The following is a 57,671-nucleotide window of genomic DNA, read 5'->3' on the forward strand; positions in this document are numbered from 1 at the left end:
AATTTTAAAATCATCTAATAAGTATATATATCTAACACCCTTTAAAATGGTTTATCTAGCGCATTTTACTTACTCTGCATTTTCAATTTAGTGAGAATGAAAATAGAGGGGATTTATGCAACTAAACCACCGTGATAGCTTGATTTTCCGTGATAATTACTTGAATAAAGACAGTTGGATTGCGGCGAATAAAATCATGGCAAAGAAGATTTTGACGGAATTTACTCACGAAGGAATTATCACGCCGATACTCGTTAATGATGATAATTATGTGCTTAATATTGATAGCCAACAGGTTCGATATCATTTTAAAGCGAAGCCGTATCTCTTAGAGCATTTAGATATTTGTCTCGATTCCATTAAAAAATATAAACAAGAACAAGAAGTTCCTATTGATGCCTTAGAACTGTTCATTGAATTATTTGAGTTTTTAGAGGTAGATAAATCGCTACTACCCATACATGTTGATGAAATGATCTCGACATTAAACAGTTGGGCCTATAAGCGAACTGCGGATCGCCTTAACGCCGAAGCACTAATACATGCCGATTATCAATTAATAGAATCTACGATGGATGAAGGGCATCCCGTTTTAGTCGCCAATAAAGGGTGCAATGGGTTTGATTTCATTGATTCTCTTAAATATTCCCCAGAATGTGGCGCTCAACAACATGTTGTGTGGATTGCGGTTTATAAAGAGAAAGCTACGTTCAGTGCAATTTCCTCATTAAATTACCAAGATTTAATCCATTCAGAGCTCTCTAAAGAGGAAATTAGTCATTTCAATGAAGTACTTCAACAGAATGAGGTGTTGAACGAAGATTACTACTGGATGCCAGTGCATCAGTGGCAGTGGCGTGAAAAGGTCTTAATTCGATTTGCAGCTGATATTGCTCGTAAAAAAATTATTTACTTAGGAATAAGTTCTGATTCTTATAAGGCCCAGCAATCGATTCGAACACTGTTCAATATCAGTCAGCCAAATAAGCGTTATATCAAGCTAGCCATCTCGATTTTTAATTCCGGATTTATGCGCGGGCTTTCCCCCTATGCAATGAAAACGGCACCGGCAGTTAATGAAAGTCTCGATAACATATTTTCACAAGATGCTTATTTGATTGATAAAAATTTCAAACTACTGAAAGAAGTTGCCGCAATAGGATACCGTGACACTTTGTTTGAAAGGGTCATCACTGAGGAATCACCTCAAAAACATATGTTGTCCGCACTGTGGCGAGAAAATCCATATGATAAAATCGATAAAAATCAGCGATTAATGACCATGGCGTCATTACTCCATATTGATAACCACGGTACATCTTTCCTTATTGAATTAATCAAAGCATCCGGTCTGTCTGGGCGAGAATGGATACGTGAGTATTTAAAACGCTATTTATCGCCGCTATTGCATCTCTTCTACGCTTACGATGTTGTATTTATGCCTCATGGTGAAAACGTTATTTTGATTATTGAAGAGGACAAACCTGCCGGCATTTTCATGAAGGACATTGCGGAAGAGGTCGGTATTTTAAACCATGAAGGTGAGTTACCTGAGGCACTAGTTGAACGCGCTTACACTATGTTAGACAGTGAGAAAATTGAACACTTTTGGACGGAATCATTCGACTATTTCTTCCGCTATATGGCTGTTATTTTAGATAAAAACCAATGCTTAGATGAGGATGATTTCTGGCGATTGGTTGCGGATAATATTCATGAATATCAGGAAGAGCACCCTGAATTACACGAGAAGTATGTGCGGTTAAATCTGTTTGAACCAGCATTTAAACAAACATGCTTGAATCAACAAAAAGTACTGCATGGTCCTGAATGTATGTCGCTTATCGAAATCAAAACCAATAAGCATCTTAATAGAATGATATCTAATCCATTATTTTTATTTAAAAAATAGTTAATATAAGAAAAGGATACTCACGTTTGAGTATCCTTCAGCGACTTAATTATTTAACTTTGCGAATTAAAATTGCTGCCAAGAATGGGCTAATAGCAAACAGAGCAAATAGCCATACAGAGGCTTGTTGAGCTCCGACTAACCCTCCAGGGCTAATCAACCCGCTATTATTGACCACCACACCCACTAATGCTGCGGATAATGCGGTCGCATATAATTGAATAGTGATAACAGAGGAAGAGGCGAGGTTTTCTTCTCCTTTTGGCGCAGCCTTAAATACCCGCAGTACCAAATGTGGCCAACATACGCCAATGCCTAAACCAACCCCCATCATGGCGAGTAAATAGAGAGCGAACAGCAGCATAGAGTCCACTAATGCTAAATTGGGTGTCAGTATCGCTAAAATAACCAATGATAGAAATATGATGACCGGACCCATCTTGAGAATACGCAGGACAATAGCGCCCGTTTTATTGGCGCTCAGTAATGCGCCCACCGTCCAACCCGCCGCCATGACTGCGGTTAAATACCCCGCCATCAAAGGCGAAAACTGGTGAATGGTTTGCAAGAAATAAGGCACATAAATTTCTGTGGTCATTCCTCCCACTAGCAGGCACATCGTCAGGAAGATCATCCCAAGTTGAGTTTTCAGGGAGTAAGCACCAGTGGGGAGTAAACGCTTTCCATTTTTTCCATCAATGAACGCAATGGTGATAAGCAAGGCAATACCGATGAGTAAGCCAACAAGATTGCTGAGTAAGCTTTCTGATAAGCTACCGATTGAGATGGCAAGCACGGAAATAACCAAGAGTGAAATAGCTAAAACTGGAATTTTATTTGACTGTGGTTGTTGATTTTTTTTTCTAGGTAGTTGATTGATAACAATGATTGCCAGTAAAACAGCGACGGGCAGTAAAGCCCAAAAAGCCCAGCGCCAATGACCGCCCTGCGCGAAAATTCCGCCAATGGCGGGACCACAAAGTGTCGCGATCCCCCACATACCGGAAATGACCCCCATGGCACGAGACCACAAGTTTGGCGTAAAGACAATCCGGATCAGCGCATAGCTAAGTGCGAACAACATTCCACCGCCCAGTCCTTGCAAGGCGCGCCCCCCTAATAACGTCAGCATTGAAGGTGATAATGCACACCAAATAGAACCGAAGGAAAATAGCGCTAGGGCAAAGAGATAAGCCCATTTAGGTCCCAAACTGTCCAGAACTTTACTGGATAAGGCTGAGCCAATAATGGAAGTCGCCACAAATAACGTGGTGTTCCATGCATAGTATTCAAGACCACCAATATCGTTGACGACGCTTGGTAGGATAGTGGTGACGATATAAATATTAATGGCATGTAATGCAACGCCACCTGTGAGAGCAATGGTTAATAATGCATTGGTACCGCTGAGTAAATCGGCCCATTTTCCTTGTTGTTCGGTGCCTGTTTCATTGAGTTGAGTGACAGTTTTATTGCTCATACACAGACCTGCTGGACGAAAGAGTGAATAAAGAGGTATTATCCAAGTATTAACTTGGATAATAAAATCACACCATGAATAAAGCAAGTAATTACTTTGATAATCTAAATCTGACTCAGGCGGTGGATAAGGTGCTGTTTTGCATTAAAACGAAAGGACCTATTTCCACCTCCGTCATTGCAGATGATCTGAATTTAACGGGGGAAGCGGCTCGCCAGCATGTCCAAAAGTTGACGTCATTAGGGCTAGTAGAGGGAGTTCAATGTACGGCTCAGTCAGGTGCGGGTCGTCCTCGACAAAATTGGGTATTAACAGAATTGGGGCATCAGCGTTTTCCTGATACTCATGCTCAGCTCGCCTTGCAGTTAATAGATTCAGTAAAAACTATTTTTGGTGAGTCAGGGCTAGAAAAACTGATTGAGCAGCGAGAAGCGGAGAGTCGCAGTAAATATTTAGCACGTTGCCAAGGGTTACCATTAGAGAAATGCTTAACGGCATTAGCTGAGGTGCGTAGCGAAGAAGGTTATATGGCAAAAGTTGAGCATGATGAGGATGGCTGGCTGTTTATTGAAAACCATTGCCCTATCTGCGCAGCGGCGACCGCGTGTCAAAATTTTTGCCGCTCCGAGCTTGCATTATTCCGTGAAGTATTAGGGGAAAGCGTCCATGTTGAGCGGGAACAATATCTACTAGATGGCGCGGGGCGTTGTGTATATCGAGTTACTTTGGCGCGCCCTTCGGAGAATTAGCAGATTGCGCTATTTTCGATTTTTTATTGGCTATCCACGCATAGGCAATCCCTGCAATCGCACCTGCAATATGGGATTCCGTGGAAATTTTTTGATGAACGGGCAATAGTCCGCTTGCCATTGCACCGAAATAGAACAGCACCAACAGGGCGATGACGATGTCTAGCCATTTTCGGCGAAAAAAGCCTTGGGCAATTAACAAACCCCATAGCCCAAAAATCCAGCCACTAGCGCCAATGTGCAGTGCATTTCTGCCGATAAGCCAAACGATGGCACCGCCAATCACAATGATGAAGGCGCTGGCATAAGCGTATTTCCGGATGGAATCGTGTAGGAGTAAAGCACTTAAAATCAGTAATGGGGGCAAATTACTGAGAAGATGAGCCCAATCGCCATGGATCAGTGGGGCAAAAATAATCCCCACCAGCCCATGGGTTGTCCTCGGCTGGATGCCGAAACTGACAAGTGAATAGCCACTTAAGCTATTGACGATTTGAATCGCTATCAGTAAACCCGCAAGAGTAATAAGCAGTTTAATGCGCGGGCTTAACCAAGTTTTCATTATCGATGTCCAAGAGATTGTACACTTTCAACCAATTGAGCGAGTTGGGTTACTACGCGATCGCCCACATCGGCATTATCACCGCCTAATGCTTTGTTTCGCAAGAAATCTTTCTTGATTTTTTGCCAGCGAGCGGAGTTTTCTTTGCTGAGTCTACCGCGTAACTCTGCCAGTTTGAGTAAGTTTTCTTCCGCACCCGTCGTCAGTAACTGTGCTTCACCGAGATAATGGTCATCCAACAATCTTTCCAGTTCATCATCATTCATGACCGACGAAACTTTTTCACTGAGTTTATTCATATTCCGGTAACTACCTTGTAGGCGGAATGCGGGTTCAGTTCGATATTTATCAGACTGTGCAGCGCTAGCAATGTATTGTTGATTCACTTTCAGCACGACATCACGCAAGCTTAGCAAGCGGGAAATAACGGCGGTTATTTCATTAATTTCGGCATCGGAGTAGGGGTAGCTGAGCGCATTGGTAGAAACGGATTTACCCATGGCTTTATCCACCAATAAGTATAGGTCGTTTAAATCACGCAGCGCCAGTGGTGCTAATACAGGATTGGATGTCAGGCTGTTTTCAATATAGCTCAGTGCAAAAGCATCATCCATGCCGCCTAATACCTCGCCGAGGTTATAAATATCTGCACGGTTAGCCAGCATATCTGGGATTCTGAATACTTCGCCAGATTCGGTATATGGGTTACCAGCCATCACGACGCAGAATTTTTTCCCACGCATATCGTAGGTTTTGGTTTTATCTTTCCATACCCCTTCAATGCGGCGGGTTCCATCACACAGGGAGATAAATTTCTGTAAGAATTCAGGGTGAGTGTGCTGAATGTCATCCACATACAGCATCACGTTATTACCCATTTCGAGGGCAAGATTGAGCTTTTCTAACTCTTGTCGAGCGGTGGCATTGGGGGCTTGCTCTGGGTCGAGAGACAGCACATCGTGTCCAAGGGCGGGACCATTAATTTTCATAAAGATCAGGCCAAGGCGGTCAGCCGCGTACTCCATTAAGGTCGTTTTACCGTAGCCCGGCGGGGAGATCATCAGCAATAGCCCCATTAAATCGGTACGTTTATTTTCGCCAAGGGCGCCAATCTGCTTAGCCATGTTGTCGCCAATGATCGGCAGATACACATCATTGATAAGTTTATTACGCACAAATGAGCTGAGTGGTTTCGCTTTGAACTCATGGAGTTTTAGGCGGCTGCGTTCTTCACTGACAATACGTTGGCGCAAAGCTTGGTATTGACGAAATGCAGGAATGAATTGCTTACGCTGTTCGCGCATTCGGCTGAAATAGTCATCCAAACTTAGCGAGAGAGTTTGGTTATGGATAGTGGGGTGATCGCCTAGTAGCCCACTGACTTTAAAGTATAAATCGGCTTCGCTATAACGTGCGGATGCCATTTTATCTAAGATAATAATCGCAATCGCACCTGGAATATAAGGGCGTAGGTGGGCAAACTCCTCGATAGAACATAACCCTTGCAGCCAATTTTGCAGTAATGCCCAGCGTGGGGCATAACGTGTACCAAGGTTTTGTTGTGAACGGTTAAAATCCAACCACATATGCGCGTCTTCTAAACGTGTTTGCAGTGCACTCACTAAGTCTCGCGCATACTTGCTGTATATCAGCTCAATTGGCGTTCTGGCTAAGGCAAAGCTCAGATATTCTGCGGCTTGAGCTTGCTGGTGAAGTTGGCAATCAATGGGGTTATCTTGCAAGAATAAGCTGATATCTGCTTCGATCTCTGCTTGAAGGTCGAGAAGTGCGTCATCGTTATTGAATAATTGACGAATGTTCATCGCGGTTCTTGCTCGCTCAGGCCACTGAGCAGGGTATTCCTGATTTTGGATATGCTGCCAAAAAATGGCGGCAATAGCGCGAGCGGTTGGATTGAAACGCAGTAAATCAGCACTTTCACCGATAGGGATCAGCTTTTTCAAGATAGCAATGGCATCGTGGTCATGGATCCCTTTTTCGTAGCCTTCTTTATAGCGCGGGGCGGCGAAATCACGAACCAATTTATCCATTTTCTCGGGGACAGAAAGGGCACTCTTTAGGGTGTCATAATCTAAACCATCTTGGCGTTTTGCGGCCGCATAGATGATGGAATAAGCGAGGTATTCTGCGCGATAAACGGTGTCGGATTCAGACTCAAGGTTTGCTGTCCAGTAAGGTTGTAAGGTCGCGAGTTCAGCGTTATCAATCGGCTCTTGGAAATCGGTGCCCGTGAGATAGACCCACAATTGGTTATCTTTCGGTAAAATAGTGAGGTCAAGCTCTTGTGTATTAACACTGAAACGGTGGCGACCCAGCTTAATGATGTTACCGCCATCTTCAAAGATGTCGGTTTTATCTCGCAGAATACGAATAGCTTGATCTCGGGAAGCTTTGAGCCTTGCATCGATATCATCGGCTTTAACGTTATCGTTGATTTCCCGAAGTTTTTCGATGATTTCACGGGTTTTCTGTGCCAGTGGGTCGGTGGCAAAAAACGCATTCAGTTCATCTTGGTTTTGCAAGCGTACAGTGCGGCGTTGAAGGCTTTCTAATAATCGGTCTGCGGCAGTGAGTAAATTCTGTGAACGACGTTGGCGGTCATCAATGAGCGTTTGTTTATGAGACTCAAACGTTTCCAGCAGCTCTTCGCGTTTCGCTAAAATATCATCAAGAAATTCATCATGATGGCTAAACTGACTTTCTAGCTCTTCTAATTGAACCAGTAATCGAGATAGCTGATCATCACAACGTTCAGGGTCGGTCGCAAGGGAGAGTGCGTTAGTGATCCCTTGGCTAAACAAACGAAATTGAGCCCCAAATTGAGCCACACTTTCAACGCTAGTTTGGGATTTGCGTTTTTGTTGTAGACGAGCGCGAGATTGGTTTAATTGCGCATAAATCTGTGAAATGGCGTCAATGATGTGTGTTTGTAGCGTCACATCATCGAAACTCAGCGATGCCATTAAGTTAGAGAGCATATCCAAATCCGCTGACATTTTTTCCATGTCATTCATTGGCGTGTCTAACTGAGCACTCGTCTGTGCCTTGTCTATTTGCTCTTCAAAGGTAGCCAGCTGAGTTTTTAACGGTTGTAGAGCTTTATCACTGGCAAGAAACTGTGCGGTAGCTTGAGAAACACGCTGCTGAGCGTCAGTAATTTCTGTTTCCATCTCACTGAGGGTCGTGAGATCCATATAGCGGAATTCCCGTAGGGAAATCAGGTGTCCTTGTTGGGTATTTAAGGCATTTAATCCATCCACAAATTGTTGAATATTCGTCCATTCTTCCGGTAAGGTGAGGGAAAGTAAGGATTTTTGGCGAGTGATTGCCTCATTCATGGATTTTGCGGATTGCTGGCGGATACTTTCGACTTTTTCATACTCGTCGAGAACCAGCTCACTGGTTTGGGTTATTTCTTTTAATAACTTGCCAATGCCTAAGCACTGCTCGTCATTAAACCAGTAGAAAATATCCAGCAAGTTTTTGGGTTGTTGGCTAAGTTGTTCGTAGCGGGAAACTGACACGTGGTTACCGTCAATTTCTTTGGCGATATGGAGAATTTCGGAAATTCTACGGACTAAATCTGCGTTGCCAATACGCCCAAGAAAACCACCGCGAGCGGGTTGTTTGTCTGCAAACTCGTCTGAATAAAAAGGCGTTTGCCATACTTGCATGGGGTGAACGCGGGTGGCTTCATCACTTTCCCCTTCGAACAAGACCATCTTGCCATCTTCTAGCATGGCATAACCATGCCCGATTAATGGGACTGCAAGTTTACGTTCAATCAGATTGTAGTTGAAAAGGGCGATACGACCTTGGTTGGGGGAGTAAAATACATATAGTACATCTTCCCCATTGGGCGAACGACGTAAGCGACGAAAGCGCATCCCATCCATTGGCTGCTCAAAGGTTTTATACTCCCCATTTTGCAGGTAGTAGCCTCCTGGGAAAATAATGCCATGATCTTCAGGAAGCTGTACACAGGCTTGTCCAATCGCGTCGATACGCTGAACGGTTTGGTTCAGGATGTTGTAAACCAAATAACGCCAGCTTTCTTCACGATATGGCAGGATTTTGAGTAAAATCAGGCTGCCAGTCTGTGCGTATTCAATTTGGGCGTCATCAAGGGATTGGTTTTTATCTAGTACCGCTTCGCGATATATGCCTAGCCCATCTTCCGTGTTGTTTTCACATTTGATGGTCAGGTCACCGCCAATCGTTTCTACAAAGACGGTATCGAGAATATTGATATGAGGATAGCGCCCATTTACGGTGTTTTCTCGTGTGGTACGCACCCATTCGAAATCGTTGGTTGGCGGTAAGGCAATGTCTCGTTCACCGCGATTATCGATGTATTCAATACGCGATTTGTCGCTGGAAATTGACCAGCGGAAAACCCGCACATCCGTTAACCGATCACCAATTTGAAAGCTCGCTAACAGCTTGCCATCGCGTTCGACTAATTGAAGTAACTGCGTGTTTTTGTAATAGGTGTAGAGCTCAGTAAAATCCTGAACAAAGCGGGTGTCACTGAGGAAGGTGCCTTCATAAGGAACAGCATCTACATCAAAATCACCTTCATTTTCAGTGAGCTGGTAGAGTGAAAAAACATCTTCAATGTGCGTTTCTTTTTTTAAACCAAGAAAAACGTTATAGCCAAATAGTAGCCAATCGCCGACTCGAACAATGTCTCTGGCTTGGCAATTATTTTCAGTACGAATGCGGATACGCCCGATGATGTCCATCTGGCTTTGACCAAATTCAGTCAGTCGGCTGTCATTCAGTTGCGCCGCTTTTTGATGAAGTTGCTGCCCTTGTTCTGTCAGGCGCCTGCGCAGTATTTCATACGCGCCACCTTCTGCTACGGCATTGTCGAGAATTTCCTGTTCGCGATTCACATCTTGGGTTTCTGACATGTTTAACGAATTTCCTTGGTCTTAAAAAGAGATACGCTCATAAAACGTCAAGTCACAGATAAACTGTAACTTGACGATATTGAGGTATAAAACTTACCTGAAAAGCGAAAATATTGATGGATTAGCGTTGATTATCATCGTAAGAAACGGGCTTGCTGACGACATTTTTTGCTGTTTGCGTTGCGCCTTTTGCTGCCATAAACCCATTGATTAAGTCTTTCACTTCAGGGTTTTGCAGTAAGGATGCAATATCAATTTTCTTCTCTTCTGTGGCGCGGTTTACCAGCTTTTCAAGATTTTCCTTGGCAAAGCTGCTTTTATCCATAAAGCCATCAACGGCTTTTCCTAAACTCAGTGCTTTGGAGAACGTGTTGAAGAAGTTACCATCACCACCGACAATTTCGATGTTGGTTTTGCTCAGTGCCGCAGCCAGCACATCCGCTTGTTCGCGAGCAATTTCTTTATTCGCTTCAATGGATGCCATAGATTGCTCAAACTCTTTCTCAAGACGCATACGGAATTCTTCATGTGAGCGAGCTGTATCACTGAGGTGATCCATTGACTGGAATTTATCTGTCAGACCGTCAGCTTCGGCTTTCAGGCGTTGGCGAATCACTTCGGCTTGCGCCGCACCTAATTGACCTTCACCACGCGCTTGAGCGGCCAGTTTTTCTTCCAGAACTTTGGCATCAGCCAAGCCCAGCTTCTCTTTTGCATTCGCTTGTTGCTCTTCACCGCGGGCTTGAGCGGTCAATTTTTCTTCCAGAATTTTCGCTTCAGCAAGACCTTGCTCGCGTTCAGCTTGGGCTTTGGCTTCCATCACTTGAGCTTCGGTTAAGCCTTTTTCTTTCAGACCACGGGCTTCGGCTAACAGTTTTTCTGCGGTAATATTCGCTTGAACCAGACCCTCTTTCTCTTCAGCTTCGGCTGTGGCTTGGCGAACACGAGCTTCGGCTAAACCTAATGCCGCGTGCTCGGCTTCAATTCCTTCGGCTAAGCGTTTTTTCGCTTCCGCTTGTTTCGCGGATGCTTCCAATTCAGCTTGTGCCATGGTGCTGATTTCTTCTGCGCGGTGTTTGGCACTCGCTTCATCGGCTTCAGCTCTTTTCACTTGACGGACTAAGGCTTCCTCAGCTTCCGCTTGGGCGTTAATCACAGTGACTTGCTTCATACGTTCCGCTTCAGAAATCTCACGAACCTCTTTGATGCGCTCTTCTTCTTGAGCCACAGTTTTTTCAACCGCTACACGCTCACGAATCACGTTAGAGATATTTTTGCGCTCTTCTTCTAATGCTTTTTCTTTATCAATACGTTGCAACTCAACTTCGCGTTCACGTGCAACAATTTCTAGTTCACGAGCGCGGTTAACGCGTTCTTCTTCAATAGCGACAGCACGAGTGCGGTTCTGCTGAGCCACTTCGACTTCACGCATACGGTTTTCTTCGCGAATTTCAATTTCTTGCTGCGTTTGAATACGAGCTTGCTCGGACTTGAGACGTTCTTCTTCTTGAACGCGCAAGGTTTCTGCTTGTTCGCGAGCGCGGATATTATCGATTTCACGTTTTTGGCGAGCTTCAGCATCGGCTTGTTGGCGCTCTAATGCCAAGCTAGCTTCGCGGGTTTCCACATTTTTTTTCTGAATGGCTAACTCTTGATCTCGCTCTTTTTGGTTAGTTTCGATGTTGTGGATAGCGGTAATTTCGGTGATTTTACGAATACCTTCGGAGTCGAAAATATTATTGGGGTCAAGGGCAGATTTCGGTGTTTGCTCTAAATAGTCGATTGCTACGTCTTCGAGAGCATAGCCGTTCAGATCCTTGCCTATTACATCGACGATTCGGTCGCGGAAATTTTGACGGTCTTCAAACAACTTAGCTAATTCAAATTGCTTGCCCACTGTTTTCAGGGCTTCTGAGAATTTAGCACTAAATAAGGCGCTAACGGCTTGATGGTCAGATGCACGGTCAACACCGATAGCCTTAGCGACTTTTAATACGTCTTCCGTGGTTTCATTCACGCGTAAATAGAAGGCAACGGTAATATCGGCACGCAAGTTATCTTGGCAAATTAAACCGTCTTTACCGCGGCGGTCGACTTCCAGAGTGAGCAACGAAATGCGCATAAACTCTTTTTTGTAGATAACGGGATACACTAATGCCCCTGTAAAGTGGACTTTAGGTTGTGACGACATGTCGTTGACAATCAGGGCGGTGCCTTGAGGGACTTTGATATAGAACGCTTTAAATAAGCCAAAAAACCCAAGAATGATGATTATCACTCCCCCAACAACCGTTAAAAAAGGCATGTATTCAGCCAAATCCATATTTCTTCTCCATGGGTTCTGACGATGTCGTCATTCTTTATTAATTAGCAAAGTGGTTTATATTTTGTTTTTACTGTCGGAATTCATTTTCAGTTACGACTTGGTAACTGTGGGATTGTGGGTCATAGCTGATAATCACGACGCGATCGCCGCGTTTGATATTGTCGGCGCTAGGTGCTCTAACCTGCAAAATGAGCCCTGCACCACCATCTTCTAATACGGCTTCCCCATTTTGTTCGGTTACCGTGCCGGAACGTACGGTTGCCAGCTTCCCCATTAACTGATGGACAGTTTTTGGTTTGTTGAGGTTAACCAATCGGTTACGAATAGGTCGTAGGAAGATTGCCGTCAATTGCAGGGAGATAAATGCGGTAATCACCAGTAGCGTTACGCCGACGGCGTAGCGAAGTAGGGTCATATCGATGAATCGGAGAAATAAATGCGCAGCAAAGTAGCTAATGAGCCAGCCAAATAGGGTAAATAACGTCAAGATAATAGTAACGGGAATTCCCGCTAAACCTAATTTAGTGAGCCAACCTGCGAAGCCAGTGAGGTCGATACCCTCTGCATCTAGTTCCGTATCAATATTAAATAAATCAATATCTAACAAACCAAAAGCAGCACACAACCAGTAAAAAAGGACAATAATGAGTAAACCGCTAAAGATAATGGTAGGAAAAGTCAGGCAATTCTCTAAAAACAAACTCATTAGTTTTTCTCTTTAGTGAGGTCGTGGATGATGACCTTTGTCGACATTTGTTAGGCGGTATGAGTGACCTTTACCTGTGTTTTTTTATGGCACATTTATCAAAAAATGAGCAGAATTTGGTTAATCATAAGCACTTTTCAAACGAACAACATAGGACTAGTCTAAGTCTAAATTTTTGCAATATCTCGCTGATTTCTATGATTAATTCTGTGCAGTGACCTTGAATCGCGTAAGACGTTTAACTCATTGATTATTATTGAGTTTCATTGAAAATAACATAACTGATAACGATTCTCAATTGCGTTTTATTATTTTGAGGTGTTCGTCACCTCTACTCCTTATAATTGTTGGAGTAGAGATGTCATAGCGGGGAGTTAGTCGACGAGATTCAGGAACGCGGCGCCGCGAGCACCACCGGAGGCACCGTAACGCGCTTTTTCAATGGCAGGCATTTTGGCGATGCCATATAAATATTGCGGGACTATTTCAGGCAATAAGCGATAAATTTCATCAAACTGCGATAAGCCACCACCGATCACGACCAAATCAGGGTCAAAGACAGTAATCACTTGGCCTATAAACATGGCTAGCACCATCATATAGCGCTCAACATGTTGTTTAGCAGCTAGATCGCCTTGTTGATATAACTGAATAATGTCGATAGCTGAACGTTTTTCATTGGTAAATGCCGCATAAATACGTTCAAAACCAGGACCCGAGAGGTAGGTTTCAAAGCACGCGGTTTGACCGCAACCACAGACGATTTCCGGAACAGTATCACCGAGATACTTAGCAGCACGAACACTCATATTCATGTGCCCAATTTCCCCTGCAATCCCGTTTTTTCCGGATAGCACTTTTCCGTTTATCACAAATCCACCACCGACTCCGGTACCTAAAATTAATCCGAGTACACTAGGGTAGCGTTTGAATTCAGGATCCCAGGCTTCAGAAAGTGCAAAACAGTTAGCATCATTTTCAACTTTTACTGGGCGATTTAAGAGGTTAGTGAGGTCGTGAATGAAGGGTTTATATTGTGCACTTGGCACATTGGTTGTAAATACAACGCCTTCCGAGTGATTAACGATACCTGGAACACCAATACCAATTTTACCTTGGCAGCTAAATTGTGCATCTGCTTCAGCGGTGAGATCGCGAAACGCATTGAGTAATGCGTGGTAATCATCTTTTGGAGTAGGAACGCGTTTTTGCCATACTTGATTGAGTGCTTGGTCAAATACTGCCAACTCAATTTTGGTGCCGCCCATGTCAAAGCCGTAATACATTTCATCTTCCTCAAATTGGTCTATTTCATTAAATAGAAATGTATCTATTTGATAAATAATGATAGAGAGTCAGTAATGGCTTAATTATACAAAAGTTTCCCAAAAAATGATTGCGGGATGATTTTAATTCCATTATTGTTATATTATAACATTACATTTGTTTTATTAGGAGTTACCGTGAAAGTCCTCAGCTCATTAAAAACCGCTAAGCAGCGCCACCCTGATTGCCAAGTTGTGCGTCGTCGTGGTCGTATCTATGTGATTTGTAAAACTAATCCTCGTTTTAAAGCAGTCCAAGGCTAGTATTCCGTTATTCTCTGTTTCTTCGTTCCTTGTTTTCGCCGTGGCAATTCATACTCCTTGCCATGGCGTTTTTTTATGGATTTACAAAGTTAAGAATGCTGTTTTTGATTTGTTCTCTCAGCCATAAGGTTTTTGAGTTATACGCGTTACGTTTGTGCCACAGCATCAAGAAAGGGATTTCGAGTTGCTGATATAAAATGTCATCGACAGGCAGAGGGCGACAAACTAAATCAAGATTAAAATCATTAACATAGTGTTGGCAATAACCCGGCGAGCTCGTGATGAGGTTGTGCTCAGGTCGAGAGGCCATTAAGAGTGATTGTTCAAAGGTAGAGAAGGATAGATGAATGGGTCGATGAAACCCCATGGTTTCCAGTAAATCATCGAGGGCCCATGGAATGCGATTGCCAAATTCAGTGCTGATATGAGGATATTTTAAGTAATTCGCTAATGTCCATTCTTCTTGCAAAATAGGGTGGTCACTGCGGATAAACGCCAGAGGTTTATCGGTGAATAACACTTCGAAGTTCAGAATGTCAGGTAGATGATTAATAGACTCTTTGGATGAATGGAAGCTTTCACGACCCACTAATCCGATATCCGCATCTCCCGCGATCAGCGCTGCTAACGAGTTATAGTCCCAATCTCGCACAATGACCTCGGATTCTGGGTATTGATTGAGGATATTCAGGGATAAATCATGGAGCATGATGAGGTTTAAGGGCGCTTCCATCATTAATCGAAACGTCATTCCTCGTGGCTTTTCAGTGTCTCTGATCTCTGCAATATAGTGAGATAAATTTAAAAACTCAGGCAGTGATTTTTCAATACGATGCATCAATGGGGTTGGAACCAGCCCTTGCGGGCTGCGGATAAATAACGGGTCATCGAACCATTGGCGTAGTTTAGACAATGACTTACTGACGGAGGAGGGGGTAATAGCAAGCCGTTTGGCGGCAAGGCTTACACTGCGCTCTTCCACTAAATATTGCAAAATAACCAGTAAATTTAAGTCTAATCGATGCAATTGCTTATTCACATGTAGCGACCTGTTGGTTGACCTGCGTAGTCGGTATTCTGAGTAACACCATGCCAATCATTCCTGCTGCAATCAAGATAATTAACAGCATACTCACTGAAGGGACACCCATCACACCCATCATCCAAATGTAGGCTGAGGCGCAGCTTAATTGTGAGATAGCTAAAACGGAGCTGGCAATACCCGCTTTTTTCGCAAATAGAGATAAGGCTTGACTCATAATAATGCCAAACTGCATGGAGAAACCTATGCCACAGAAGGCAAATACGATGTACAACAGAGCTAAATGGGGAAGTGCGAGCAGATAGACTGAAAGTAGTACGCCATTAATCAAAAATAAACTTAACGCCGTATTGAGCAGCGAGCGGCTATTAAATTTTGAAATGAGTTTCGGCATTAAGAACGATGTTCCCATACTGACCATCGCCAGCAACGTCATGGCAGTGGAGTATTGACCCGTCGTGAAACCCAGATTTTCCATCAAGATAATCGGCGCAACGTTAACGTAAGTCAGGATTACGCCCATACCAAAGCAAGAGATAATCAAACGGGTAACAAAGAAAGTGTTAAATAGCTTTTCTTCTATCGCCGGTTGGGCATTTGATTGTTTCGTTGATGATGCAGAAGAGGGCTTCGTTTCTTTAATCGAGATTAGGCAAAATAGCATGCTGATAACCGCATAGCCTGCCATAAAATAGAACATCACTGACCAGTGGTAAATGAGCAAAATCGCAAATCCAATGACGGGAGCCAGCACAGGTGCAATGCAGGTCACGCCATTCATTGCGGCGAGCACTTTGGTACGGCGTTGGGGGGGTAATACATCGCGTAAAATAGCGAATGTCACGACATAACAGAAACCTGCACCAATACCTTGGAAGAACCGAGTGATGAGAAAGGTATCAATGGAAGTCGCATTTCCCGCAATAATGGATGCAATCGCGAAAATAGTCGTTCCAGCTAGCACGACGGGTTTGCGACCGATATGGTCGGCACACCATCCCGCAATTAGCATGGTGGATGCCATACCCGCTAAATAGATGGAGAATGCCACATGGAGTTGGCTTTCATTGGCATGTAAATCTGCGGCAATATAGGGAATGCCGGTTAAATGAAGGTCGACACCCAAAGGATAAATAAGGACGATCCAGAAACTAAAAAGGACATATTTGGTCATGAGATACGCTACGTTGTGAGGGTTAACCCGCTAATTTTAATTGGGTTGGATGATGGAATGTATGGATTAATTGGAAAATAGTATTTTCCAAAATGGAAATTTTTAATCAATAACTTCTTACTAATTATTAGCGTTATTACTAATCTTCTTGCTATTAGTGATGAAATTCACTTGCACACTGATGCATATTTTGTCACGTTTAATACAATCGATTGATGATTCTCCATTTAATCTCCCAAGTCATTTCCAGTTTCGATTTGTCGGTAAGTCGATGGTTGAAATTTTTTGGGTGAAGTATGTAAACAGACAGGGTGAAGAGAATGAAAAATGTAGGATTTATTGGCTGGCGCGGAATGGTCGGCTCTGTATTGATGCAAAGAATGGTAGAGGAAGGGGACTTTAACGTCATTCACCCGGTATTTTTTACCACCTCCCAACATGGGGCTGAAGCACCCGTTTTTGGTGGTCATCGCAGTACGCTGCAAGATGCATTTGATATCGATGCGTTGAGTGCACTGGATATTATTATTAGCTGCCAAGGCGGCGATTATACCAATGAAGTGTATCCAAAATTACGTGAAGCGGGCTGGAAAGGCTACTGGATTGATGCTGCATCCGCACTGCGTATGAAAGACGATGCGATTATTATTTTAGATCCAGTGAACCACAAACATATCCAAGACGGCTTAAATAAAGGCATTAAGACCTTCGTCGGCGGTAACTGTACGGTGAGCTTAATGCTAATGTCGCTGGGGGGCTTATTTGCTAATGATTTGGTTGAGTGGGCCTCTGTCGCAACTTACCAAGCCGCTTCTGGTGCGGGTGCGCGTAATATGCGTGAACTTCTGTCGCAAATGGGTTCTTTACACGCGCAAGTGGCGAAAGAGCTGCAAAATCCTGCATCAGCTATCTTAGAGATTGAGAAAAAAGTCACTGACTTTACACGTAGCGGTTCAATGCCAACGGATGCTTTTGGTGTACCGCTTGCAGGCAGCTTAATCCCGTGGATTGATAAAGCCTTAGACAATGGTCAAAGCCGCGAAGAGTGGAAAGGTCAGGCGGAAACCAACAAAATTTTGGCAACGGGTAGCAATATTATTCCTGTTGATGGTCTGTGTGTTCGTGTGGGCGCACTGCGTTGCCACAGCCAAGCATTCACATTGAAACTGAAAAAAGATGTACCACTGAACGAAGTGGAGCAGCTGCTGGCTTCCCATAATGAGTGGGTGAAAGTGGTGCCAAATGACCGTGAAATTACCATGCGTGAACTGACTCCAGCCGCGGTAACAGGTACATTGAGTACACCGGTTGGTCGCCTGCGTAAATTGAATATGGGACCTGAGTATCTGTCCGCATTTACTGTGGGTGACCAGTTGCTATGGGGTGCTGCGGAGCCTCTGCGCCGCATGTTGAGAATTCTGCTGTAGTTCGCTTTTCTTAACGAACCTAAATAGGAATGGCACCGGAGTGATTAAACGCTCTGGTGCCATTTTGCTTTATTGTATTGATGCTTACTGTGTTGATAATTATCGTATTGATGAATTACAACGAGACTAACGAATTAAAACGATACTAACAATTTGGCATCAAGATTATTTTCTAAATATCCCTTGGCCGTAAATTGGCTGTAATCCACGGATAGCTTGGTATTGTCAGTAATCTGAATATTCGATCCTAGCTTGAGTGCTACTCCATCTTGCGGTGCATTCACACCATGATAGTTAAGCGGTGGTGCAAGTAGGTCGCGCTGGGCAAATCGAAATGCCATTTCGCGTTCCTGCTTGTCATATTGATGCAGCCAGCCGAGTTCCCCGTGTACATCGATTGAGGATGATTTACCCACTTTCCACTGGTTATCTAAACGTAATCCCAGCGTTGTAGTGGTGGCATCAAGGGATTGGCGACCTGTAACGAGCGAGGCTTTTTTCCCTTTTTCTCTAAATCCATGACTTTCCGCATTGGTAAAGGCGAAGTTCACAAACGGCTCGGCGTTGATAAATGCCGATTTCCACGGGTAAGCGGCTTCCATAAACAGGTGGTTGGTCTTGCCTTTATAGTCGGCGGTATTGTGATCGGAATAAATGGACGAGGTGACTGTTCTATCAGTTTTGATGGTGTGCCATGTGTGCCCAAGCCCTGCACGTAAGGTGATTGGCGCCAATTGCAGAGAGCCATAAGCCGCTAAATAATAGTTGTTGCTATGGCTATGACCGACTCCTCCAGAGACGGAATTTTTTGTAAAACCGGAGCTCATGCCAAAGATAAAATCATCATTAAAGAAATGCTTATCTGCCCCTAAGAACACCCCATAATTGCTATTGGTAAAGCCGGATGCGTTGCCGTCGCTTTGGGTTCTATCCCAATGATAAGGTACGTTTACCCAGACGTTACCGCGGTTATCGCCACGCTCTTTGACGATATTTTCTGATGCGCGTGTTTGTTGCAGCAGCGTACCGTGATATTGGCGATGGTTATTTAACTGGCTAGCAAGGGTATCGATATGAATTTGTGGGGATAAGGTTCGAAGAAGATCGTTAACCCCTGCGGTGGTTTGGCTGAGGATTAAACGTTTATACAGGGTGTTATTCAATGGGAGATCTTCAAGGGCGTGAGCAATGGCGGTTTGGTTTGGCGTCTTTGCAAAGGCATCAAAAGTCAGGCCACTACGACCGACGTTGAGTGTGACACGTTGCATCGTGGGTGAACGAGGATCTGCGCCATAATTTAATGTGGTACCAATAAATAGATAGTTAGGTTCGATGCCGTCAAATTTCCCTTGAATATTGGGGGCGCGAATAATTTCATATTGAGTGCGGAATCGACCCTGAATTTCATCTTGACTAGGTATCCGTTCATTGAATGGTTCTGATTCTTCAGCGAAGAACACGTTGACCTTGCCCCCGTTGATGGTCACTGTACCGCCAGCACGTAGGGCGTCAAATTCCTGTATTACATCTTTTTGAATACTCACATAGAATTCACTGCCGGGCTGGAAGATGGCGGTGTTATTCACCGTGAGATGCCTTGTCGGGTCTCTCGTATTATCTCCAGGGGTTAAGATAGCACCACCGTTAATCACTAAGTCATCAACTGAACCAGAAGCAATAAATCGGGCTCCTTGGTTTAATGTCACCGTATTTTTGATGCTGTGACTGAGCGCTAATGTGCCATTGGTGACGTTGACTGGCGCATGTAGGATGTGTTTGACCTCAAGCTTTCCACCATTGACATTGACGGGGCCTGTTAAGTGGTTTTCTTGCGTTAAAACCACACGACCTTGCTGTATTTCAAGCCCTGCAAAACGGTTAATTCCAGCTAAGGTTAATGAGCCTTCCCCTTGTTTGATTAATCGCCCTTTGCCATCGATGTTATTGCTCCAAATATCGGTAATGCCAACGTTTGCAACGTCGTCTTGAGTTACCCGTTGATTGACGACCCAATCTTCAGCGAAATGCGTAGGCCCTTTGTAAGCTTTGGATAAGTTAATCAGCCCCCAGTAGCTATCAGGCTGATTCGGTTTAACACTCCAGCCAGCTAAAGAATGGCGTGGGTAGGCGGTTCCGGCAATAATTTCCTGCCATTGTTCTTTATTGAGATAAGCAAAACGGGAACGCAGTAAATAAGCTGCACTCGCGGGTATTTGGTCCGCTGTAACGGCGGGAGAAGGATGCTCACTTTGCTTATTGTAATAGCCGGTATTTTCATCAAATGAGGGAAGCAGGCCGATAGGTGGTTTGCATTTGGCGGTATTCGCAGCACATTGAGAGTTTATTTCTTGGCGTACGTCTTTTGCTAACCCAATAAATGTATTGGCAGTTTTGTTATTTTTTAGTAAATGAGCGAGAAGATAGTATTGGGCGGCGCGTGAGGCAATAGTATCGGTTGGGAAGTGTGCGCCAACAATCACACGGCTCTCTCCATATCCCATGGCTCTATCAAAAAATTGTGCGCCTTTTTCTGGGTAAAGAGTGGCAAATATTGCTGCTTGCTTAAATCCGCTCCAAGTATGTCCACTGGGGTAAGAGGAGCCTGTGATATTGGTATAGTTTGGAATGTATTCCCCTTTCTCATTGAGAACTTGATTGGGGCGACCTCGTAAGTAATGATCTTTTAGAATAAAATCCATTGAGCGATTTTTATTTTTAATAGGGTCATAGGCAAAGCTGGCTAATTGAAATAAATTATCTAGACGGTTATAAGCCTCGATTTTTTTAAAATCATTATAATTAAAACCTTTTTGATTAAATAAATATTCCCTGTAAATATTAAAGATATATTCTGGTGTGCTTTGTTGATCTTTTTCAGCGCTCTTTTTACGTTTTTTAGTTAACAGTGTAACGTGTTGACTGGCTTCTTTATCCCATAGTGCGGCTTGTGAATGTGGCTCGGGATAGGGAGGAATAACATGGGTTTTGAGTTCATTAAAGAGTTGATTTCGTTGATCAAGAATGGTTTTTTGTGCCTCTAAATAATCAGATTGAGCAAAAATTGGATGAATGTTAAATAGCAAAAACAGACTTAAAGATACCGAGGGTATTATTTTGTTCATTATAGACCTATAGATTTTTGAAGAAGGAAAAATCTATTTCATCTTAATAGGGTGATTTTTATTTTCCATAAAATGGAAGTAAATAAGACAAACTTTATTTTATTTCATTATTCTATTTAGTTAATTAAATAAAGTGTGAAATTAGTTAACTTTAAAATAAAATTAATAATAAATATTTAAGATTAAAATTAGATAAAAAAATAACCCTATACCGAAATATAGGGTTATCAAATGAATGAGCCGGTAAGTCGATTAAATATCGATGTTCGCGGCTTTTAAGGCGTTCTCTTCGATAAAGGCACGACGCGGTTCTACGGCATCTCCCATCAATGTGGTGAACAGCTGATCTGTTGCAATTGCATCTTTGATAGTGACACGCATCATACGGCGAGTTTCTGGATTCATGGTGGTTTCCCAAAGTTGTTCTGGGTTCATTTCACCAAGACCTTTATAACGCTGTACGGATAAACCACGACGAGATTCACGGCTTAACCACTCTAATGCTTGCTCGAAGTTGTCGATATTCTGGCGACGTTCACCGCGTTGAATATAAGCACCTTCCTCGATTAAGCCACTGATTATGTCACCTAACTCGGTGATGCGACGATACTCACTACCATGTACGAAGTCGAAATCGAGGTTGTAGTCGCTATCAACACCGTGGGTACGGATACGAATAGTCGGCTCGAATAGCTGGCGTTCACGGTTTTCATGAATAATATAGCTGTAAGAGCTACCCGCTTGCTCGTTTTCTTCTAAACGCGCCACTAAAGTTTTCGCCCATTCTTCAACTTGGGCGCTATCTTTCAGTGCGTCTTCAGTCAGTGTGGATTGATATACTAAGCTGTTCAGCAGCGCTTGTGGATATAAACGCTCAAGACGGCGAATAATACGGTGCGCTGCATTGTATTCAACAACCAGTTTTTCCAGTTGTTCGCCTTTCATGGCTGGGGCTTCCGCACTTAAATGTAACTCAGCACCGTCCAGTGCGATAGAGATCAGATAGTCATCCATCGCTTCATCATCTTTAATGTATTGCTCTTGCTTACCGCGTTTCACTTTATACAGTGGCGGCTGAGCAATAAAGATATGACCACGTTCAACGATTTCTGGCATTTGACGGTAGAAGAAAGTTAACAGCAATGTACGAATGTGCGAACCATCGACGTCAGCATCCGTCATGATGATGATGCTGTGATAACGCAGTTTATCTGGGTTGTATTCATCACGACCAATACCACAGCCTAATGCGGTGATCAGTGTCGCAACTTCTTGGGAAGAGAGCATTTTGTCGAAACGCGCTTTTTCCACGTTCAGGATTTTACCTTTCAGTGGCAAAATAGCTTGGTTCTTACGGTTACGGCCTTGTTTTGCAGAGCCGCCCGCAGAGTCCCCTTCCACTAAGTACAGTTCAGATAATGCAGGGTCACGTTCTTGGCAGTCAGCGAGTTTACCTGGCAAACCTGCTAAATCTAACGCGCCTTTACGGCGAGTCATTTCACGGGCTTTACGTGCAGCTTCACGGGCACGTGCAGCATCAATGATTTTGCCAACAACGATTTTGGCGTCGTTTGGATTCTCTAATAAATACTCAACCAATTTTTCATTCATTAAGGTTTCGACTGCTGTCTTCACTTCGGAAGAAACCAGTTTTTCTTTAGTTTGAGAAGAGAATTTAGGATCTGGCACTTTTACAGAAATAACGGCAATCAAACCTTCACGAGCATCATCACCCGTTGCGCTGACTTTCGTTTTTTTCTGATAGCCTTCTTTTTCCATGTAGTTATTCAGGGTACGGGTCATCGCGGCACGGAAGCCCGCTAAGTGGGTACCTCCATCACGCTGAGGAATATTGTTGGTGAAGCAGTAAACATTCTCTTGGAAACCGTCGTTCCACTGCATGGAAACTTCCACGCCAATCCCGTCTTTCTCAGTAGAGAAATAAAATACGGATGGGTGAATTGGGGTTTTATTACGGCTCAGATACTCAACAAAGGCTTTGATCCCACCTTCATAGTGGAAATGGTCTTCTTTGCCATCTCGTTTATCAATTAAACGGATTGAAACGCCTGAGTTCAGGAATGAAAGTTCACGTAAGCGTTTTGCCAGAATATCGTATTCGAATTCAGTCACACCTTTGAAGGTGTCCATGCTTGGCCAGAAACGTACACGAGTCCCTGTTTGGTCTGTTTCTCCAACAACTGTTAGAGGACCTTGTGGCTCGCCGTGTTTGTATATTTGTTCGTGAACTTTACCGTCACGGCGGATTACTAATTCAAGTTTTTCGGATAAGGCGTTAACCACTGAAACACCCACACCGTGCAGGCCACCGGAGACTTTGTAGGAGTTGTCGTCAAATTTACCGCCGGCGTGCAGAACGGTCATGATGACTTCTGCGGCAGAAACACCTTCTTCTTCGTGGATGCCCGTTGGGATACCACGCCCATCATCTTGTACAGAGACGGAGTTGTCGGCATGGATAGTGATGACGATATCGTCACAGAAACCAGCTAAGGCTTCATCGATAGCGTTATCCACAACCTCGAAGACCATGTGATGAAGACCTGTTCCATCGTCGGTATCACCGATATACATGCCCGGGCGCTTACGCACCGCATCCAGTCCTTTTAATACCTTGATACTTGAGGAGTCATATGTATTCGACATCAACGTTTCCTGCTCTTTCTATTCCTGAGGTTGAACTTCTATTTTGCCTTGCTCTACACTAAACATTTTACTGTTGGCATCAATCATATCATTGACTTGCGCCGGTGTAATAGCACTTACAAACACTTGTGCTTGCGTAGCTTTGAGTCGAGCCGCTAATAATTGCCGGCGACCAGAATCCAGTTCTGAAGCAAAATCATCCAGTAGATACAGGCATTGTTGCCCGCTCTGTTGGGTGAAATATTCACCCTGCGCTAACCTGAGTGCACACATTAATAATTTCAGTTGACCACGAGAGAGCATATCTTCAACGGGAATGCCGTTAGCTCGAATTCGCAGATCAGCTTTATGTGGACCTGATGAGGTGTAGGTCAACGCTCTATCGCGCTCAAACTGCCGCTCTAACTGTTCTGAATAATCAATTTCTTTGTCCCAACCACGTTGGAAAGAGACCGAAAGTGAGAATTCGGGTAAAAACTGTTTACAGGTTTGCTCAATATTTTCTGCAATACCTGCAATATACTCGCCGCGCCATTGGCTAATTTGTTCGGAAATTGGGGCGAGTTGCTGATCCCAATGGCGAATTTGCTCATAACGAGTTACTTGCCGTAAAGCCGCATTTCGCTGCTTTAACAAACGTTTTAAGTCCGACCATGTAGAAAAGAATAGGGCTTCATTATGAAAACATCCCCAATCTATAAACGCGCGTCGGTATTTTGGACCACCATTTAGTAGGGTAAACCCTTCAGGGGTAATAAGCTGCATTGGCAAGAGTTTTGCCAGTTCTGCAATTTTATGCCCGTCGGTGCCATCAATTCTTACTTTACTATCACCTTCGCGATTCTTACTTAAACCGAGTGATAGTACTTTGCGTTCGGTATCTGGGTGTCCCAGTTTACCATGTAGAATAAATTGTTCTTGGTCATGACGAATAACGCGATTCGCCTGAATGCTGCGAAAGGCTCGTCCATGTCCAAGTGTATAAATTGCTTCCAGTATACTGGTTTTGCCACTCCCATTAGGACCAATTAAAAAATTGAACCCAGTTGCAAGGGAGAGATCGGCGTCTTCTATATTACGAAAATCGCGGATCAATAAACGCGAAAGGATCATACTGTCTGCTTACAAGCGCATAGGCATAACAACATACACGGCGGAGCGACTTGCAGAGTCTTCAATTTGTACACTAGAAACGGCATCCGTTAAAAACAGTGTGACATTTTCGCTTTTCAGGGCATTCAAGACGTCGAGGATGTAACTGACGTTAAAGCCAATTTCCATTTCTCCGCCTTGGTAATTAACATCAACAATTTCTTCCGCTTCTTCCTGTTCAGGGTTATTCGCAGTGATACGTAGCTGGTTTTCACTGAAGAATAAACGTACGCCGCGGAACTTTTCGTTAGATAAAATCGCCGCTCGTGAGAAAGCTTGTTTGAGTAAATCACAGCGTGCTTCTAAGGTTTTATCTGGATTCTTAGGTAGAACTCGGCGGTAGTCAGGGAAACGACCATCGACTAATTTAGAGGTAAAGATAAAGTCGCCAACATGAGCGCGAATATTGTTGCTACCAATTTGTAGCTGCAATAAGGCATCGCCACCATCTAACAGACGCATCAATTCCATGACGCCTTTACGTGGCACGATGACAGAATGTGATGGTAGCTCTTGACCAATATCCATAGAGCAAACCGCAAGGCGGTGCCCATCGGTGGAAACGGTTCTGAGCATATTTCCTTCAGTTTCAAACAGCATGCCGTTGAGGTAATAACGGACATCTTGGTGTGCCATTGAAAACTGCGTTGCTTCAATTAAACGTTTCAGTATGGATTGAGGCAGAGAAAACTCAACTTCACTTTGCCAATCATCTAAATTCGGGAAGTCCGCCGCAGGTAAGGTGGATAATGAGAAGCGGCTGCGCCCAGAACGTACAAGCAGTCGGTCATCATTAAGTTCGACTTGGATTTCAGAACCTTCCGGTAAGCCACGCCAAATATCAAAAAATTTGCGCGCTGGTACCGTGGTTGCACCAATTTCATGCTCACGGGTAAGCGGAACATTGGCCATCATCTCCATTTCTAGGTCGGTACCCGTAAGTTGCAGGGCACCTTCTTTTACGTGAAGTAAAAGGTTTCCTAAAATAGGCAGCGTTGGACGCCCACCTAATGGACCACTCACCTGTTGTAACGGTTTTAATAACTGCTCGCGTTCGATAATAAATTTCATAGCAATTAAGATGATAATGTTCTGATTAGATTTGAAAAATCTTCTTTGATGTCATGGCTTTCTTCTCGTAATTGTTCAATTTTACGACAAGCGTGCAACACCGTGGTGTGGTCACGACCGCCAAAAGCATCCCCGATTTCAGGTAAACTATGATTTGTCAGCTCTTTCGCCAGTGCCATTGCCATCTGACGCGGTCGAGCGACAGAACGGGAACGACGTTTAGAAAGTAAATCAGCGACTTTTATCTTATAATACTCAGCAACAGTTTTTTGAATATTATCAATAGTTACCAGCTTTTCCTGCAGTGCTAATAAGTCACGTAATGCTTCTCGAACGAAGTCGATAGTGATAGCTCGACCTGTAAAATTCGCATTAGCAATAACACGGTTTAACGCACCTTCTAACTCACGTACATTCGAACGTAAGCGTTTTGCGATGAAAAATGCCACTTCACCGGGCAGTTGGATTTCGTTTTCATCGGCTTTTTTCATCAAAATGGCAACACGAGTTTCTAATTCTGGGGGTTCAATTGCAACCGTCAGACCCCAGCCGAAACGAGACTTCAAACGATCTTCCACTCCGTTGATTTCTTTTGGATAACGGTCGGAAGTCAAAATAATTTGTTGATTGCCTTCAAGCAGGGCGTTGAATGTATGGAAAAACTCTTCTTGTGAACGCTCTTTGTTAGCAAAAAACTGAATATCATCAATAAGTAATGCATCAACAGAACGGTAATAACGTTTGAATTCTTCAATGGCGTTATTCTGCAATGCTTTGACCATATCTTGAACAAATCGTTCAGAATGCATATAGACTACGCGGGCATTGGCCTTATGCTGCATAATGCTGTTACCGACAGCGTGTAATAAGTGCGTTTTACCTAAACCTGTTCCACCATAAAGGAATAATGGGTTATAAGCTCCGCCAGGATTTTCTGCCACTTGCCTCGCCGCAGCGCGAGCTAGTTGGTTTGATTTACCTTCTACGAAGTTATCAAACGTGTGTTTCGGGTTCACATTTGAACGGTATGACACGTCGGGTTGAACTTTGGCTGGATTGTCCCAGCTAGGCTTTACAGGTGCAGATGGCGCGGCGAATGCAGGCATTTCATTATGCGTGCGTACTTGAGGACTCACCGGCGCAGCCATCATCGGTTTGTTGCCTACTTCAAAGTGTAGAGCAGGGGCATCAGAACCGCAAAAGTCATTCAATAATTCATTGATATTATTGATGTATTTATCTCTCACCCAATCAAGAACGAAACGATTCGGGGCATAAAGTGCCAGTGTATTATCGTTTAATTCAGCTTGAAGAGGGCGTATCCACATACTGAATTCTGTGGCAGGTAGTTCATCCTGCAATCGGGCAAGACATTGCTGCCAAAGCGAAAGTGACACGTTGAACTCCCCTAACAAGGTCAATGAAACAAGAATTACGGATTTCGTTAAGAATTTTTTACTGGTAACTATTCCATTAGTCACTTTTCGTGGTCACTAAGAGAATAGGGGGCCAGAGAAGGTGTTTGACTAACTTTTACTCACCATATCTATCCACAACATATTCCTGATCCTCTGATCAGAAATAGACCTGCGATCATACCGCAAAATTCACCTAAGATCTCCATTCTTTTACACAGTTTTTATGCTTTTTATCCACAGGCAAATGTGATAAGGCGGCTTTGATAGGGGAGAATTTTGCTGGATGATCGCGGGCAACGACAAATTTTCCACATGTCTGGGGATAACTTTAGCCTATATATAGAAATTATCCCTCAAGATCAAAAAATATTTTCGGATCCCGCTAAGATCCTTGCGCTTTAGGGAGGAGTCCGTATAATCTTCCTCCCTGTGTACACTGCGAATGTCACTTTTTATGACGAATTTAAGCAGATGGGTTTTATGGGTAACGTCAATAAACGCTTGAGTTAATTGGTGGTTACATCGTGAGACTTGCTTAAAAGACAGCATAAATTGAGTTCCATACGCAGCTTGTCACGGCACATATCGGCAAACCGGTCAGCCAGGTTTAAATAAAAAGTGGTTTGATTACGTCATTTTATTGACGTGACCCCCTATGTTTTATTACAATCCTGCCTCTTTCTATATTGTTGCGATAGAGGCACAGGTGTAAATCAGTTTCCACTGGTTGCCAACGCGTTTACTGAATCAGTAATAAATTTTAAAGTTAGGTAGAAATCGTTATGAAACGCACTTTTCAACCGTCCGTACTGAAGCGCAACCGTTCACACGGTTTCCGTGCTCGTATGGCCACTAAAAATGGTCGTCAGGTTCTGGCTCGCCGTCGTGCTAAAGGCCGCGCTCGTCTGACCGTTTCATCTAAGTAATAAAGCTAGCCCTCTATAGTGGTTACGCTCGCTTTTACCCGGGAGTTACGTTTGTTAACTCCCAGGCATTTCGACAATGTCTTCAAGCAGCCGCAGAGGGCGAGTTCCCCAGAGATAACAATCCTTGGTCGCCTAAACGAGCTGGGGCATCCCCGCATCGGTCTTACCATCGCCAAAAAAAATGTTAAACGTGCTCATGAGCGTAATCGTATCAAACGATTAGCCCGTGAATATTTTCGTTTGCATCAACATGAGTTGCCTTCAATGGACTTTGTGGTACTGGTTCGCAGAGGGGTAGCCGATCTCGACAATCAACAGATTACGGAATCATTGGATAAGTTATGGCGCCGTCACCGTCGCTTGGCTCAAAAGTCCTGATCATGCTGATCAGAGGTTACCAACTGGCTATTAGTCCGTTGTTAGGACCTCGTTGTCGTTTCAATCCCACATGCTCTAATTACGGAATTGAGGCATTGCGCAGGTTTGGTATGCTAAAAGGTAGTTGGTTAACTGCCAAACGCGTATTAAAATGCCACCCTTTACACGCTGGTGGAGATGATCCTGTCCCACCTAGAAAAACTGATGATAATAGAGAATTATAACGATGGATTCCCAACGCAATCTTCTACTCATCGCTTTGTTGTTCGTGTCGTTCTTAGTTTGGCAGGCTTGGGAGAGCGATAAAGTTGCTCAGGAAACCAAGGCTGTTCAAGTTTCACAGCAAAAGACGGACATGCCGAGCAGCGCAAGCAATGATGGTCAAGCGGTCACAGGTAGTGAACAAGGTAAGCTTATTGCCGTTAAAACCGACGTACTTGATATTCGTATCAATACTCGCGGTGGTGATATTGATGAGGCTGACCTGTTAGCCTATCCTGCAACCCTGAATTCACCAGACCCATTCCGCTTATTGGAAACCACACCAGGTTTTGTTTATCAGGCTCAAAGTGGTCTGATTGGTCCTCATGGTCCAGACAACCCAGCGAATAACAATGGTCAACGTCCTCTTTATACTTCAGATGCAACGAGCTTTGAGTTAAAAGATGGTCAAGACGAATTACGCATTCCGATGACCTTCACCGACAATAACGGTGTGGTTTATCAGAAGACGTACATTCTGAAGCGTGGCAAATATACTGTTGATGTTGAATACAACATTCAAAACCCAACTGCGCAACCTTTAACACTCGCGTTCTTTGGTCAATTAAAGCAAACCATCGCTTTACCAGAGCAGCGTGATACTGGAAGCAGCAACTTTGCTCTGCACACATACCGTGGTGCGGCTTACTCTTCTGATGAAAATAACTATAAAAAATATAGTTTCAGTGACATCGAAGATAAAAACTTAAGCCTGACAACCAAAGGTGGCTGGGTCGCTATGTTGCAACAATATTTTGCAACGGCGTGGATTCCTGCTTCTTCTGAGCAAAGCACTTTCTACACCATTGACCTCGATAAGAAATCAGCAATTGTTGGTTATAAGAGTGAACCTCTGACTATCGCATCAAATGGTGCAGCGACCTATTCTTCAACTCTGTGGGTTGGTCCTGAAATTCAGTCAGAAATGGCGGAAGTGGCTCCTCACTTAGATTTAACCGTAGATTACGGTTGGTTATGGTTTATCTCTCAACCGCTGTTCAAACTGTTGAAATTCATTCACGGTTTCGTCGGTAACTGGGGTATTGCCATCATCGTTATCACCTTTATCGTCCGTGGTATCATGTACCCGCTGACCAAAGCGCAGTACACCTCAATGGCGAAAATGCGTTTACTGCAACCAAAACTGGCTGCAATGCGTGAGCGTATTGGTGACGATAAACAACGTATGAGCCAAGAAATGATGGCGCTGTACAAATCAGAAAAAGTAAACCCACTGGGTGGTTGTTTACCGTTGCTGATTCAAATGCCAATCTTCCTTGCGTTGTACTACATGTTGATGGGTTCTGTTGAACTGCGTCATGCACCGTTCTTTGGTTGGATTCAAGACTTGTCTGCACAAGACCCGTACTACATCCTGCCAGTTCTGATGGGTGTGACCATGTTCGTGATTCAGAAGATGTCACCAACAACTGTGACTGACCCAATGCAGCAGAAGATCATGATGTACATGCCAGTCGTGTTTACCGTGTTCTTCTTATGGTTCCCATCAGGTCTGGTTCTGTACTATATCGTGAGCAACTTAGTCACTATTATCCAGCAGCAAGTTATTTATCGTGGTCTGGAAAAACGTGGCTTACATAGCCGTGATAAGAAAGAGAAGAAATAATCTAAATTCTTATCGAGTTTAGAGGGCTTCACAAAGCCAGATTCTATAGTAACATTGAGGCGATCCACTTAGGGTCGCCTCAATTTTTTTAGTCATAGACAGAGAAACATCATGCAAATCAACGATACTATCGTCGCACAGGCAACCGCACCCGGTCGTGGTGGGGTTGGAATTTTACGTGTATCCGGTCCACAGGCAGCTTTGGTTGCTGAAACAGTGCTCGGAAAATTGCCAAAGCCGCGCTATGCCGATTATCTGCCATTTCGTGATGCTGATGGCTCTGTTCTTGACCAAGGGATTGCGATTTATTTCCCTGGTCCTAACTCCTTTACTGGGGAAGATGTGCTTGAGCTGCAAGGGCATGGCGGTCCCGTTATTCTTGATTTATTACTCAGACGAATTCTGACGATTGCCAATATCCGTATTGCCAATCCGGGAGAGTTTTCTGAACGTGCATTTTTGAATGACAAACTTGATTTGGCACAAGCTGAAGCGATTGCTGACTTGATTGATGCGAGCTCTGAGCAAGCAGCTCGTTCCGCAATGAACTCGTTACAAGGTGCTTTTTCATCTCATATTCATCAGTTAGTGGAAGCACTCACTCACTTGCGCATCTATGTGGAAGCTGCGATTGACTTTCCAGATGAAGAAATTGATTTCCTATCTGACGGTAAAATTGAAGCCAAATTGAATGAAGTTGTGGCGGATTTAGACCAAGTTCGTTCTCAAGCCCGTCAAGGTAGCCTGTTACGTGAAGGCATGAAAGTGGTGATTGCAGGGCGACCAAATGCCGGGAAATCTAGCTTATTGAATGCATTAGCGGGTCGAGAAGCGGCCATCGTTACTGATATTGCAGGCACCACGCGTGATGTACTGCGCGAACATATTCATATTGACGGTATGCCACTGCATATTATTGATACCGCGGGCTTACGTGAGGCTAGCGACGAAGTGGAGCGTATCGGTATTGAACGCGCTTGGAAAGAGATTGAGCAAGCTGACCGTGTATTATTTATGGTGGACAGCACCACCACGGACGCGACTGAGCCACAAGAAATTTGGCCAGAATTTATGGCTCGCCTGCCAGAAACGTTGCCTGTTACGGTTATTCGTAATAAAGCCGATAAAACAGGTGAGTCAGTGGAGTTTGTCGCCGATGCTCGTTATCCATTGATCCGCTTATCTGCCCGTGAAGAAAAAGGCATTGATTTGCTGCGCGATCACCTCAAAGAAACCATGGGCTTCAATAGCAATACAGAAGGTGGGTTCCTTGCTCGTCGTCGCCACTTGCAAGCGTTGAATAATGCGGCAACCCATTTAGCTCAAGGTTATGACCAGTTAGTGAATGCTCGCTCCGGTGAGTTATTGGCTGAAGAGTTACGCTTAGCTCAGCAAGAACTGAGCGAAATTACGGGTGAATTTACCTCTGATGATTTGTTAGGGCGTATTTTCTCGAGTTTCTGTATTGGTAAGTGATTAAGTGAAATAAAAACCAAAACCATTTTCCCAGAGTTGGGAAAATGGTGGTTATCTCTTCATAGAATACAGAAAATCCTGCCTACTATTGAAAATTTATTCTTTTTAATATTTCTCATCGCAATTAAATTATAAAAACTAATACCAATTTTTATGCTCTTTAACGTAATCGATTTTAAATATAATAAAAACGATCTTTACAGATAAAACGGTTTTTATTCGATTCTAAAATAGAAAGGATTTAAAGTGGGTACATATCAAGATTATATTTCTAATGAAAGAGTTAATATTAGTATTATTAAAGAAAATAATAAAAGTCGAGTTCATGCACTCTATGTTGAACGAGAGAATTCATCATGTTTAAATCTTATTTTTTCAAATATAAATTTACCATCCAACGCATTTGTGGAGTTTGAATATGGTGAAAATATATTACAGAGAGAATTTTTCCATAATGTTGATGAGCCAGCTATTTTTATTCCAGGTCAATCGGTAAATATTCGTGTTATTTTACCTAAAGCATCTTATTTAGGTCATGACTATTCATTGACGTTAAGTCATGTTTTACATGATAGTAATCCAAAGGTCATTATTGGCGAAGATGAGCGAAAACCCTATATTTGTTATGAAGGGACTCAAATTGCGGCGCATGGGCTGTCGTGTGCGGCAGCGAAAGTTGGCGGTCGAGCATCTTGTTCACTTATCGGGAATAAAAACCATCTACTGACGAACAACCATGTTGTCGAAAGCGACCCAGATTTAGAGAATGGTGAAATTTGGTTTAACTGGTTTAATGAATCTTGTGATTCGACATCCCCAGCGACTGAACCTGTGCGCTTAAAGCCGGGAAAAGTATTAAAACATGGTGTTAGCATTGGTGATTATGATTATGCACTGTTTACACTGGATAGTTTTGACTATGTTTATTCCAATGTAAAAGCACTGTTTGGTGGGTTAGCATTAAGTCAAAATAACCCTGTAGAAGGGGATAAAATTTATATACCTCAATATGGTGACGGTGGATTACGACCAATGCATATTGGCGATATCAAAGATGGCGAATATGCTGAAATATTAACCGTCATTAATGATGGGAAAAAAATAACCTACAATGCAGACTCTCAAGGTGGCTCATCTGGTTCTCCGGTTATTTCGCGAGAAACACATGAAGTTGTCGGACTGCATTGGGGGGGAAGTAATGTCAATGTGGGAGTTTCAGCTCAAAACTTGAATGCAGAAATAGGCAGTTTAATTGAAAATAGTAATATACCGGTAATTGGATTAGGTAATGTATTATCAACTAATTTAGAATTAACGCCAATTAATGCCTCTGAAACAACAATTCCAATATCATTAGGTTCTGATAGTTATATTGAGTTTTTTGATACCGTTAAAATAAAGAATGAAGAAAATCACTCTTTATTAACTGTTGGGGCTATTAATTTAATCACACAGAAAATATTTCCAATTACCTTTAAAGCCAGCTTAGTCAGTGGGGAGTATCAAACTCATCTTGAGGATAAAAAAGTGACTGGTGACGTTACTTTGAAAATATTTGATATTGATCTTAAAGAAAATGGCGTAATAAAATCTTGGATTGTATTTAAAATATTAAATGGCACGGAAAATATCAAAAATCACGTTATTCGCGTTATTTTTGATAACTATGATCCTTACGATGCACCTTTTGAAATAGAGAGCGCGGACGTTTTAAACTTAAGTGTTAATCACGCTCAAAAAAATTGTGTTGATTATCAGATAAAAGAGCGTGATGACCATGGATTTGTTGCGTTATATCGTCATGAAGGTCCCACATTCTTGGTTTTGTATGAAACTGCATATTCTAAAGTCAGGGCATTATTAAAGACCGAATCGGGTGACGAGATATTCGTGAATCTTCGAGGATGGCGTGAAACGGACGGCTCCTCAGCTTCAATGAATACGACAAAAACGAGCGCATCGTCGAATAAATACGCCAAGCTTATATTAGAGTACCTCCCTGAAGATAATCCATATCTAGAATTAAAACAGGAGGTTTATGAAGGAATTATTCCATTACAGGCACGCTCATGGGATGGAGAGGCAAGTAAAAATATTTTAGTGAAAGTGTCGTTGGTTTCTGCATAAGAGAAACACCATCGAACAGTGCATTTATGGGTGCGAAAAAGTGAAACTATCTTTTTAATTTCTTTATAGTTTCACGTTTGGATTCAATCCCTCACCCGACTCGGATGGGTAAATACGGTGGCTTTACCTTGGCGGCAAAAACCCACTAGCGTTAAATTGGCCTTCTCGGCGACTTCAATCGCCAATGACGTTGCGGCTGAAACCGCAAACAGAATTTCCGCACCACAGCTTGCGGCTTTTTGTACCATCTCATAACTTGCGCGGCTAGACACCAAAATAGCGCCTTGTTGCCAGTCAGAGCGGCTTTTCATTCCCAGTAGCTTATCCAACGCCACATGGCGACCCACATCTTCGCATCCTCCAACGAGATGACCTTCAGGAGAAATCCATGCAGCAGCATGAGTACAACCTGTTAATGCGCCAATTTCTTGAACTGTCTTCAATTCTTGCAGGGCATTATCGAGGTAAGATAAGGAAAATGTTTGAGTGAATGGCAGCGGAGTGAGCGGTTTGAAAATCTCGTCGAGTTGTTCTGTGCCACAAATACCACAACCAGTTCGCCCTGTAAGATTACGCCGACGCTCTTTGAGCGCCATAAAGCGGCGGCTCGACAGCTCGATATGCACCTCAATACCTCGATGACAGCCTTGAACAATATCAATTCCGCGAATTTCATCACGGGATTGTATAATCCCTTCTGATAATGAAAATCCGACAGCAAAATCCTCCAGATCTTTTGGTGTCGCCATCATTACCACATGGGATATGCCGTTATAGACGAGCGCGATAGGGATTTCTTCTGCAACGAAATCATTAACCAGTGAACCGAGGTTATTTTTTTGTTGCACAGTTGTAGGGTGAACACCGATCATTTTAGATAATCTAGAGTTATTTGTAGTATTTGTTTCATACATTAGATGAATTCCTATCACTAATGATACATAATATTCGATATGGGTAAAAAGAATTTACACCATTTATCAGGCAATGAACCTGAATACGTAAGGAAGACGTTGAATAAGAACAGTTTACCTCAAACTTGGTGATGAAGTTAGGTAAACATGAGCAATGTATATGAGGAGATCCCCCATGCAAGTCAGCAGAAGGCAGTTCTTTAAGATCTGCGCTGGCGGTATGGCAGGTACAACGGCAGCGGCGCTGGGTTTTGCTCCAGCAACTGCATTAGCCTCTACACGCCAGTATAAATTATTGCGTGCTAAAGAGACTCGAAATACCTGTACCTACTGTTCTGTCGGCTGTGGGCTGTTAATGTACAGCCTAGGTGATGGCGCGAAAAATGCGAAAGAAAGCATTTTTCATATCGAAGGGGACCCGGATCATCCGGTAAACCGTGGTGCACTTTGTCCTAAAGGTGCAGGATTAATCGACTTTATCCACAGTGAAAGTCGACTCAAATATCCAGAAGTTCGCGAACCAGGCACTAACGAGTGGAAACGCATCACTTGGGACGACGCGTTTGACCGCATCGCCAAGTTAATGAAAGAAGACCGTGATGCAAACTTCGTTAAACAGAATAAAGATGGTGTGACGGTCAACCGTTGGTTAACCACCGGTATGCTGTGTGCATCAGCGGCAAGTAACGAAACAGGTTTTGTCACCCAAAAATTTAGTCGCGCCCTCGGCATGCTTGCCGTGGATAACCAAGCGCGTGTCTGACACGGACCAACGGTAGCAAGTCTTGCTCCAACATTTGGTCGCGGTGCGATGACCAACCACTGGGTTGATATTAAAAACGCAAACCTAGTCGTTGTTATGGGTGGTAATGCGGCAGAAGCGCATCCAGTTGGTTTCCGCTGGGCGATGGAAGCAAAAATCCATAACAAAGCCAAATTAATCGTAATCGATCCTCGCTTTACCCGTACTGCGGCTGTGGCGGATTTTTACACGCCTATTCGTTCAGGTACTGATATTGCCTTCCTGTCAGGTGTTATTAAATACTTGCTGGATAACGAAAAAATTCAACGTGAATATGTTGAGGCGTACACTAACGCTAGCTTAGTTATCCGTGAAGATTTCGGTTTTGATGACGGTCTGTTCACAGGCTATGACGCTGAAAAACGTCAATACGATAAAACGACGTGGAACTATGAGATGGATGAGAACGGCTTAGCGCTGCGCGATCCAACTCTGAAAAACCCGCGTTGTGTTCTGAACTTACTGAAAGAACACGTTAGCCGTTATACCCCAGAAGTGGTTAACAACATCTGTGGTACGCCAATCAAAGACTTCTTACAAGTCTGCGAATACATTGCAGAAACGAGCGCGAAAGACAAAACAGCGTCCTTCTTATACGCGCTGGGTTGGACCCAACACACCATCGGTGCGCAAAATATTCGTACCATGGCGATGATCCAGTTACTGCTGGGTAACATGGGTATGTTAGGTGGTGGTGTTAACGCATTGCGTGGACACTCAAACATCCAAGGTCTGACTGACTTAGGTCTGTTATCACAGAGCTTACCGGGCTACCTGACGTTACCATCAGAAAAACAAACGACCTTAGAAAGCTATTTAGCAGCGAACACGCCGAAAGCAACAGTTGCTGGGCAAGTGAACTATTGGGGTAACTACCCTAAATTCTTCGTTAGCTTAATGAAGACTTTCTATGGTGATAAAGCGCAAAAAGAGAATGACTGGGGCTTCGACCTGTTACCTAAGTGGGATCAGGGCTACGATGTTTTACGTTATTTCGACATGATGGATAAAGGTGAAGTGAATGGCTATATCTGCCAAGGCTTTAACCCATTAGCCTCATTCCCGAACAAAAACAAAGTCTCGAAATCACTTTCTAAGCTGAAATTCTTAGTGACTATCGATCCGCTGAATACAGAAACTGCAAACTTCTGGCAAAACCACGGCGAAATGAACGATGTGAAACCGGAAGAAATTCAAACGACCGTGTTCCGTCTGCCATCTTGCTGCTTCGCTGAAGAGAACGGTTCGATTGTAAACTCCGCGCGTTGGTTACAGTGGCACTGGAAAGGTGCGGACGCCCCAGGTGAAGCTATCAGTGATGGTGAAATCCTGTCAGGTATCTATCATCGTCTACGCCAAATGTATGCAGCTGAAGGCGGCGCGGCACCTGAACAGGTTCTGAGCATGACGTGGGACTACCTTGACCGCGATAACCCAACGCCGGAAGAAGTGGCTCAAGAAAGTAACGGCTATGCGTTAGAAGACCTGAAAGATGCTGATGGCAATGTGATTGTGAAAAAAGGCGAACTGCTTAGCTCGTTTGCTCAATTACGTGATGACGGTACTACAGCAAGTGGTTGCTGGATCTTCTCTGGTAGCTGGACGCCGAAAGGTAACCAAATGGCTAACCGTGATAACTCCGACCCAACGGGTCTGGGTAATACATTAGGTTGGGCATGGGCATGGCCACTGAACCGCCGCGTTATTTATAACCGTGCATCCGCTGACCCAATGGGTAAACCGTGGGATCCTAAGCGTCAAATCCTTGAGTGGAATGGTAGCAAGTGGGTAGGTATGGATATTCCTGACTACAGCACTGCGGCACCAGGAAGCGGTGTAGGTCCATTTATCATGCAGCCAGAAGGTATGGGTCGTTTATTTGCGCTGGATAAAATGGCAGAAGGTCCGTTCCCTGAGCACTACGAACCAATCGAAACGCCGTTAGATACTAACCCACTGCACCCAAATGTGGTTTCAAACCCTGCTGCTCGTGTGTTTAAAGACGACTGGGCACAAATGGGTAAAGCGACAGAGTTCCCATATGTGGGCACGACTTACCGCTTAACCGAACACTTCCACTATTGGACTAAGCATGCGTTGTTAAATGCCATTATCCAACCTCAACAGTTCATTGAAATTGGTGAACGTTTAGCGAAAGAGAAAGGCATCGAGCAAGGTGATACGGTTAAGGTGAGTTCTAAGCGGGGTTACATCAAAGCGAAAGCGGTTGTCACCAAACGAATTAAAACCCTACAAGTGGATGGAAAAGACATCGATACCATCGGTATTCCAATTCACTGGGGCTTTGAAGGTTTAGCGGTGAAAGGCTTTCTTGCGAATACGCTGACACCTTATGTTGGTGATGCGAATACTCAGACGCCGGAATTTAAATCATTCCTTGTCAATGTGGAAAAGGTGTAAGGAGATAAATTATGTCAATGCAATCACAGGACATTATTCGTCGCTCTGCCACCAATTCCCTGACTCCCGCACCTCAGGTGCGGGACTATAAGGAAGAAGTTGCAAAGCTGATTGACGTCACAACCTGTATCGGCTGTAAAGCGTGTCAGGTTGCGTGTTCCGAATGGAACGATATCCGTGACAAAATCGGGACTAACGTTGGGGTGTATGACAACCCAACGGATTTAACCGCGAAGTCATGGACGGTTATGCGCTTCTCTGAAGTTGAAGAGAACGATAAATTTGAGTGGCTGATCCGTAAAGATGGCTGTATGCACTGTGCTGACCCTGGCTGTCTGAAGGCATGTCCATCAGAAGGCGCTATCGTCCAGTACAAAAACGGTATCGTGGATTTCCAATCTGAACACTGTATCGGTTGTGGTTATTGTATCGCGGGTTGCCCGTTCAACGTGCCACGCATCAACAAGGAAGACAACCGTGCTTACAAATGTACGCTGTGTGTTGACCGTGTTGAAGTCGGTCAAGAGCCAGCGTGTGTGAAAACATGTCCAACAGGAGCCATTCACTTTGGTTCGAAGGAAGACATGATTGGCATGGCTGGTGAGCGTGTTGAAGAGCTGAAAACGCGTGGTTATGCAAATGCAGGTTTATACGATCCGCAAGGTGTGGGTGGTACGCACGTTATGTACGTATTGCATCACGCGGATAAGCCGCAGTTGTATCATGGGTTACCTGAAAATCCGACCATCAGTCCAACAGTCACCTTCTGGAAAGGTATCTGGAAACCGATGGCAGCGGTAGGTTTTGCTGCAACATTTGCGGCGGCGATTTTCCACTATGTGGGAATTGGTCCAAACCGCGTCTCCAAGAAAGATGAAGAAGAGGCTCTAGAAGATTTGCATGATGCAATGTCATCTGACACTTCGAAATCAAAAGAAGGGGAGGATCAGAAATGATGCCAGATGATAACGACAAAATTATTCGCCACAAACCGATTGAAAGGATCAATCACTGGGCGGTTGTGATTTGCTTCTTGTTCACTGCCATCAGCGGGTTGGGCTTTTTCTTCCCATCCTTGAACTGGTTTATGAACATTTTAGGCACTCCACAGCTGTCTCGAATTTTGCATCCATTCGTGGGTACGGCGATGTTCCTGCTGTTCGTGTTTATGTTCTTCCGTTATTTTCACCATAACTTCATCAATAAAGATGATATCAAGTGGGCGAAAAATATCGGTAAAGTCCTGAAAAACGAAGAAGCGGGTGATGTAGGACAATACAACCTTGGTCAAAAAGGGGTGTATTGGGTCGTCACTATCTGCTTGTTGGCACTGGTTGTGAGTGGCGTGATTATGTGGCGTCCATTCTTTGCGGATTACTTCCCAATTCCAGTGTATCGCGCAGCGATTATTATTCACTCGCTGTCAGCTATTGGCTTGATCCTGATGATTATCGTTCACGCTTATGCAGCAATTTGGGTCAAAGGCTCAGTACGTGCGATGGTTGAAGGTTGGGTAACACGTGGTTGGGCGAGAAAGCACCACCCGCGTTGGTATCGTGAGCTGGTTGCTAAAGAGAAACAGCAGAAAGAGCAGCAAGAGAAAAACTAAGGGTTTTATCTCGATGAATCAAGCTCACAACTCTGTTGTGGGCTTGGCTTGCTGACAAAGAGGGATAAAAGCGTGGTTTTTCCCTCTTTGTGTTATCAGGCGAAAATCAATAAATTGATTTTCCTTGTTAATTTTACAATCCAAAAGAGCCATTTCCAAACCGAATGGGTTTGTCAATGGTCTGAGCCCACAACTCTGTTGTGGGCTTTTTTATGGTGAAAAAGGGTTGGGTTAATCACGGATTGTAAAGCTATAAATCAGTGCACATCCCAAGAGAAGTAATACCGCAGAGAATCCGACGTACTGGTAATGAACGGATAACACCCCGCCGGCTAAGCCACCCGCAATAAACGAGAGTACCGCAAACAGTAAGACTTTTTTGCTACTGTCACCGGAGACGTTTTTCAAAAAGGCATTAATGCAGGATGTCGTCATACCAGTCACATAGGTTGAATGGATCCCGACAGTTCCCGCCTTATTAAAGTAACCATTCTGAATCCCCATTGATAAGCTAATGAGTAAAATGGCTAAGTCTGGGGAATATAACGGCTGGATGAAAAAGTAAACAATAAAAACACTGCTAAAAATTATAAATACCAGACCTAGGACAAAGCGGTATAACACAATTGCGCTATGCTTGAGCCTAACCCACGAACCCAAAAATGTTCCTGCAAAAAATCCTAATATGGAGATTGCAGAGAGGAGTAGCATACCAATATTCATTTTGGCGAGGTAAATCATACTGAGAATGCTATTTCCCGTCAGATGACCGGTAAAAACTTCAAATATGACAAATGAACAGGCATCGACAAATCCGCCAATAAAGGCAAGCAATAAAAAGAAAGGTGTGTGAGACTTCGCTTCGAAGTTAAATAATGACGTCATATTGTCACCTTATGTGCGGAGAAAGTGTATACCATTATATGCGGCAATCTAATCAACATCATGGAAATAACGGTATTTATATCAAATAAAAACACCCTAATATGAATTTGTTATTCCCTTATATAAGTAAGGGTTAATGACGGTGAATATTCGAGGGCTAGAGTAGCCTATCAGTGACTTTTGTTTTATCCTGACGGGTACAACGGCAAGACTTGCTGGTTAATCGAATATTTTCTTAGAGGCTTGCGGGGAAATGCGAATAGGCAATTTCTCGGAGTAAGTTGTTATAAAAAATATAAAAGAGAGAGAGCAATGGGTATTCGTATCGTCCCGAAAGAAGAATTAGGTCAAGAAAGATTAAAAGAGAAAGGCATCGGTTTTATTCCGCCTGTTTTATTCCCGAATTTAAAAAACCTTTACCAACGTCGCGCCGAAAGATTGAAAGAATTAGGCATTGGTGAGCATCCTTTTGCAGATTATCTGAACTTCGCCGCTGAAGTGGCAACAGCGCAAAATAATGCTCAACATGACAATCCATTAGAGATGGACATGGAAGCGGTTTTAGCTCGTGCAACGGCAACAAATACGCCACCATTAGATGCAAAAACGTTCCCTCGCACGGCACATTGGCACAAATTACTGACTTCAATCATTGCTGAATTGATGCCGATCGTACCGGATTCTGTACGTACTGCCCTTGAAAACTTAGAAAAAGCATCTGAAGCTGAACTCGAAGAGATGGCAACTGCGTTATTAAACGAACAGTTCGAAAAAGTCCCTGCGGATAAATCGATGTTTATCTGGGCGGCATTGTCTGTGTATTGGGCGCAGATGGCAGCAAATATTCCAGGTAAAGCGCGAGCTGAACATGGCGACCATCGTCATTTTTGCCCTGTATGCAACAGCATGCCAGTATCGAGCATTGTCCAAATTGGTACAACTCAAGGCTTACGTTATCTGCACTGCACGTTGTGTGAAACAGAGTGGCACATGGTCCGTGTGAAATGCAGTAACTGCGAACAAACTCGCGATCTGAACTACTGGTCACTAGATGATGAAAATGCTGCAGTGAAGGCAGAAAGTTGTGGTGACTGCGGCAGTTACTTGAAAGTGCTATATCAAGAAAAAGAAGCGAAAGTAGAAGCCGTTGCAGATGATTTAGCCTCGATCATTTTAGATGCACGTATGGAAGAAGAAGGTTTTGCCCGTAGCAGCATTAACCCGTTCTTATTCCCCGGCGAAAAATAACCGTTAGCAGCACAGTAAGAGAAGAGTGACTATGGCTGAATCAAATGCCGCGCTATATCGTCAACTGCCAGCCATCGACAAGCTTTTGCAATTCGATGAGGCGCAAATATTGGTGGAAAAATCGGGTTTGCATTGGGTAACCGAATGTTTACGAGAAATGCAGGAACAAGCTCGAACGTCTATTGCACAAGACGGATGTTTACCAGATTGGCACCAGGATTGGTTAGCAGAGCTGTCTGTTCGCCATGATAGGCTGCAACAAAGCGCATTAAGAAACGTCTACAATTTGACAGGGACAGTGTTGCACACCAATTTAGGGCGTGCAGTGATGTCCAATGCTGCGATTCATGCAGTTTCGCAAGTCATGAGTTCACCCGTTACCCTAGAATATTCCCTTGATGGCGCAACGCGAGGGCATCGCGACCGCGCCATTGCTGACTTACTGTGTCAACTTACTGGTGCTGAAGATGCCTGTATTGTGAACAACAATGCGGCGGCTGTTTTACTGTTATTAGCGACGGTTGCCCCGCAGCGTGAGGTCATTGTTTCCCGTGGTGAGCTGGTGGAAATTGGGGGGGCATTCCGTGTCCCTGATGTGATGGCTCAAGCGGGATGCAAGTTAGTCGAGGTTGGTACGACTAACCGAACGCATTTACGGGATTATGAAAATGCGATTAATGACCAAACTGGGTTATTAATGAAAGTGCATACCAGTAACTACAGTATTGAAGGTTTTACTGCGGAAGTCGAAGGGGAAGCGCTGGCGGAATTAGGGCAAAAATACCAATTACCGACAGCGATTGATTTAGGCAGTGGTTCCATGATTGATATGACTGCCTATGGGCTACCCGCGGAGCCAATGCCACAAGCATATTTATCTCAAGGCATTGATTTGGTTTCCATCTCTGGAGACAAACTACTAGGAGGTCCTCAGGCGGGGATCATTCTTGGTAAGAAAAAATGGATTGACGCCATTCAAAAACACCCATTAAAACGTGCACTTCGCGTGGATAAAATGGTACTGGCAGCATTAGAAGCGACCCTGAAGCTCTATTTGACGCCGGAAAAATTAACTGCTGAACTTCCAACATTGCGCTGGTTAACGCGTTCTCAAGATACTATCAAACAGAGTGCCGACAATATTTTAGTGAAGCTACAAGCGTATTATGGCGACCGTTTTTTCGTGGAAGCGGAACCGTGTTTGTCGCAGATTGGTAGTGGTTCACTGCCCGTAGACCGATTACCGAGCTACGCCATTACGTTTGCTCCCCTTGATGGGAAAGGCGGCGGCTTAGAACGTCTTGCTAGCGATTGGCGTCAATTACCTCAACCCGTGATTGGTCGTTTAAAAGATGGCAAATTATGGTTAGACCTACGCTGTCTTGATGATGAACACGGATTAGTACAGGCTTTATTGTCATGATTTTTGCGACTGCGGGTCATGTTGACCATGGTAAAACATCCTTAATTCAAGCGCTGACAGGCGTTAATACGGCGCACTTGCCGGAAGAAAAAAAACGGGGAATGACCATTGATCTTGGCTATGCTTATTGGCCTCAGTCAGATGGGTGTTCAATCGGTTTTATTGACGTTCCTGGGCATGAAAAATTCCTCGCTAACATGTTGGCGGGTATTGGTGGTATTAACCACGCACTGTTAGTGGTCGCCTGTGATGATGGGGTGATGGCTCAAACCCTTGAGCACCTCGCTATTTTACGTCTTGCGGGCTGCCAAGCTATTACGGTTGTTTTAACGAAAGCCGACCGTGCTGATGCGCATCGCGTGGATGAAGTCACTCAACAAGTTCAATCAGAGCTGCGCCGTCAAGGTTGGTTAAATACTCCCCTCTTTATCACGTCAGCCAGTACAGGATTAGGTATTGATGAACTGCGCCAATACCTACAACAGCTGCATCAACAACAAGATGCTGATATCGATTTGCAACGACGTTTTCGTTTAGCGATTGACCGTATTTTCCATGTGAAAGGCGCGGGGATTGTGGTAACAGGAACGGCGCTGGCAGGCAAAGTGAGTGTAGGTGAGTCTTTATGGGTCACGGGGGCAGATACCCCGGTGCGTATTCGTGGGATCCATCGCCAAAACCAAATGGCCGAGTTTGCGCAAGCAGGAGACCGTGTTGCACTTAACTTAACCGGGAATATCGATAAAGAGTCGATCACCCGTGGTGATTGGTTACTTGCAGAACAGCCTGCGTTTATTGCATCTCGTGTGATTGTGGAGCTCGCGTGTGATGCCCCACTCAAGCATTGGCAGCCAGTGCACCTTTACCATGGTGCTAGCCATATTACAGGGCGAGTCTCCTTGCTCACAGAAGTGGGCGAAACGCCGATGTTGGCTGAGTTGATTTTAGATACACCACTGTGGCTGGTGGATAACGATCGCTTAATTATCCGTGATATCAGTGCACGACAAACGCTGGCGGGCGCTCGAGTTATCCGCTTAGTCTCTCCGCGTCGTGGTAAAAGACAGCCTGAATTTCTTGATTGGTTATCCCGCCTGTGTACAACGAATGATGAGCTTACACAGCTGAACTTACAGCTACCCAGCGGTGAGCTAAACTTAAACAACTACGGTTGGGCGCGTCAGCTCACCCAATTCGCATTAAATTCGCTATTGGAGCAAGTGGCAATTGTGCGTGTCGGGGATGTGGTGTTGTCTGAGTTTAAAGCGCAGGTTGCCAAAGATAAGCTTATCCAATCCCTTGAAAACTTTAATGAAGTTCATAGCGATCAGATTGGCGTTGGTAAAGCGCGTTTAAAACGCATGGCATTACCCACGATGGAAGAAAACTTGGTCTTCAAACTGATTAACGATTTGATTGCCGAGGGAACTATAAAACAGACTCGTGGTTGGCTGCATATGCCGCAACATGGGTTAGTGTTTGATGCGAAACAACAAGAGATTTGGCGACAAGTGGAAGGGCTGTTTTCTCATCCTGAAGCACGTTGGGTCCGTGATATTGCGGTAGAAACAGGTCATGATGAAGACACGATTCGCCGCGTTTTGAAAAAAGCAGCGCAAATGGGACTCATCATTGCGATTGTGAGAGACAGATACTATAGCAGTGAACAAATTCGTCAATTTGCGCAGATTATTTTGCGCTATTGTACTGAGCATGAGGTGATTTTTGCCGCTGATTTTCGTAATGAGCTCGGTATTGGGCGTAAGCTCGCCATCCAAATTTTAGAGTTTTTTGACAAGAGTGGTTTCACTCGACGTAAAGAGGATGGGCATTATTTACGAGACAAAGGCATTTTCGTTGAATAAATTGTCGTGTTATCGTCGTTATAATGTTGGCTGTTTTATTAACCCTGATATTTTTTGAATTGTGGAAATCAAATGAATAAAAAACTAATTGCGAGTATTTATCTGGCGCTGATTTTTATTGGCTCGCTATTTTTAGTCTTTGAAAAAAGTGGCGTTATCTACCCAGGTCTGATTTCCATTTGTGTTTATGCTGTCATTTTTGGCGCCCTATTTACGCTGACAGCACGCTGGCTTTTCTCTGCAGTTATCACAAGCACCCTGTTTATTATCATCAAAATGTTTAACCAGTTGAAAGTGCACTATTACAAAGAGCAACTTTTCTTCACGGACATTAATTTGATGACGGATACCTCTAACTTAGGGACATTAGGCCACTATTGGTTAGCGGGAGTGGCGGTTCTCGGATTATTTATTCTGCTTATCATCAATGGTGTGATCAGCTGGCGTCTGTCCACACCCTGCAAACGATGGATATCCCGAGTGGTGAGTGTGCTTATGATTGTTGTAGGGTATTTCGGTGCTGATTGGGCAAGTACGCATTACTTCGATAAATGGTCACAAACCTTACCTAAAGGGCGTGGTACAGTCACTAACTTGGTTATGTCTGCACAGAATGCAAAATATAAATCACCGCATTTTGTAGGCGATTCTAGCTATTTCGAACAAAAAGCCGCGAATATTTCTCTTGTGAATAACGTGCAAACCGAAAAGCCTGACATTGTATTGCTATTACAAGAATCTACAGTTAATCCAACAGTTTACGATTTGCCTGCGGGAACTAAATTGCCAGAATTATTTATGTTCCAGCAAGATGCTAATTTGGTTGCACACAGTCCGATGCGCGTACAAACCTTTGGCGGTGGTACGTGGTTATCCGAATTTTCGGCATTAACTGGATTAAATAGCGATGATTTTGGTGCACAAAAAAGTGGCGTGTTCTATTTTGTCGTTGACCATTTAAATAACAGCTTATTTAAAGAGATGAAAGCGAATGGCTATTATACGGTCGTACTGACGCCGTTTAATAAAGGGGCTTATCACTCTGGGCATGCATATGAAACCTTGGGGGTTGACCGAATTATTCAACCGCAGGAGTTGGGTTACCCTGGTAAGTTGCAAGATAATTTATGGACGATAAGCACGGAAGATATGCTGAAGTATGTGAAAGAAATTTTGGCACAAGAAACCGATAAACCGGTCTTTATTTTCTCTTTAACCATGTATGAACACGGGCCTTATAAAGAGGGACACAGTGATGATTATGGGATTAAAGATAAACTTGATAATAAAGATTCAGCCGGTGAGTTTAGTCACTATATGGAAAAAATTGTCCACTCAGATGATGCTATTCGTGATTTTGTTGCGTTTATGGAAAAACGTCAACGTCCACTTATGTTCCTCTATTTTGGGGATCATCAACCGGGTATCAGTTTAAATAAATACCAGTCTCCATTCTCTTCACCTGCGTATACAACGCAGTTCACCTTACGAGATAATCTGAAATCAGGCACTTCAATAAAGTCGGGCGAATTAACAGATATTTCATTCTTAGGTGGAATGTTATTGGAACGTGCAAATCTCAAAGTATCACCGTTTTATGAAGCCAATATTAAGATGCGCCATTTGTGTGACGGTAAACTAAATGACTGTGAAGATAAGCAGTTACTCGATGGTTACCGCCACTATGTTTATCATGTGCTGGGTGTCGCTAATAAAGATGAGGCTAAGTAGTTTATCTCTAATTAATGCTAGAATATTGATAAACCATCATTTAATAACGAAAGAAGATAACAAATATGAAATATTTGGTCACGGGAAGTGCTGGATTTATTGGTTTTAGATTGTGCCAAAGACTGTTAGAAAATGGGCATGAAGTTGTCGGTATCGACAACATGAACGCTTATTACGATCAGGGTTTGAAACAGTCTCGCCTGCATATTCTTGAACAATATCCGCAGTTCCGCTTTATTCCTCTTGATATCACAGACCGTGAAAAAGTGTTGGTGCTGTGTACGCAAGAGAATTTTGACCGCGTTATCCATCTTGCAGCACAGGCAGGGGTGCGTTACTCATTACAAAACCCCTTTGCCTATGCAGACAGTAATCTGAATGGGCACTTGGCGATTTTAGAAGGTTGCCGCCAAGCGAAAGTGAAGCATTTAGTGTATGCCTCTTCAAGTTCCGTGTATGGCGTGACAGATAAAATGCCATTTACGACTGACATGCCAACCGATCACCCTGTTTCATTGTATGCGGCAACCAAAAAAGCCAATGAGCTGATGGCGCATTCCTATTCACACTTGTATCAACTTCCGACAACGGGTTTACGCTTCTTCACTGTGTATGGTCCATGGGGGCGCCCAGATATGGCGCTGTTTAAATTCACCAAGGCTATCTTAGCGGGTGAGCCCATCGATGTTTATAATAATGGTAATCTGAGCCGTGATTTCACGTTCATTGATGATATTGTTGAAGGTGTTATTCGTATTTCAGATATAATCCCACAAGCAGATCCGCAAAATCATTCAGATTCGCCAGCGCAAAGCAGCGCTCCTTACCGCATTTATAATATTGGTAACGGACAGCCTGTGAAGCTGATCGATTTTATTTCGGCATTGGAAAAGGCATTAGGGAAAGAAGCCATTAAGAACTTCTTACCAATGCAAGCGGGTGATGTTTACACGACATGGGCAGACACTGAAGACTTATTTAATGTCACTGGTTATCGCCCACACGTTTCTATTGAGCAGGGTGTTCAGGCGTTTGTTGACTGGTATAAATCGTATTACCACCGCTAATACCGATCATCAATATCATCTACCACCTGTAATATCCGCAGAAGGATTTGAGAGGCAAGTTTGAAAATAGCAATCGCAGGGACCGGTTACGTCGGTCTGTCTAACGCCATGTTACTGTCACAACACCACGAAGTGGTGGCGGTCGATATCATCCCTGAAAAAGTGGCGATGCTGAACAATAAGCAATCCCCGATTATCGACACTGAAATCGAGCAGTTTTTAACGGAAAAACAGCTGAACTTCCGTGCGACCGAAGATAAAGTCGAAGCCTATACTGGCGCGCAATACGTGATTGTTGCCACCCCTACGGATTACGACCCAAAAACCAACTACTTCAACACCAATTCAGTCGAGTCCGTCATTCATGATGTGAACAAACTGAATCCAGACGCCACGATTATCGTGAAATCCACCATTCCAGTGGGCTTTACTGCGCGTCTGCGTGAAGAGTTTGGCTACACTAACGTGATTTTCTCCCCAGAATTCTTACGTGAAGGTCGCGCCCTGTGGGATAACCTGTACCCATCCCGTATTGTGGTGGGTGAGCGTTCTGAACGTGCGCAGATTTTTGCTGACTTGCTGTTAGAAGGCGCGATTAAGAAAGACGTCCCAGCACTGTTCACTGATGGTACTGAAGCGGAAGCCATCAAACTGTTTGCGAACACGTTCTTAGCGATGCGTGTCGCGTACTTCAATGAGTTAGACACCTACGCAGAAAGCCGTGGCTTAAATGCGCGCCAAATCATTGAAGGGGTTTCTTTAGACCCGCGTATCGGCAGCCATTACAATAACCCATCCTTTGGCTACGGTGGTTACTGCTTACCGAAAGATACGAAGCAGTTACTGGCAAACTACGACGATGTGCCAAATAACCTGATTAATGCGATTGTGGAATCTAACCGCACCCGTAAAGACTTTATCTCCGATGCGATTATCGCCAAAGCGCCACGTAAAGTGGGCGTATATCGCTTAGTGATGAAAGCGGGCTCTGATAATTTCCGTGCTTCGGCCGTTCAAGGCGTGATGAAACGCATTAAAGCGAAAGGGATTGAAGTGGTGGTTTACGAGCCGGTACTCAAAGAAGACGAATTCTTCCGCTCGAAAGTTATCCGTGATTTAGACGCGTTCAAAGCCGAATGTGACATTATTCTGGCAAACCGTATGGTGCCTGAACTGGGCGATGTGGCGGATAAAGTCTATACCCGTGACTTGTTTGGTAATGATTAAGATTAGCTGACGACTTACATAGTCAGCGGTTATTGATAATGAAGAATGCCCCACATGTTGGGGCATTTTTTTATTTTTTAAGTCTGAGTCGATAACTATTCGGACAGGTAGCTTTCCATTACCATTCCCCCCGCGCCTTGCGCGACAATTTCATAGGAATCATTCGCGGGATAAATTCTGGGCTTAATATTGGGAAAAATAGAGAGTTTCTGTTCAATGGACTTTTTGGTCATGTCGAAGAAGTGGTTTTTCGGGGTGAGGGTTCCGCCACAAACTACGACATCGGCTTGGGTTATTAACACCGCGTTGGCAATCGCAATTCCATAGTAATAAGCCGCTTCCTCAAGTGCTTCAAGGCACACTTCATCATTTTGAGCGAGAGCTTGGAAAATAGTGTGGTAGTTAATTTCAGCTTCGGATGTGACGAGTTGGTTAATGACTGATGGTTTGCCAAGTCGAAGATGCTGAATGACGCGTGATTTGATCGCCTGCAAAGAACTGTACTGTTTTAAACAGCCAAATGAGCCGCATTCACAGCGCTGCCCATTGATATCAATTGTGATGTGCCCAAAAGCTTGCGCTGTACTAATTGGTGTCGGAGCGTATTGGTTATTGATGATAGTTGAACTACGAATATCAGTATCACAGGTTGTGAATAGGAAACGTTGGCTATTCGCTGAATAACGTAACCGGTATTCTGCAAAAGCCGCAAAACTGATCCCACTCCCTAATAGAACGAAGCATGGAACACGCTGTGTAATATATTGATAAAGCTCTTGGATTCTTTCTTTATAGTGGGAATAAGGTACTTTATCGCGCTCTAAAATATGGTCAATGGCAATGCCAATCCCCAATATCTTCTGAGTATCCAATTGATGCTCAGCGAGGAGGTCATCAACGTTATCTAGCAAGTGGTCGAGCATATTTTCGGCAGTTTCAAGATGCTCGTACTTGATTTTAACCTTACCAATAATGTCTAGCTTCAGGTTTTGCAGGACAATCGTAGAGTAAATATCACTCATTTCAATACCCACAAGATAACCATCCGCAGGATTCACGCTGTACAGAATCGGTTTGCGTCCCCCCGTCGATTCTCCGAGCTCAGAGGTCGAGATCAATTGGCACTTACTGAGTTCATCAAGCAATCTGGCACAAGTAGCTGGCTTCATGTTGGCGAGGGACGTCAACATTTCCGCCCTGATTGGTCCGTGGTTGAGGATCAGTCGGTACAGCGTTTTGAGTTTTTGCGTTTTGGAATTTTTAGATGTGCGAAATTCATTCAATAAACGGTGTAACAAGTTCTCCCCCTCCTATTTATATTCGTGATGAACCAAGCCATGCTGGCTTTTATCAAGATTAACAGATTCACATGATGAGTACTTTAATAGATATCATGTTTATCAACATTTTCTCAAAATGAGATTAAGATCGCGGTTAGATTTTTTAATTACGTTATTATCCCAATCATATTCATTATTTGACTTGATTGCGGAGCGCATTATGCACAACACCAAAGATATCTTAGAAAGCTTGAGTTTTATCCAGTCTCGCACAGATGTAAAACCTACCGTTGGGATCATTTTAGGTTCAGGCTTAGGCCCATTTGCCGATACGTTAGAGAATGCGGTGCATATTCCTTATAGCGAGATCCCGCATTTTGCTAAATCTGAGGCGGTGGGTCACGCAAACGAATTAGTGATCGGAACGATAGCGGGCAAAAATGTCGTGGCGATGAAAGGTCGTTTCCATTACTACGAAGGTTTTTCGCTGGATCAAGTGACATTTCCTGTGCGTTTAATGAAAGCATTAGGCGTTGAAAAACTGATTATCACTAACGCATGCGGTGCCGTGAATACTGAGTTTAACCCAGGCGACCTGATGGTGATTACAGATCATATTAACCTGACAGCTAATAACCCATTGATGGGACCAAATAATCCTGAGCTAGGGGTGCGCTTCCTTGATGTTAGTGAAGTGTACAACAAAGAGCTACGCCAAACGATTTTCGATGTAGCAAAAGAGCAAGGCGTGTCTTTGCGTCAGGGGGTATATGCATGGTGGACGGGTCCAACCTATGAAACGCCAGCAGAAATTCGCATGATCAGAACCCTTGGTGCTGATGCAGTCGGTATGTCCACAGTACCTGAAGCACTAGTGGCGCACCATTCTCAGATTAAAACGGTGGGTATTTCCTGCCTGACAAACATGGCATGCGGCATTTTAGAACAACCACTGAGCCATGACGAAGTGATTGAGACCGCTGAAAAAGTGAAGGCGACCTTCTTAAAATTAGTGACTGGTGTCATCGAGCGCTTCTAACGTCAAGTTACTTAATCTCAAATTAATAGAAAGACAGTGCGGGAACGGTTTTCCTTTAGGGCGTTATCGTCAAGCTGAGAATGTCACCCGCCAAACTTACTTCAAACGGAGCCTAGTATGAATATTAAGTCTCGTTTAAAGGTCATGCTTTTTCTGCAATATTTTGTTTGGGGAAGTTGGCTGGTGACATTAGGTGCCTACATGATGAAAACTCTGAGTTTTTCAGGGGCTGAAGTCGGTATGGTCTATAGCTCTAAGGGGGTTGCCGCTATTTTAATGCCCGGTTTAATTGGCATTATTGCGGATAAATATATTCCCGCAAATCGGTTGTATATGATTTGTCATGTGATTTGCGCAGGTTCTCTATTTTATGCCGCGACAGTCACGGATTCTTCCGTCATGTTCTGGGTGATGTTAATCAATGCCATGGCATTTATGCCAACCATTGCGCTGTCTAACACCATCAGCTACTCCTCGTTGAGCCAATATCAGCTAGATTCTGTCGCGAATTTCCCACCAATCCGTGTGTTTGGGACAGTTGGATTTATTGCGGCGATGTGGAGCATCAGCCTATTAAAATTTGAACTCAGTAGCATGCAGCTGTATGTGGCAGGTTGTTGTTCATTACTGTTAGCCATGTATTCTTTCACATTGCCAAAAATGGCAGTCAATAAGCAGGCGATCACCACTAGCTGGATGAGCAAGCTTGGGCTAGATGCATTAGTCCTGTTTAAAAAGCCGATTATGGCGGTCTTTTTCCTGTTTGCGATGTTGCTGGGCGCAGTGCTGCAAATTACCAATACTTTTGGTAGCCCGTTTCTGCATGATTTTGCACGTAACCCACTGTATCAAGACAGTTTAATTGTGCAATACCCATCAATTCTATTATCTGTATCCCAAATGGCAGAAGTGGCGTTCATTCTCGCTATTCCATTCTTCTTGAAACGGTATGGCATAAAAACCGTCATGTTGCTCAGTATGCTAGCGTGGACATTACGATTTGGTTTCTTCGCATTTGGCGACCCATCGACGATTGGTTTGATGTTCTTAATCATGTCGATGATTGTGTATGGTTGCGCATTCGATTTCTTTAATATCTCCGGTTCTATTTTTATTGAGCAGGAAGTTGACCATCGAATGCGTGCCAGTGCCCAAGGTCTGTTCATGACGATGGTTAATGGGGTTGGCGCATACTTTGGCGCGATATTGAGTGGGTTGGTCGTCGATTACTTTAGTGTGGATGGGGTGAAGGATTGGCAATCAATTTGGCTGGTATTCTCGTCTTATACGGTCATTTTAGCGGTGATTTTCTATTTCTCATTTCACTATAAGCATCAGCGAGAAAAACCGTTGCTGGTCGCTAAAGCGAACTAACGGTTGAGTTTGATTGAATAAAAAAAGCCAGCGAATATGCTGGCTTTAAATTGTTCTAAAAAGTGATAAATCTATTCATTGATCCAGTGACTCAAATGTACGTAGTGACTGGACTCAGAGGGACCCCATTGGGTACAGATTCAATTGGCGCGCCCCAATAAATCGATCGAATAATGTTCAGTTTGAGATCTTTGTAAGGGTTCCCTTTGCCACTGCTTTTGTGCTAATACTGTTAGCCATCGACCTGATGATTGCAGGATTTGATATAGACAATATCACCTGCCATTAGCAGAACATTGCAGTTCAATCTTTTTTGAATGGTTTATTATGTTATTAAATGACGAGAAAATAGGGAAAAATCAGTTTAAAGGGACGAGCATCAAAGATGCAGTGTTTTCAAACTGTGATTTTTCAGGCGCTGATTTGACGGATACCGAGTTTCTCAATTGTAGGTTCTATGATAGAGATACTCAAAAAGCGTGCCGTTTTAACCGTTCAATTTTAAAAGATGCCAGCTTTAAAAATTGTGATTTATCCATGGTAGATTTTAGGCATTCACAGGCTCTTGGATTAGAAATCCGAGAGTGTCTTGCTCAAGGAGCTGATTTTCGTGGTGTCAGTTTTATGAATTTGATTACGGCGAAAACATGGTTTTGCTCTGCATATATCACAAAATCGAATCTGAGTTATGCGAATTTTTCTGGGGTTATCTTAGAGAAATGTGAGCTGTGGGAGAATCGCTGGCACGAAACAACGGTTATAGGATCAGTTTTTAGGAATTCAGATCTTTCAGGTGGAGAATTTTCTTCATTTAATTGGAGTGATGCAGATTTTACGGGTTGTGATTTAACGAATTCACAGCTTGGGGCTTTAGATATTAGACGAGTGGATTTTAGTGGCGTTAAGTTAAACGAAGATCAAATCTTTCATTTAATCGATAGTCTCGGCATTATCGTTGTAAGTAACAGTTAATGTAGCTTTATCTCGGTGATGCACCTTAACGGCACACGCTGGCAATGCGTTATTGTGCTTCACTCTGCTATGTACGAAGAGTAAAAAGCCAGCGAATTCATTGAATAAGCTGGCTTTGAAGTTATTCTGAAAAGTGAAATTTATTCGATATTTTGAATTTGCTCGCGCATTTGCTCGATCAGCACTTTCAGCTCAACAGCGGAATTAGTCACTTCGCTATTGATAGACTTAGAGGCCAGGGTATTTGACTCACGGTTAAACTCTTGCATCATGAAATCAAGGCGGCGACCGCTTGCTTCTTTCTTCTTCAGAATATTACGCGTTTCTTTAACGTGAGCTTCTAGTCTGTCTAATTCTTCAGCCACATCGACACGTTGTGCCAATAAAATCAGCTCTTGTTCTAAACGATTGTTTTCTAATTGGATACCCGCTTCGTCTAATTTACTTTGCAGACGTTCACGCTGCCACTGTAGGATTTCTGGCATATGTTGGCGAACTTTGGCAACTTCGACTAAAACGCCATCTAAACGCTGCTCAATGAGACTATGCAGTGCAGCACCTTCGGCTTCACGGCTCTGAATAAAGGCATCGATGGTTTCATCTAAACCCGCCATCAGCTGTTCACTGATAGCATCTAAATCTTGTTCACCCGCAGACATCACGCCAGGCCAACGTAAAATTTCTAATGGGTTAATTTCACCTTCGTGGCTGTAATTTTTCACCCAGTTAGCAGCGCTAATCAGTTGACGAGCAAGATCTTCATTCAGAAGTAATTCGCCACGTTGCGCACCATCTAATTCAAAACGCAGGTTACATTCGACTTTACCACGCGTTAATCGGGAACGAAGACGCTCACGGATAACTGGCTCTAGACTACGGAATTGTTCAGGTAAACGGATATAGGTTTCTAAATAACGCTGGTTTACGGAACGCAGCTCCCAAGCCGCATTCCCCCATTCACCCTTGATATCACGGCGGGCAAAAGCAGTCATACTACGGATCATAATTCGTTCCTATCATTCATTAAGATAACAGGATTATAGCGCTATGACGGATGACAGGATAGGCATTATCCGATTAACAACGTATAATACGTGCCAATTTGAGTTGATAACGGAGATAACACCATGCGCCCAGCAGGTAGATTAGCAGATCAGATGCGTCCTATAAAAATTACGCGTAATTATACAAAGCACGCAGAAGGCTCTGTTCTTATTGAGTTTGGCGACACGAAGGTGTTATGTAATGCAACGGTTGAGGAAGGCGTTCCGCGTTTTCTAAAAGGTCAGGGGCAAGGTTGGATAACCGCAGAATATGGCATGTTACCTCGTGCAACCAATTCTCGTAATCAACGTGAAGCGGCAAAGGGTAAACAAACAGGTCGTACGATGGAAATTCAACGACTGATCGCCCGTTCATTACGTGCTGCGGTCGACCTGAAAAAACTCGGAGAGTACACCATTACCTTAGACTGTGATGTTATCCAAGCGGATGGTGGTACACGTACTGCATCTATTTCAGGAGCTTGTGTCGCATTAGTCGATGCCCTGAATAATATGGTTGCTCAAGGTAAATTAGCGAAAAGCCCACTGAAATCTATGGTTGCAGCGGTATCGGTTGGTATCGTAGGGCAAGAAGGCTTATGTGATCTTGAGTATGTGGAAGATTCCGCCGCAGAAACCGATATGAACGTGGTGATGATGGAGGATGGTCGCATGATTGAGGTACAAGGTACCGCAGAAGGTGAGCCGTTCAGCCATGAAGAGTTACTCGAACTACTCGCCCTCGCGAAGACGGGGTTAGACACCATTTTCGAAGCTCAGCGAGAAGCGCTGAAATAGATTTATGATTGAATAGGCGGCTGAAAAGTCGCCTTTTTTATGTCCGCTGTTTATTGATTAAGTTGCTTACTGATAAAGATAAACCGCGAAAGTAGTTCTAATAAAAAAGACCAATATTAATTAATGAGGAGAATGACCAATGAAAGCCTATCAGCGCGATTTTATTGAACTTGCCATGAAAAAACAGGTACTAAAATTTGGTGAGTTTACGCTGAAATCAGGTCGTAAAAGCCCCTATTTCTTTAACGCGGGGCTATTTAATACAGGGCGTGACTTGGCTCTTGTGGGTCGTTTTTATGCACAAGCATTAAAAGAGAGTGCGATTGAGTGTGATGTGATTTTCGGTCCTGCTTATAAAGGGATCCCTATTGCAACAACAACGGCAGTGGCGTTAGCAGAACATCACGATATCGATATGCCATATTGTTTTAATCGTAAGGAAGCGAAAGATCATGGGGAAGGCGGCACATTAGTGGGTAGTCCATTACAGGGGCGCGTTGTGGTTGTTGATGATGTTATTACCGCTGGCACGGCAATTCGTGAGTCGATGGAAATTATCAAACAACAAGAAGCCACCTTAAATGGTGTGTTGCTGTGCTTGGATCGTCAAGAAAAAGGGAAAGGGGAAATTTCTGCGGTGCAGGAAGTCGAGCGTGATTATGGGTGTAAAGTGTATTCGATCATCACAATGAGCGATTTAATCACGTATTTAACCGAAAAAGAAGGTATGCAACAGCATCTTGCTGCGATGAAAGCATATCGTGAGCAGTATGGTATTTAATTGAAAAAAAGCCCTCGCCCAATAACGGGCGGGGTGAGTAGTATAAATAAGTGGTTATTGTAGCTGAGCCAAAATTAAAGGCCAGCGAGCTTCAAATTCTACCGTTGGACGGTAACGAAACTCAGAACGTACAAAGCGCGACAGCATACCTTCACAGAAGGCTAATAGTTGAGAAGCTAATAATGATTCATCATGGATAAAACCATGCCCATCACGGATTTTTTTCTCTTTTAGGACTTGTCGCAGCTGCGATTCTATACGTTCGAATAATTGGTTAATGCGCCCTTGCAGTCTATCTTGCTCGAACATTAGCGCATGCCCTGTCATTATACGCGTTAATCCAGGGTTTTTCTCTGAGAAACCTAAAATTAGCGCTAAAACCAATTTAATTCGGACAAGTGTATCTTTTTCATCCGCTAAAATCAGATTGATGCGTGAAACGAGTGAATCTTCAATAAACTCAATTAGGCTGTCGAACATCTTCATTTTACTTGGAAAATGACGATATAACGCCGCTTCTGAAACACCCACCGCTGCCGCGAGTTTTGCCGTTGTAATACGCTGGCTGCCGTCGCTACTTTCTAACATTAACGCAAGAGCCTGTAAAATCTCATCACGTCTGTTACGTTTTTGTATTGTATTCTCTGCCATGTCTGATAAGACCCCTGCTAAAACAGCAAGACAAACTATCCAAAATTTCGCTCTGAGTAAAGTCACCCTCAGAATAAAACAGGTTTAAAATATGTAGAGATTATAACCAAATCTAAACAGCTCACGAGATAAAAAATACCGTAATGATTGTTTTTATTCACAAATATAGGCGTTTTTAGAACGCCTATATTCGGTATTTCAGCGTGAATTGGTTCGACTTATTGACGACCAGAGTGTCCGAAACCACCTTCACCACGCTCTGTCGCATCAAAATCATCCACAATATTAAATTGTGCCTGAACAACAGGAACGAATACCATTTGTGCCATACGTTCACCTGGTTCAACGGTGAATGCTTTGTCACTACGGTTCCATACTGACACCATTAACTGACCTTGGTAGTCGGAGTCGA

At 43.7% G+C, this 57,671-nt stretch carries 43 protein-coding genes (1 of these 43 running past the window's edge); 24 read left to right on the forward strand and 19 right to left on the reverse strand.

Features of this window, described 5'->3' with window-relative positions; all coding sequences use genetic code 11:
- The first annotated feature begins 115 nt into the window (after positions 1–115).
- Positions 116–1,912, forward strand: a complete 1,797-nt coding sequence (locus tag PSF16_RS02415) for an IucA/IucC family protein (protein WP_154632928.1) — start codon at positions 116–118, stop codon at positions 1,910–1,912.
- A gap of 49 nt (positions 1,913–1,961) precedes the next feature.
- On the opposite strand, the gene PSF16_RS02420 is transcribed toward PSF16_RS02415, so the two are convergent.
- Entirely contained in the window at positions 1,962–3,392 is a 1,431-nt protein-coding gene (locus PSF16_RS02420; RefSeq protein WP_006663258.1) for an MFS transporter, read from the reverse strand.
- 74 nt (positions 3,393–3,466) lie between these two features.
- Between PSF16_RS02420 and PSF16_RS02425 the strand changes: the two genes are divergently transcribed.
- Positions 3,467–4,141, forward strand: coding sequence for a helix-turn-helix transcriptional regulator (locus tag PSF16_RS02425; RefSeq protein WP_006660630.1), 675 nt, complete (start codon positions 3,467–3,469; stop codon positions 4,139–4,141).
- Here PSF16_RS02425 and PSF16_RS02430 read toward each other — a convergent pair.
- The 5 genes from PSF16_RS02430 to nagK all read right to left on the reverse strand — a co-directional run bounded on the left by PSF16_RS02430 (position 4,113) and on the right by nagK (position 13,958).
- The gene (locus tag PSF16_RS02430; protein ID WP_006663257.1) at positions 4,113–4,703 is read right to left on the reverse strand and encodes a rhomboid family intramembrane serine protease; all 591 of its coding nucleotides are present in this window, start codon (positions 4,701–4,703) and stop codon (positions 4,113–4,115) included. The two genes, PSF16_RS02425 and PSF16_RS02430, sit on opposite strands and share 29 nt — an antisense overlap.
- Entirely contained in the window at positions 4,703–9,640 is a 4,938-nt protein-coding gene (locus PSF16_RS02435; protein WP_272688720.1) for a DNA repair ATPase, read from the reverse strand. Before PSF16_RS02435 ends, PSF16_RS02430 begins: the two co-directional genes overlap by 1 nt.
- Positions 9,641–9,761: 121 nt before the next feature.
- The gene (locus PSF16_RS02440; protein ID WP_036966961.1) at positions 9,762–11,963 is read right to left on the reverse strand and encodes a flotillin family protein; all 2,202 of its coding nucleotides are present in this window, start codon (positions 11,961–11,963) and stop codon (positions 9,762–9,764) included.
- Between the two features lie 70 nt (positions 11,964–12,033).
- Positions 12,034–12,672 carry an OB-fold-containig protein gene (locus tag PSF16_RS02445; RefSeq protein WP_036966964.1) on the reverse strand — a complete coding sequence of 213 codons (639 nt, stop codon included), beginning with the start codon at positions 12,670–12,672 and terminating at the stop codon, positions 12,034–12,036.
- Between the two features lie 374 nt (positions 12,673–13,046).
- Entirely contained in the window at positions 13,047–13,958 is a 912-nt protein-coding gene (nagK, locus tag PSF16_RS02450) for an N-acetylglucosamine kinase (protein WP_154631791.1), read from the reverse strand.
- A gap of 177 nt (positions 13,959–14,135) precedes the next feature.
- On the opposite strand from nagK, the gene ykgO reads away from it, so the two are divergent.
- A complete protein-coding gene (ykgO, locus tag PSF16_RS02455) occupies positions 14,136–14,261 on the forward strand; it encodes a type B 50S ribosomal protein L36 (protein ID WP_006660624.1) in 126 nt (41 codons plus the stop codon).
- Positions 14,262–14,334: 73 nt separating this feature from the next.
- Here the strand turns inward: ykgO and yidZ are convergent, their stop codons facing one another.
- On the reverse strand, positions 14,335–15,300 hold the full coding sequence (gene yidZ, locus PSF16_RS02460) for an HTH-type transcriptional regulator YidZ (protein ID WP_036962498.1): 966 nt from the start codon (positions 15,298–15,300) through the stop codon (positions 14,335–14,337).
- Positions 15,293–16,477, reverse strand: coding sequence for an MdtL family multidrug efflux MFS transporter (locus tag PSF16_RS02465; protein WP_006663251.1), 1,185 nt, complete (start codon positions 16,475–16,477; stop codon positions 15,293–15,295). Before PSF16_RS02465 ends, yidZ begins: the two co-directional genes overlap by 8 nt.
- Before the next feature lie 320 nt (positions 16,478–16,797).
- Here PSF16_RS02465 and asd point away from each other — a divergent pair, with 320 nt between their 5' ends.
- On the forward strand, positions 16,798–17,904 hold the full coding sequence (asd, locus tag PSF16_RS02470; RefSeq protein ID WP_006660620.1) for an aspartate-semialdehyde dehydrogenase: 1,107 nt from the start codon (positions 16,798–16,800) through the stop codon (positions 17,902–17,904).
- Between the two features lie 134 nt (positions 17,905–18,038).
- Here asd and PSF16_RS02475 read toward each other — a convergent pair whose 3' ends face one another.
- From PSF16_RS02475 to dnaA, 5 genes are all read right to left on the reverse strand, one after another.
- On the reverse strand, positions 18,039–21,026 hold the full coding sequence (locus PSF16_RS02475) for an autotransporter domain-containing protein (RefSeq protein ID WP_272688721.1): 2,988 nt from the start codon (positions 21,024–21,026) through the stop codon (positions 18,039–18,041).
- A 252-nt stretch (positions 21,027–21,278) separates the two neighbouring features.
- Positions 21,279–23,693 (reverse strand): DNA topoisomerase (ATP-hydrolyzing) subunit B, encoded by a 2,415-nt coding sequence (gene gyrB, locus PSF16_RS02480; RefSeq protein ID WP_036962507.1) that lies wholly within the window; start codon positions 23,691–23,693, stop codon positions 21,279–21,281.
- Positions 23,694–23,711: 18 nt separating this feature from the next.
- Positions 23,712–24,806, reverse strand: a complete 1,095-nt coding sequence (recF, locus tag PSF16_RS02485; RefSeq protein ID WP_006660616.1) for a DNA replication/repair protein RecF — start codon at positions 24,804–24,806, stop codon at positions 23,712–23,714.
- Positions 24,807–24,815: 9 nt separating this feature from the next.
- Positions 24,816–25,916 (reverse strand): DNA polymerase III subunit beta, encoded by a 1,101-nt coding sequence (gene dnaN, locus PSF16_RS02490; RefSeq protein WP_006660615.1) that lies wholly within the window; start codon positions 25,914–25,916, stop codon positions 24,816–24,818.
- A gap of 5 nt (positions 25,917–25,921) precedes the next feature.
- On the reverse strand, positions 25,922–27,313 hold the full coding sequence (dnaA, locus tag PSF16_RS02495) for a chromosomal replication initiator protein DnaA (protein WP_272688722.1): 1,392 nt from the start codon (positions 27,311–27,313) through the stop codon (positions 25,922–25,924).
- Between the two features lie 803 nt (positions 27,314–28,116).
- Here dnaA and rpmH point away from each other — a divergent pair.
- The 6 genes from rpmH (at position 28,117) to PSF16_RS02525 (ending at position 34,129) form a co-directional block, all read left to right on the forward strand.
- Entirely contained in the window at positions 28,117–28,260 is a 144-nt protein-coding gene (gene rpmH, locus PSF16_RS02500) for a 50S ribosomal protein L34 (protein WP_004906236.1), read from the forward strand.
- Positions 28,261–28,278: 18 nt separating this feature from the next.
- Complete coding sequence (rnpA, locus tag PSF16_RS02505) at positions 28,279–28,638, forward strand: ribonuclease P protein component (RefSeq protein WP_006660612.1); 360 nt, start codon at positions 28,279–28,281, stop codon at positions 28,636–28,638.
- Positions 28,602–28,862 carry a membrane protein insertion efficiency factor YidD gene (yidD, locus tag PSF16_RS02510; protein ID WP_154628047.1) on the forward strand — a complete coding sequence of 87 codons (261 nt, stop codon included), beginning with the start codon at positions 28,602–28,604 and terminating at the stop codon, positions 28,860–28,862. Before rnpA ends, yidD begins: the two co-directional genes overlap by 37 nt.
- Positions 28,863–28,864: 2 nt before the next feature.
- Entirely contained in the window at positions 28,865–30,526 is a 1,662-nt protein-coding gene (gene yidC, locus PSF16_RS02515; protein ID WP_006660610.1) for a membrane protein insertase YidC, read from the forward strand.
- A 111-nt stretch (positions 30,527–30,637) separates the two neighbouring features.
- Positions 30,638–32,002: a tRNA uridine-5-carboxymethylaminomethyl(34) synthesis GTPase MnmE gene (mnmE, locus tag PSF16_RS02520; protein ID WP_006660609.1), complete on the forward strand. Its 1,365-nt coding sequence runs from the start codon at positions 30,638–30,640 to the stop codon at positions 32,000–32,002.
- 246 nt (positions 32,003–32,248) lie between these two features.
- A complete protein-coding gene (locus tag PSF16_RS02525) occupies positions 32,249–34,129 on the forward strand; it encodes a trypsin-like serine peptidase (RefSeq protein WP_272688723.1) in 1,881 nt (626 codons plus the stop codon).
- Between the two features lie 83 nt (positions 34,130–34,212).
- Here PSF16_RS02525 and fdhD read toward each other — a convergent pair whose 3' ends face one another.
- On the reverse strand, positions 34,213–35,043 hold the full coding sequence (fdhD, locus tag PSF16_RS02530; protein WP_036966985.1) for a formate dehydrogenase accessory sulfurtransferase FdhD: 831 nt from the start codon (positions 35,041–35,043) through the stop codon (positions 34,213–34,215).
- Positions 35,044–35,218: 175 nt separating this feature from the next.
- On the opposite strand from fdhD, the gene fdnG reads away from it, so the two are divergent.
- Genes fdnG through fdoI form a run of 3 tightly spaced genes read left to right on the forward strand, consistent with a single transcriptional unit; the run spans position 35,219 to position 39,875 of the window.
- On the forward strand, positions 35,219–38,266 hold the full coding sequence (gene fdnG / locus PSF16_RS02535; protein WP_080547048.1) for a formate dehydrogenase-N subunit alpha: 3,048 nt from the start codon (positions 35,219–35,221) through the stop codon (positions 38,264–38,266).
- 11 nt (positions 38,267–38,277) lie between these two features.
- Positions 38,278–39,222, forward strand: coding sequence for a formate dehydrogenase subunit beta (fdxH, locus tag PSF16_RS02540; RefSeq protein ID WP_006663242.1), 945 nt, complete (start codon positions 38,278–38,280; stop codon positions 39,220–39,222).
- Positions 39,219–39,875 carry a formate dehydrogenase cytochrome b556 subunit gene (gene fdoI, locus PSF16_RS02545; protein ID WP_006660603.1) on the forward strand — a complete coding sequence of 219 codons (657 nt, stop codon included), beginning with the start codon at positions 39,219–39,221 and terminating at the stop codon, positions 39,873–39,875. Before fdxH ends, fdoI begins: the two co-directional genes overlap by 4 nt.
- Positions 39,876–40,106: 231 nt before the next feature.
- Here fdoI and PSF16_RS02550 read toward each other — a convergent pair whose 3' ends face one another.
- Positions 40,107–40,760, reverse strand: a complete 654-nt coding sequence (locus PSF16_RS02550) for a YoaK family protein (protein WP_006660601.1) — start codon at positions 40,758–40,760, stop codon at positions 40,107–40,109.
- A gap of 312 nt (positions 40,761–41,072) precedes the next feature.
- Here PSF16_RS02550 and fdhE point away from each other — a divergent pair, with 312 nt between their 5' ends.
- From fdhE to PSF16_RS02580, 6 genes are all read left to right on the forward strand, one after another.
- A complete protein-coding gene (gene fdhE, locus PSF16_RS02555; RefSeq protein ID WP_006663241.1) occupies positions 41,073–42,008 on the forward strand; it encodes a formate dehydrogenase accessory protein FdhE in 936 nt (311 codons plus the stop codon).
- Positions 42,009–42,039: 31 nt separating this feature from the next.
- On the forward strand, positions 42,040–43,431 hold the full coding sequence (gene selA, locus PSF16_RS02560) for an L-seryl-tRNA(Sec) selenium transferase (RefSeq protein WP_036978804.1): 1,392 nt from the start codon (positions 42,040–42,042) through the stop codon (positions 43,429–43,431).
- On the forward strand, positions 43,428–45,296 hold the full coding sequence (gene selB, locus PSF16_RS02565; RefSeq protein ID WP_036978803.1) for a selenocysteine-specific translation elongation factor: 1,869 nt from the start codon (positions 43,428–43,430) through the stop codon (positions 45,294–45,296). Before selA ends, selB begins: the two co-directional genes overlap by 4 nt.
- Before the next feature lie 72 nt (positions 45,297–45,368).
- The gene (locus PSF16_RS02570) at positions 45,369–47,027 is read left to right on the forward strand and encodes an LTA synthase family protein (protein ID WP_036966992.1); all 1,659 of its coding nucleotides are present in this window, start codon (positions 45,369–45,371) and stop codon (positions 47,025–47,027) included.
- Positions 47,028–47,092: 65 nt separating this feature from the next.
- Positions 47,093–48,094 (forward strand): NAD-dependent epimerase, encoded by a 1,002-nt coding sequence (locus tag PSF16_RS02575; RefSeq protein WP_006660596.1) that lies wholly within the window; start codon positions 47,093–47,095, stop codon positions 48,092–48,094.
- A 60-nt stretch (positions 48,095–48,154) separates the two neighbouring features.
- Positions 48,155–49,321, forward strand: coding sequence for a nucleotide sugar dehydrogenase (locus PSF16_RS02580; RefSeq protein WP_272688724.1), 1,167 nt, complete (start codon positions 48,155–48,157; stop codon positions 49,319–49,321).
- Between the two features lie 95 nt (positions 49,322–49,416).
- On the opposite strand, the gene PSF16_RS02585 is transcribed toward PSF16_RS02580, so the two are convergent.
- Positions 49,417–50,619, reverse strand: coding sequence for an ROK family protein (locus PSF16_RS02585; protein ID WP_006663236.1), 1,203 nt, complete (start codon positions 50,617–50,619; stop codon positions 49,417–49,419).
- A 202-nt stretch (positions 50,620–50,821) separates the two neighbouring features.
- Here PSF16_RS02585 and PSF16_RS02590 point away from each other — a divergent pair, with 202 nt between their 5' ends.
- The 3 genes from PSF16_RS02590 (at position 50,822) to PSF16_RS02600 (ending at position 53,986) form a co-directional block, all read left to right on the forward strand.
- Entirely contained in the window at positions 50,822–51,640 is an 819-nt protein-coding gene (locus PSF16_RS02590; protein WP_006660593.1) for a purine-nucleoside phosphorylase, read from the forward strand.
- A gap of 117 nt (positions 51,641–51,757) precedes the next feature.
- Positions 51,758–53,014: a nucleoside permease gene (locus PSF16_RS02595; protein ID WP_006660592.1), complete on the forward strand. Its 1,257-nt coding sequence runs from the start codon at positions 51,758–51,760 to the stop codon at positions 53,012–53,014.
- A 327-nt stretch (positions 53,015–53,341) separates the two neighbouring features.
- The gene (locus tag PSF16_RS02600; protein WP_036962528.1) at positions 53,342–53,986 is read left to right on the forward strand and encodes a Qnr family pentapeptide repeat protein; all 645 of its coding nucleotides are present in this window, start codon (positions 53,342–53,344) and stop codon (positions 53,984–53,986) included.
- 140 nt (positions 53,987–54,126) lie between these two features.
- Here PSF16_RS02600 and PSF16_RS02605 read toward each other — a convergent pair whose 3' ends face one another.
- On the reverse strand, positions 54,127–54,990 hold the full coding sequence (locus PSF16_RS02605; protein WP_006663234.1) for a YicC/YloC family endoribonuclease: 864 nt from the start codon (positions 54,988–54,990) through the stop codon (positions 54,127–54,129).
- Positions 54,991–55,113: 123 nt separating this feature from the next.
- Here PSF16_RS02605 and rph point away from each other — a divergent pair, with 123 nt between their 5' ends.
- Positions 55,114–55,827 carry a ribonuclease PH gene (rph, locus tag PSF16_RS02610; RefSeq protein WP_006660589.1) on the forward strand — a complete coding sequence of 238 codons (714 nt, stop codon included), beginning with the start codon at positions 55,114–55,116 and terminating at the stop codon, positions 55,825–55,827.
- 139 nt (positions 55,828–55,966) lie between these two features.
- Entirely contained in the window at positions 55,967–56,608 is a 642-nt protein-coding gene (gene pyrE, locus PSF16_RS02615) for an orotate phosphoribosyltransferase (protein WP_006660588.1), read from the forward strand.
- A 54-nt stretch (positions 56,609–56,662) separates the two neighbouring features.
- Here the strand turns inward: pyrE and slmA are convergent, their stop codons facing one another.
- Entirely contained in the window at positions 56,663–57,259 is a 597-nt protein-coding gene (gene slmA, locus PSF16_RS02620; protein ID WP_006663233.1) for a nucleoid occlusion factor SlmA, read from the reverse strand.
- A gap of 218 nt (positions 57,260–57,477) precedes the next feature.
- Positions 57,478–57,671 carry the 3' end of a dUTP diphosphatase gene (gene dut / locus PSF16_RS02625; protein ID WP_181665331.1) on the reverse strand. The gene runs 280 nt beyond the window's last position, so the window shows 194 of its 474 coding nt (coding positions 281–474); its start codon lies off the right edge, out of view; its stop codon occupies positions 57,478–57,480.

The organism is Providencia sp. PROV033 (assembly GCF_028484855.1).
Classification (GTDB): Bacteria; Pseudomonadota; Gammaproteobacteria; order Enterobacterales; family Enterobacteriaceae; genus Providencia; species Providencia alcalifaciens.

Bases quoted from the DNA above. Each gene is read 5' to 3' on its own strand.
- PSF16_RS02465 (WP_006663251.1), bottom strand. From the start codon at position 16,477: ATGACCAAATATGTCCTTTTTAGTTTCTGGATCGTCCTTATTTATCCT.
- PSF16_RS02590 (WP_006660593.1), top strand. From the start codon at position 50,822: ATGCACAACACCAAAGATATCTTAGAAAGCTTGAGTTTTATCCAGTCT.
- PSF16_RS02445 (WP_036966964.1), bottom strand. From the start codon at position 12,672: ATGAGTTTGTTTTTAGAGAATTGCCTGACTTTTCCTACCATTATCTTT.
- fdhD (WP_036966985.1), bottom strand. From the start codon at position 35,043: ATGTATGAAACAAATACTACAAATAACTCTAGATTATCTAAAATGATC.
- fdhE (WP_006663241.1), top strand. From the start codon at position 41,073: ATGGGTATTCGTATCGTCCCGAAAGAAGAATTAGGTCAAGAAAGATTA.
- PSF16_RS02425 (WP_006660630.1), top strand. From the start codon at position 3,467: ATGAATAAAGCAAGTAATTACTTTGATAATCTAAATCTGACTCAGGCG.
- rpmH (WP_004906236.1), top strand. From the start codon at position 28,117: ATGAAACGCACTTTTCAACCGTCCGTACTGAAGCGCAACCGTTCACAC.
- PSF16_RS02570 (WP_036966992.1), top strand. From the start codon at position 45,369: ATGAATAAAAAACTAATTGCGAGTATTTATCTGGCGCTGATTTTTATT.
- PSF16_RS02605 (WP_006663234.1), bottom strand. From the start codon at position 54,990: ATGATCCGTAGTATGACTGCTTTTGCCCGCCGTGATATCAAGGGTGAA.
- PSF16_RS02575 (WP_006660596.1), top strand. From the start codon at position 47,093: ATGAAATATTTGGTCACGGGAAGTGCTGGATTTATTGGTTTTAGATTG.
- nagK (WP_154631791.1), bottom strand. From the start codon at position 13,958: ATGTATTACGGCTTTGACATGGGCGGCACCAAAATTGAGTTGGCAGTA.
- PSF16_RS02435 (WP_272688720.1), bottom strand. From the start codon at position 9,640: ATGTCAGAAACCCAAGATGTGAATCGCGAACAGGAAATTCTCGACAAT.
- mnmE (WP_006660609.1), top strand. From the start codon at position 30,638: ATGCAAATCAACGATACTATCGTCGCACAGGCAACCGCACCCGGTCGT.
- pyrE (WP_006660588.1), top strand. From the start codon at position 55,967: ATGAAAGCCTATCAGCGCGATTTTATTGAACTTGCCATGAAAAAACAG.
- rph (WP_006660589.1), top strand. From the start codon at position 55,114: ATGCGCCCAGCAGGTAGATTAGCAGATCAGATGCGTCCTATAAAAATT.
- fdoI (WP_006660603.1), top strand. From the start codon at position 39,219: ATGATGCCAGATGATAACGACAAAATTATTCGCCACAAACCGATTGAA.
- PSF16_RS02430 (WP_006663257.1), bottom strand. From the start codon at position 4,703: ATGAAAACTTGGTTAAGCCCGCGCATTAAACTGCTTATTACTCTTGCG.
- PSF16_RS02420 (WP_006663258.1), bottom strand. From the start codon at position 3,392: ATGAGCAATAAAACTGTCACTCAACTCAATGAAACAGGCACCGAACAA.
- PSF16_RS02440 (WP_036966961.1), bottom strand. From the start codon at position 11,963: ATGGATTTGGCTGAATACATGCCTTTTTTAACGGTTGTTGGGGGAGTG.
- PSF16_RS02475 (WP_272688721.1), bottom strand. From the start codon at position 21,026: ATGAACAAAATAATACCCTCGGTATCTTTAAGTCTGTTTTTGCTATTT.
- selB (WP_036978803.1), top strand. From the start codon at position 43,428: ATGATTTTTGCGACTGCGGGTCATGTTGACCATGGTAAAACATCCTTA.
- yidD (WP_154628047.1), top strand. From the start codon at position 28,602: ATGGCGCCGTCACCGTCGCTTGGCTCAAAAGTCCTGATCATGCTGATC.
- slmA (WP_006663233.1), bottom strand. From the start codon at position 57,259: ATGGCAGAGAATACAATACAAAAACGTAACAGACGTGATGAGATTTTA.
- yidC (WP_006660610.1), top strand. From the start codon at position 28,865: ATGGATTCCCAACGCAATCTTCTACTCATCGCTTTGTTGTTCGTGTCG.
- PSF16_RS02600 (WP_036962528.1), top strand. From the start codon at position 53,342: ATGTTATTAAATGACGAGAAAATAGGGAAAAATCAGTTTAAAGGGACG.
- fdxH (WP_006663242.1), top strand. From the start codon at position 38,278: ATGTCAATGCAATCACAGGACATTATTCGTCGCTCTGCCACCAATTCC.
- PSF16_RS02550 (WP_006660601.1), bottom strand. From the start codon at position 40,760: ATGACGTCATTATTTAACTTCGAAGCGAAGTCTCACACACCTTTCTTT.
- recF (WP_006660616.1), bottom strand. From the start codon at position 24,806: ATGATCCTTTCGCGTTTATTGATCCGCGATTTTCGTAATATAGAAGAC.
- asd (WP_006660620.1), top strand. From the start codon at position 16,798: ATGAAAAATGTAGGATTTATTGGCTGGCGCGGAATGGTCGGCTCTGTA.
- dnaN (WP_006660615.1), bottom strand. From the start codon at position 25,916: ATGAAATTTATTATCGAACGCGAGCAGTTATTAAAACCGTTACAACAG.
- selA (WP_036978804.1), top strand. From the start codon at position 42,040: ATGGCTGAATCAAATGCCGCGCTATATCGTCAACTGCCAGCCATCGAC.
- PSF16_RS02595 (WP_006660592.1), top strand. From the start codon at position 51,758: ATGAATATTAAGTCTCGTTTAAAGGTCATGCTTTTTCTGCAATATTTT.
- gyrB (WP_036962507.1), bottom strand. From the start codon at position 23,693: ATGTCGAATACATATGACTCCTCAAGTATCAAGGTATTAAAAGGACTG.
- PSF16_RS02415 (WP_154632928.1), top strand. From the start codon at position 116: ATGCAACTAAACCACCGTGATAGCTTGATTTTCCGTGATAATTACTTG.